Genomic DNA, 49,158 nt, shown 5'->3' with positions numbered 1-49,158 from the left:
TTCTTCTTCTGCGGCGGCGGCTCCGCCGCCGCGCTTGAACGAGATTTTAGAGACGGTGTCGGTGGTGCGGATGGCGTCGGCCGCGTGCAGGCCGCCATCGCGGGAGAGCTGGGTGGCGGCGGTCTCGACACCGGACAGCAGCGCGTCCATCGGCAGCCGCTCGCCGATCAGGCCGGTGGAGCAGACGGCGATCTCGCCCGCGGAGTCCGCCAGCACCGCGGCCACCTTCTCGGCGGTGGCGTGAGTGTCCTGGAAACCTTCGGGACCGGTGCAGGCGTTGGCTCCGCCGGAGTTGAGCACCACGGCTCGTAGCCGCCCGCCTGTCAGGACCTGCTGCGACCACAACACGGGGGCGGCCTTCACGCGGTTGGCGGTGAAGACGCCGGCGGCGGCGCGGCTGGGTCCGTCGTTGACGACGAGGGCCAGGTCGCGGGCGCCGCCGGACTTGATCCCAGCGGCGACGCCCGCGGCTCTAAAACCCAGGGGGGCGGTAACGCTCATGGTGCGACTCCTGTCAGGGGAAGGCCGAGCTCTTCCGGCAGGCCGAGGGCGAGGTTCACGCTCTGGATGGCGCCTCCGGCCGTGCCCTTGGTGAGGTTGTCGATGGCGATGACGGCGACCACGCGGCCCGCGCGCTCGTCGAGCGTCACCTGCAGGGCGGCGGTGTTGGCGCCGTAGGTCATGGCGGTGGCCGGCCAGATGCCCTCGGGCAGGAGCTTGACGAACGGCTCTCCCTTCAGCGCCACCTCGTACGCGGTCCGCAGCGACTCCTTCGTGACGCCGGGCGCGGCGGGCGCGGTGCAGGTGGCCAGGATGCCGCGGCTCATGGGGGCCAGGGTCGGGGTGAACGACACGCGTACCGGGCCGCCCGCGACGGCCGAGAGGCCCTGCTCCATCTCGGGGGTGTGCCGGTGGACGCCGCCCACGCCGTACGCGCTGACCGAGCCCATGACCTCGCTCCCGAGCAGGTTTGGCTTGAGCGACTTGCCCGCGCCGCTGGTGCCGCTGGCGGCCACCACGACCACGTCGGGCCCCGTCAGCCCGGCGGCGAACGCGGGCGACAGGGCGAGCAGAACGGAGGTCGGGTAGCAACCGGGGACCGCGATGCGGGTGGCCGTGCGCAGGACGTCGCGCTGGCCCGGCAGCTCGGGCAGGCCGTACGGCCAGGTGCCGACGTGCTCGCCGCCGTAGAACTCCTGCCAGGCGGCGGGGTCGGCGAGCCGGTGGTCGGCGCCGCAGTCGACCACGATCGTCTCCTCGCCGAGCTGGGCGGCGACGGAGGCCGAGTGGCCGTGCGGCAGCGCCAGGAAGACCACGTCGTGCCCGGCGAGCGTGTCGGCGGTGGTGTCCTCGATGACGCGGTCGGCCAGTTGCGGCAGGTGGGGCTGGTGGGCGACCAGGCGGCTGCCCGCGCTGGAGGCCGCGGTGAGCGCGCCGATCTCGAACTCGGGGTGGCCGAGCAGGAGGCGCAGCAGCTCCCCGCCCGCGTAGCCGCTGGCTCCCGCGATCGCCGCCCTCATCCGACTGCCTCCTGCATAATCATGCATCGCCACTCATGACCTTGCCTTCTTGTGAGGATAATGCACTGTAGAGGATGAGTATGCAAGCTGGTGTGCCACATGGTGAGACAGTTCTCTCCAAGTGGCGGCGATGAATCAGCGCATGAGTGATGTCCAGCCGGCGCGGAGGGGCGGTCCGGGGCCGGTGGGGCGGGACGCCCATCGACGTGGCCGCCTCGCCCGACTGGACGCGGGTGACGTGTCGCGGGCCCAGCTCACGCCCGAGGGCGACCGGGCCGCTCCGATCGGCGTCAAGGGCGGGCTGGGGTTCTGCCCTAGGTGCTCATGTACTGGGCGGGAGCGCGGCTCGCTACGGGCGGCGCCACGGGCCGGTGATGCCCAGGACGTGGCCCGGCGAGTAGATGTTGGCGAACATGGTCGAGCCGTCGGCGTCGAAGGTGGGTCCCGCGAACTCGCTGTTGTTGAGCTCGTTGCGGGCCAGCGGGTACGACGTCCCCTGCTGGGTGACCCCCACCAGGTGGCTGAGTCCCTCGCCGTCCTCGGCCAGGATCACCCCTCCGTACGGCGAGAGCACGATGTTGTCGGGACCGTCGAAGTGCGTGTCTTGGTCGGGGTCCGGGTTGACGCCGAAGATGGTCTTGAGGGTGACCGTCTGGCTGCCCGGGTCGTAGAACCACACCTGGCCGTCGTGCTCGTTGACGCTGCCGTCGGCGGCGCGGGCGAAGCTGGCCACGAAGTACGCCCCACCGTCGCCCCAGTAGGCGCCCTCCAGCTTGCGCGACCTGGTGACCTGGTCGTCGGCGAACTGGGAGCGTACCGAGACCGTGCGGGCGTCGCGGTCGGGCACGTCCACCCACCGGACCCGGTACCTGGTGCCGGGCTTGGTGGCCTCCGACAGGTCGGCGACGTGCTCGGAGCCGCGGAAGCAGCTCATCGCCTGCAGCCGGCCCGCCGTGTCGCCGCCCTTGGACGTGGCCAGGGCGCGCAGCGCTCCCTTGCGACCGCGGAAGCCCTCCGGCGGGAGCCAGCGGAAGTACAGCCCGTGCGGCTCATTGGCGTCCTCGGTCAGGTAGATCGCCGAGGTACGCGGGTCGACGGCCACGGCCTCGTGCGCGTAGCGGCCGAGGAACTTCAGCGGCACCGGGTCCTCGTTGGCCCGCCGGTCGAAGGCGTGCACCTCGAAGACGTAGCCGTGATCCTTCTGGAAGAAGGCGCCGGCGCGCTGCTCGCTCTCCTCACAGGTCAGCCAGGTGTTCCAGGGGGTCGGGCCGCCCGCGCAGTTGTTGTGGGTGCCGGCCAGGCTGACGTATTCGGTGCGGCGGTCGCCGCCGGGGCCGACGACGATGTTCGTGGTGCCGCCGCCCGCGACCGGGTCGTAGGTCAGGCCCGGCAGGGCGGGCACCTGGAAGGGCTCATCGAGGGCGATCTCGTGGTTGCAGACCAGCGTCGTCCCCGTGCGGGTGCTGAAGCAGGCCATCCCGTCGGGGTCGCTCGGCGTGGGCTGGCCGCTCTCCAGCAGCGTGACGCCCGCCTCCGCGACGATCTTGTACGAGAACCCGGCGGGCAGGGCGAGTAACCCGCCCGGGTCCGGCACGAGCGGGCCGTAACCCGCGGCCCGGCCGACGGCCGCACGGGCGGCGCCGGGGCCGGCGATGGCCTCGACACTGCCCACGAGGGCGATGCCGAGACCGCCGGCGGCGCTGTGACGGAGGAACGAACGACGGGATACCGGTGCGGACACGGGACATCGCCTCCAGCGTGAGGGAGTGCTTACCAGCGAGCTAGTACCATGTCTTCCACATAAATGACGAATGAATACACGATGAACGACATTTCCTGAAATTGGGTTTACGTACCCAAAGAAACGGGCCGCCGCCCGTCCGGGGGCAGCGGCCCGTACGGGTGGCGTCAGCGCAGGAAGGCAGCGGCGACGCCCGCGTCCACCGGGACGTGCAGGCCCGTGGTGTGGGTGAGGTCGTTGCCGGTGAGGGCGAAGACGGCGGCGGCCACGTGCTCGGGCAGGACCTCGCGCTTGAGCAGGGTCCGCTGCGCGTAGAACTCGCCGAGTCTCTCCTCCTCGACCCCGTAGACGGCCGCGCGGTTGGCGCCCCAGCCGGAGGCGAAGATGCCCGAGCCGCGTACGACGCCGTCCGGGTTGATGCCGTTGACGCGGATGCCGTGCCCGCCCAGCTCGGCGGCCAGCAGACGGACCTGGTGCGCCTGGTCGGCCTTGGCCGCGCCGTAGGCGACGTTGTTCGGGCCGGCGAAGACGGCGTTCTTGGAGGAGATGTAGATGATGTCGCCACCCATGGCCTGATTTATCAGGACCCGGGCGGTCTCGCGGGAGACCAGGAACGAGCCCCTGGCCATGACGTCGTGCTGCAGGTCCCAGTCGGCCAGGCTGGTCTCCAGCAGCGAGCGCGACAACGACAGGCCGGCGTTGTTGACGACGAGGTCCACGCCGCCGAACGCCAGCACGCCCGCGCGTACGGCCGCGGCGATCTGCTCCTCCGACGTGACGTCCACCCCGATCGCCACGGCGACGTCGGACACCCGGTACGCGGCGGCGCCGATCTCGGCGGCCACCTTCTCCGCGGCGGCCAGGTCGCGGTCGGCGACGATCACGCACGCGCCCTCGGCGGCCAGGCGGCGCGCGGTGGCCGCGCCGATGCCCGAGCCGCCGCCGGTGACCAGCGCGATCCGCGTGGCCAGCGGCTTGGGCCTGGGCAGGCGGCGGAGCTTGGCCTCCTCCAGCTCCCAGTACTCGATGCGGAACTTCTCCGACTCGGGAATGGGCGCGTAGGTAGAGACGGACTCGGCGCCGCGCATGACGTTGATCGCGTTGACGTAGAACTCGCCGGCCACCCGCGCGGTCTGCTTGTCCTTCCCGAAGGAGAACATGCCGACGCCGGGCACCAGCACGATCGCCGGGTCCGCGCCGCGCATGGGCGGCGAGCCGGGGGTGGCGTGCCGCTCGTAGTAGGCGGTGTAGTCGGCGCGGTAGGCGGCGTGCAGCTCGCGCAACCGTTCGACCGCCTGCTCCAGCGGCGCGTCCGGCGGCAGGTCGAGCACGAGCGGCGCGACCTTCGTACGGAGGAAGTGGTCCGGGCACGACGTGCCCAGGGCCGCCAGGCGCGGGTGCTCGGCGCGGGAGAGGAAGTCCAGCACCTCGGGGGTGTCGGTGTAGTGGCCGACCACGCGGACGTCGGTGGCGGCCAGGCCGCGGACGTACGGGAACAGGGCGGCGGCCCGCTCGTGCCGCGCCGCCTCCTGAAGGGTTTCATACACCGTGGCGCCGAACGGGTTGTCGCGGCCATGATCGGCCAGGTACGCCTCCGCGGTGCGGATGATCTCCAGCGAGCGGGACTCGCACTCCTCCGACGTGGCGCCCCAGGCGGTGATGCCGTGGCCGCCGAGGATGCAGCCGATCGCCTGCGGGTTGGCGTCCTTGATGGCGGCGATGTCCAGGCCGAGCTGGAAGCCGGGCCGCCGCCACGGCACCCACACGACCCGGTCGCCGAACACGCGCCCGGTCAGCTCCTCACCGTCGGCCGCGGTCGCCAGGGCGATCCCGGCGTCGGGGTGCAGGTGGTCGACGTGCGCGGACTCGACCAGGCCGTGCATGGCGGTGTCGATCGACGGCGCGGCCCCGCCCTTGCCGTGCAGGCAGTAGTCGAACGCGGCGACCATCTCGTCCTCGCGCTCCACGCCCGGGTAGACGCCTTTGAGTGCGCGCAGCCGGTCCAGGCGGAGCACGGCGAGGCCCGGTTCCTTCAGGGTGCCGAGGTCGCCGCCCGAGCCCTTGACCCAGAGCAGCTCGACCTCCTCCCCCGTCACCGGGTCGGGCGCCCGGCCCTTCGCGGAGGTGTTGCCGCCCGCGAAGTTGGTGTTGCGCGGGTCGGCTCCCAGGCGGTGAGAGCGTTCCAGTAGTTCCTTCATGGTTGGTCAGGCCCCCCAGCCGGCCTGGGTGCCGCCGACCCGCTCGGCGACGATTTTCGCGAAATATCCGGATTTTGCATACGCGGCCATCGGATCGCGCGCCAGGCCCATCTCCTCCCGCAGCTCGGCGAGCAGCGGGCGCACGTCGGTGTTGTACGCGTCCATGAACACCGCGTTGGCGCCCAGCACGTCACCCTCGGACTGGGCGGCGGCCAGCGCCTCCCGATCCACTAGCAGCGCCTTCGCGGTGGCCTCCTGAACATTCATCACCGACCGGATCTGACCCGGAATCTTCGGCTCGATGTTGTGACACTGGTCCAGCATGAACGCCACCCTGCGGGGGGCTTCGCCCCCCGCACTCCCCCCGAAAGGCTTGGCGCTTCGCGCGTCTTCCCCGTCGTCCAAGGCTCCGCCTTGGACGACCTCGTACATGATCCGGAACAGCTGGAACGGATCCGCCGCCCCCACCATCAGGTCGTCGTCGGCGTAGAAGCGGGAGTTGAAGTCGAACCCGCCGAGCTTGCCCTCGCGCAGCAGGAACGCCACGATGAACTCGATGTTGACGCCCGGCGCGTGATGCCCGGTGTCCACCACCACCTGCGCCTTCGGCCCCAGCTTGACGCAGTGCGCGTACGCGGTGCCCCAGTCGGGCACGTCGGTGGCGTAGAAGGCGGGCTCGAACAGCTTGTACTCCAGCAGGAAACGCTGGCCCTCGCCCAGCCGGTCGTACACCTCGGCCAGCGACTCCGCCAGCCGGTCCTGGCGGGACCTGATGTCGTCCTGGCCCGGGTAGTTGATGCCGTCGGAGAACCACAGCTTGAGCGTGCCGGAGCCGGTGGCGTCCATGATGTCCACGCATTCGAGCAGGTGGTCGGTCGCCTTGCGGCGCACCCCGGCCGACGGGTGGGTGACGCTGCCCAGCATGTAGTCGTCGTCCTGGAAGACGTTGGAGTTGATCGCCCCGATGCCGACGCCCAGCTCGCGCGCGTGCCTGGCCAGGTCGGCGTAGTCGTCCACCTTGTCCCACGGGATGTGCAGGGCGACCGTGGGCGCCACCCCGGTGTAGGCGTGCACCTGGGCGGCGTCGGACAGCTTCTCGTACGGGTCGCGCGGCACCCCCTTCTGCGCGAACACCTTGAACCGGGTGCCGCTGTTGCCGAACGCCCAGGACGGCGTCTCGATGTGCTGCGCGCGAAGCGCCGTTTTGATGTCTGTCATGACTCCCCGATCAATCCAGGTGGAACACTTCGTCCAACGCGCGCATGCCCTCGTCGGGGCGCCCGTCGAGATCCTCGAAGAACGGCGCCATCTCGGCCTGCCAGCGGGCGTTGACCTCGGTCTCGGCCATGGCCTTCTTGGCGGCCGCGAAGTCGTCGGTCTCCAGGTAGCCCACGAGCAGGCCGTCGTCTCTGAGGAAGAGCGAGTAGTTGTGCCAGCCGGTGCTCGTGAGCGCCTCGCGCATGTCCGGCCAGACGTCACGGTGGCGTTCGCGGTACTCCGCCAGCCGCTCTGGGCGGACTTTCAGCAGGAAGCAGGCGCGTTGCACTGGCACTCCTCTCAAAACGTTTTAATCTCTGTCGAGGAAACTATGATTACTGGTCGTTGCTGTCAATGTGATGCCGGCCCTGGGGCACAGGCGGGAGTGGTGACACGTTTTAATCAGGCAGGGATGATGCGGGCGTCGCCGGCCCGGATGGTGATCGTCTCGCCTCCGGGTGTGGTCACGTCGGCGTCCTCCTCGGTGTGGTTGATCGCGAACAGGTACGCGCGGCCGTCCGGGTGCGAGCGCCGTACCACCTCGACTCCCGGCGCGGCCTGGGCGGCGGGCTCGACGTTCGACTCGGCGCAGACCGTGGCCAGGACCTCGGCCAGGGCAGTGTCGTCGAGCCTGGTGGTCAGGTAGTGCGCGGCCCCCTTGCCCCACTCGTTGCGGGTCCAGGCGGGCTCGCCCGTGGCGTACGCGTCCAGGACCTTCGCGCCGGTGGCGTGCGCCACCTCGCTCCAGACGCTCCCCGTGGCGCCGGAGGCCAGCCGGATCGGGCCGTCCAGGGGGAAGAACTCCTCGACGGTCACGCCGAGCAGGTCCCGCCACGCGCCGGGGTAGCCGCCGAGGCGCACCCGCCCTCGCCGATGCCGCAACTGGCGCAACCATTCGTTAGTACGTTTTAATTGGGCCCCATGGCCATGGTCAGCATCAAGGACGTCGCCGCGCACGCCGGCGTCTCCCCAGGCACGGTCTCCAACGTACTGAACCGGCCGGGCAAAGTCGCCCCGGCCACCCGGGAGCGGGTGGAGGCGGCGATCGACGAGTTGGGGTTCGTCCGCCACGGCTCGGCCTCGTCGTTGCGCGCGGGCCACAGCAGGACCATCGGCCTGAGCGTGATCGACATAGGCAACCCGTTCTTCACCGAGGTCGCGGCCGGGGTCGAGGACGTGGCCAGCGAGCTGGGCTACGCGGTGATCCTGGGCAACTCGGCGGGCTCGGCGGACAAGGAGGACCGCAACCTGCGGGTGCTGGCCGAGCACCGGGTGCGCGGCGTGCTGATCACCCCGTCCGGCGAGGACCCGGCCAGGCTGGAGCGGCTGCGCGGGCACGGCATCGCCGTGGTGCTGGTGGACCATCCCGCGCACCGGCCCGACCAGTGCGCGGTGGCCGTGGACGACGTCGCGGGCGGCCGGGCGGCGGTCGCGCACCTGCTGGCCAGGGGCGCGCGCAGCATCGCCTACGTCACGGGCCCGCTGGCGATCAGGCAGTGCATGGAGCGGCGCGAGGGCGCGAAGGCCGCGATGCGCGGCGCCGGGCTCGACCCCGCCGACCTCAAGGTGGCCGAGGCGACGACGATGACGGCCCGCGCGGGCGAGAAGGCGGCCGGCGATCTGATCGCGAGCGGCCTGCCCGAGGCCGTGTTCTGCGCCAACGACCTGCTCGCCCTCGGCGTGCTGCGCGCGCTGCTGCGGGCCGGGGTGCGGGTGCCCGAGGACGTGGCGCTGATCGGCTACGACGACATCGACTTCGCCGCCGCCTCGACCGTGTCGCTCAGCTCGATGCGCCAGCCCACCTACCAGCTCGGCCGCATCGCCACGGAGCTGCTGCTGGACGAGTGCGACAACGCGGAGACGCACGCGCACCAGCACATCATGTTCCAGCCGGAGCTGGTGGCCAGGGAGTCCACGCAATGAGCCGCCGTTTCGCCGCCGTCGACCTCGGCGCGTCCAGCGGCCGGGTGATGCTGGCCGACCTGTCCGACGGGTTGCGGCTGACGGAGGCGCACCGCTTCCCGAACGGCCCGGTACGCCTGGCGGACCGGCTCTACTGGGACATCCTGGGCCTCTACCGCGAGATCCTGACCGGCCTGCGCGCCGCCGGGCCCGTCTCGTCCATCGGCGTGGACGCCTGGGCGGTGGACTACGGGCTGCTCGACGAGTCGGGAGCGCTGCTCGGCAACCCGGTGCACTACCGCGATGACCGCACGTGGGGCGTGCCGGAGCGGGTGGCGGAGTCGGTCGGGGCGGCCGCGCTGTACGAGGTGTCCGGGCTGCAGGTGCTGCCGTTCAACACGATCTACCAGTTGCTGGCCGACCGGCTCGACCAGGCTGCGACCATGTTGCTGATCCCCGACCTGATCGGCTACTGGCTCACCGGTGAGGTGGGCGCCGAGGTGACGAACGCCTCGACGACGGGGCTGCTCGACGTGCGTACCAGGTCGTGGGCATTACCCCTGGTCGAGCGGCTGGGCCTGCCCGCCGGGATCTTCCCGCCGCTGCGGCGGCCCGGCGACGCGGTGGGCGGCCTGCGGCGGGAGGTCGCCGGAGAGATCGGCTGGTCGGCGCCCGTCAGGGCGGTGGCCTCGCACGACACCGCCTCGGCCGTGGCGGCTGTGCCCGCCTCCGGTCCGGCCTTCGCCTACATCTCGTGCGGCACGTGGTCGCTGGCCGGGGTGGAGCTGGCAGGCCCGGTCCTGACGCCCGAGAGCCGCGCCGCGAACTTCACCAACGAGGCCGGCGTCGACGGCACCGTCCGCTACCTGCGTAACGTCATGGGCCTGTGGCTGCTGCAGGAGTGCCAGCGCGCCTGGCCGGGCTCCGACCTGGGCGAGTTGCTGGCGGCCGCGGCGGGCGAGCCGGCGTTCGCCGCCGTGGTGAACCCGGACGAGCCCCTGTTCCTGCCGCCCGGCGACATGCCGGCCAGGATCGCGTCCGAATGCCGCCGCACGGGGCAACGACCGCCGTCGTCCCCGGCCGGGTACGTGCGGTGCGTGCTGGAGAGCCTGGCGCTCGGGCACCGGCTGGCGGTGCGGCAGGCGATGGAGTTGTCGGGGCGCGACGTAGAGGTCGTCCATCTGGTGGGCGGCGGGTCGCGTAACGAGCTGTTGTGCCAGTTCACCGCGGACGCCTGCGGCCTGCCGGTGGTGGCGGGGCCCGCGGAGGCGACCACGTTCGGCAACGTACTGGTGCAGGCCCGCGCGGCGGGGCTGGTCTCCGGTCTGGAGGAGATGCGCGCGCTGGTCGCCTCCTCGCAGCCGTTGCGCCGCTACGAGCCGTCGGGCGACGGCCAGGCCTGGGCGGAGGCCGCGGCCCGCCTCTTCTGAGCCGGTTTCCCCCAGCCCTGACCAGGGGAGGAAGCCGACCAGGAGCATCGGGGGGCTTCATGGATTTCGCGTGGCCGCTGTTGCGGCAGCTGACCGGCAAGGACCGTACCGGGCGGGCGTCCGCGGCCAAATCGGCCAAGACCGAGGCGTGGCGGGCACGCACGTCCACCGCCGACCGCGTGGTCAAGTCGGTGTGCCCGTACTGCGCGGTGGGCTGCGCCCAGAACGTGTACGTACGCGACGAGCAGGTCGTCCAGGTCGAGGGCGACCCCGACTCCCCCATCAGCAGGGGCCGGCTGTGCCCGAAGGGCGCGGCCACCCTCCAGCTCACCACCGACCCCGGCCGCCAGAAGCAGGCGCTCTACCGGCCGCCGGGCGCGCCGGACTGGCAGGAGATCGACCTGGCCACCGCCATGGACATGGTGGCCGACCGGATCATCGCCACCAGGCGCGCGACCTGGGAATGGGAGCGGGACGGCAGGCGCACGGCCAGGACCCTGGGCATCGCCAGCCTGGGCGGCGCCACGCTGGACAACGAGGAGAACTACCTCATCAAGAAGCTGCTGACGGCGCTCGGGGTGGTGCAGATCGAGAACCAGGCGCGCGTCTGCCACAGCTCGACCGTGGTGGGGCTCGGCACGTCGTTCGGCCGGGGCGGCGCCACCACGTTCATGCAGGACCTGCAACATTCCGACTGCGTGGTCATCCAGGGCGCGAACTTCGCCGAGGCGCACCCGGTCGGCTTTCAGTGGGTGATGGAGGCCAAGGCGCGCGGCGCGATGATCATCCACGTCGATCCGCGCTTCACCCGCACCAGCGCGCTGGCCGACCTGCACGTGCCGATCCGGGCGGGCTCCGACGTGGCCTTCCTCGGCGCGATCATCAACCACGTGCTGCAGAACGAGCTGTACTTCCACGAGTACGTGCTCAACTACACCAACGCGGCCACCATCCTGCGCGAGGACTACCGCGACGCCGAGGACGGGGACGGCGTGTTCTCCGGTTTCAACGCCGAGAACCGCACGTACGACGAGGACTCCTGGCAGTACGAGGGCATGGAGGTGGCCGCGCCCTCGGGCGACCGGGACGAGGACTACGAGCGGCGGGAGGGCAAGGTGCCGCCGGGGCGCGGCGAGATGTCCGGCGGCACCGGCGTCCCGATGGACGGCACGCCCCAGCGGGACGAGACCCTGCGCCATCCGCGCTGCGTCATGCAGGTGCTGCGCCGCCACTTCGCCCGCTACACGCCGGAGATGGTGGAGCGGACGTGCGGGGTGCCGCGGGAGCTGTTCGAGCAGGTGTGCCGGCATCTGACGGAGAACTCGGGGCCCGACAAGACGTCCGAGTTCGTGTACGCGGTGGGCTGGACGCAGCACAGCGACGGCTCGCAGTTCATCCGGGCGGCGAGCATCCTGCAGTTGCTGCTGGGCAACATCGGCCGGCCCGGCGGCGGCATCCAGGCGTTGCGCGGGCACGCCAGCATCCAGGGCTCCAGCGACGTGCCGACGCTGTTCAACCTGCTGCCCGGCTACATCCCGATGCCGCACGCGCACGAGCACGAGAGGCTGCGCGACTTCCTGCAGGCGGACGCGCCGCACCGGGGGTTCTGGGCGAACATGCCCGCCTACCTGGTCAGCCTGCTCAAGGCGTGGTGGGGCGATGCCGCCCAGCCGGACAACGACTTCCGCTTCGGCTACCTGCCCCGGCTGACGGGATCGCACAGCACGTACGACACCGTGCTGGCGCAGCTCGACGGCGTCTGCAAGGGCTACCTGCTGCTCGGCGAGAACCCGGCGGTCGGCTCGGCCAACGCCAGGATGCAGCGCCTGGGCATGGCCGAGCTGGACTGGCTGGTGGTGCGCGACCTCAACCTGATCGAGAGCGCCACCTGGTGGAAGGACGGCCCGGAGATCGAGACGGGCGAGCTGAAGACCGCCGACATCGGCACGGAGGTGTTCTTCTTCCCGGCGGCGGCGCACACCGAGAAGAGCGGCAGCTTCACCAACACCAACCGGCTGCTCCAGTGGCACCACCAGGCCGTCGAGCCCGCCGGTGACGCGCGCAGCGACCTGTGGTTCATGTACCACCTGGGGCGGATCATCCGGCAGAAGCTGGCCGGGTCGCAGGATCCGATGGACGCGCCGGTGCTCGACCTCACCTGGGACTACCCCGTGGCGGGCGACCTGGCGGAGCCGGACGCGGAGGCCGTGCTGGCCGAGATCAACGGCCGCGACTCCCAGGAGCGGCCGGTGCCGGGATACTCCGAGCTCAAGGACGACGGCTCCACGACCTGCGGCTGCTGGATCTACTCCGGCGTGTACGCGGGCGGTGTCAACCAGGCCGCCCGCCGCAGACCGCACACCGAGCAGGACTGGATCTCGGCCGAATGGGCGTGGGCGTGGCCGGCCAACCGGCGGGTGCTCTACAACCGGGCCTCGGCCAGGCCGGACGGCCGCCCCTGGAGCGAGCGCAAGAAGCTGGTCTGGTGGGACCCGGCCGGGCAAAGGTGGACCGGCTACGACGAGCCCGACTTCGAGGTGGACAAGAGCCCCGGCTACCGGCCGCCGCCGGCCGCTCAGGGGGTGGCGGCGCTGTCGGGGATCGACCCGTTCATCATGCAGGCCGATGGGAAGGGCTGGTTGTTCGCCCCGGCGGGGGTGGTGGACGGGCCGCTGCCCACGCACTACGAGCCGCAGGACTCGCCAGTGGCCAATCCCCTCTACGGCCACCAGCGCAACCCGGCACGGAAGGTGTATCCGCACGCGGACAACCGCTATCACCCGAGCGGAGACGACCCGGGCGCGTCGGTCTATCCCTACGTGGTCACGACTTACCGGCTGACCGAGCATTTCACCGCGGGCGGGATGAGCCGGCACACGCCGTACCTGGCCGAGTTGCAGCCGGAGATGTTCTGCGAGGTGTCGCCCGAGCTGGCCGCGGAACGCGGGCTCGTGCACGGCGACTGGGCCACAATCATCACCGCGCGCAACGCCATCGAGGCCAGGGTGCTGGTCACCGACCGGATGCCCTCCCTGCATCTCGACGGGCGGGTGCTGCACCAGATCGGGCTGCCGTTCCACTTCGGGCCCAACGGCCTGGCCAGGGGCGACGCGGCCAACGAGCTGTCGGCGATCTCGCTGGACCCCAACTCGCACATCCAGGAGGTCAAGGCCCTGTCGGCGGACATCCGCCCTGGACGGCGCCCGCGCGGGCCCGCGCTGCCCGAGCTGGTCAGGTCCTACCAGCAGCGGGCCGGCATCACCGTCGACACCGGAATGGAGGCGTGAGCAATGGCCCTGGAGGAGACGCTCGAAGCCGGGCGCGTGGGGTTCTTCACCGACACCAGCATCTGCATCGGCTGCAAGGCGTGCGAGGTGGCGTGCAAGGAGTGGAACGCCGTCCCGGAGGACGGCCTGGACTTCACCGGCATGTCGTACGACAACACCGTGGGGCTGGGCGCCGACACCTGGCGGCACGTCGCGTTCATCGAGCAGCGGCGGCCGCTCGGCCATCAGGAGCCCGGGGTCGGCGACATGGACTTCCGCTGGCTGATGTCCTCCGACGTGTGCAAGCACTGCACGCACGCCGCCTGCCTGGACGTGTGCCCGACGGGGTCGTTGTTCCGCACCGAGTACGGCACGGTCGTGGTGCAGGAGGACGTCTGCAACGGCTGCGGCTACTGCGTGCCCGCCTGCCCGTTCGGGGTGATCGGGGTGCGGGAGAGCAGCGGCACGGCGGCCAAGTGCACGATGTGCTACGACCGCCTGGGCGCCGGGGAGGAGCCCGCCTGCGCGAAGACCTGCCCGACGGACTCCATCCAGTTCGGGGACCTCGATGAGCTGCGCGAGCGGGCCGCGCGACGGCTGGAGCAAGTGCACGAGGCCGGGACCACCTCCGCCCGCCTGTACGGCCACGACACCGGCGACGGCGTAGGCGGCACGGGGGCGTTCTTCCTGCTGCTGGACGAGCCCGAGGTGTACGGCCTGCCGCCCGATCCCGTGGTGACCACGAGAGACCTGCCGTCGATGTGGCGGCACGTCGGGGTCGCGGCCCTCGGCCTGCTGGCGGGCGTGGCGGTCGCGACGGGTTCGATCGCGACGGGACGGAGGGGACGATCATGAGCCAGACCGACGTGCGGCTGGACGGCACGGCCGAGGTGCGTACCGACCGGGAGGCCACGCCGGGCTCGGCGGGGCCCCGGCGCGAGCGTCCCATGGCGCCGCAGGCGGACTTCGACTCCTACTACGGGCTGCCGGTGCTGAACGAGCCGACCTGGCAGGCGCCCGACATCGCCGGGTACCTGTTCCTCGGCGGTCTGGCCGGTGCCTCCTCCACGCTGGCGGCCGCCGCCGAGCTCACCGGCAGGCCGCGCCTGGCCAGAGTGAGCAAGGTCGGCGCCCTGTGCGCGCTGGGCGGGTCGTTCTACTCGCTGATCCACGACCTGGGGCGGCCCGGCCGGTTCGTGAACATGTTGCGGGTGTTCAAGGTGACCTCGCCGATGAGCGTCGGCACCTGGATCCTCACCGCGTACGGACCGCAGGCCGGGTGCGCCGTGGCCACCGACGTGACCGGGCGGTTCCCCGGGCTGGGCCGGGCCGCCACGGTCGGGGCGGGGCTGGCCGGGTCCGCGGTCGCCACCTACACCGCCGCGCTGATCTGCGACACCGCCGTGCCCGCCTGGCACGAGGGTTTCCGCGAGATGCCGTTCCTGTTCGCCGGGTCGGCCACGGCCGCCGCCGGCGGGCTGGGCATGCTGGCCGCGCCGCCGGCCGAGGCGGGTCCCGCCCGCCGGGCGGCGCTGCTGGGCGCGGCCGTCGAGTGCGCCGCCGCCACCCGGATGGAGCGGCGGCTGGGGCCGCTGGCCGAGCCGCTCAAACGCAGCCGGCTGTTGCGCGCGGGCGAGGCGTTGTCGCTGGCGGGCGCGCTGGCCGGGATCACCCTCGGCCGGCGCAGCAGGATCGCGGCCATGGCGGCGGGCGCTGCCCTGCTGGCGGGGTCGGCCTGCACCCGGTTCGGGATCTTCCGGGCCGGGATGGAGTCGGCGAACGACCCGAAGCACACCGTGCAGCCGCAACGGAGGCGGCTGGCGAAAGCACGAGCGGAGCGTGACCAAACATGAAACGAAAAGTCATCGAATATCTGCCGTTCATGGGCATCGTGCTCGTCGTCTGCACGGCGTCCTGGCTGGCGGGGCGGACGTTCCCCGGCCCGATCACGGGGCGCCGGTTCAAGCGCAGAAACGAGAGTGCGTGAGACGGGACCGCGGTGGGGCGTGACCAGTACGGATCACGCAGGGACGTACGATCAGCAGATGACCGAAAAGACCGAAACCGCGCCTGGCTGGCTGGCTCCGGAAGAACTGGAATCGGTGCGGGGCCAGATGCCGATCCTCTACGTCGACGCCGTGCCGGTGCGGGTCGACGAGACCGGCGTGGTCACCCGCGTCGGCCTGCTGTTGCGCATCGCATCAGACGGGACGGTCAGCCGGGCGCTGGTCTCGGGACGGGTGCTCCTCCACGAGCGGATCCGTGACGCGCTCATGCGCCACCTGGAGAAGGACCTCGGCCCTGTGGCGCTCCCCCGCATCCCCGTCTCCCCGCAGCCGTTCACCGTCGCCGAGTATTTCCCCGCGCCCGGCGTCACCCCGTACCACGATCCGCGCCAGCACGCCGTGTCCCTGGCCTACATCGTCCCCGTCGCCGGTGACTGCCGGCCCCGGCAGGACGCGCTGGACCTGGTGTGGTTCACGCCGGAGGAGGCGGCCTCGCCGATGGTGCAGCAGGACATGCCCGGCGGGCAGGGGGTGCTGCTGAAGCAGGCGCTCGCCCACGTCGGCTGCCTGCCCTGAGCTCAGGGCCGTTCGGCGCCTCTGCGCACCCAGCGGTAGAGCGGGTCGCCCGGGCACGAGGTGTCGTAGCCGTCCCGGTGGCCCTTCACCTCGCGCCCGGCGTCCCCGTGCTCGCGCAGGTATTCGATGGCGTCGACCAGGGCGTTGAGCAGGTCGTCGTTGGGCTCGGTGAGCCCGGAGCTGCCGACGAGGGCGAGCACCGCGTAGTGATCGGCGTTGAGCCCGGCGCCGTTGGCGGCCGGGAGCGCGTGCGGGCCGCGGCCTATGAACGTGCGCCGGTGGGGGCAGCACACCATGTTGTAGCCCAGGTCGATGTACGTCTCGCCGCGGCCGCCCGACATGTGCATGCGCTGGATGTCCTGGACCAGGTCGACGCAGCGGTCGTGGTTGCCGGCCTCGGCGAGATCGGCGGGGACCTTGCCCCCGGTGTAGTGGATCTTGACGCCTCGGGTGGAGGACAGGCGCGTGTAGCCGGCGCTCGGCTTCTTCGCGTGCCACTCCGGGCGGGTGATCAAATTCATGAGTTCCTCTCCTGAACGGATTACTCTAGCCACCAGAGTGTCAACTTTGAGTAGCTGCGTCATCACTCTTTGTCACTAGAGTGACGTGCCGTCCAGGTGAGGCCTCCCGAGCCTGACCAGGTCAGGGGGCTCGGCGGAGGGCGAGCCGGGCCTTGCGGAAGACGTGCGACCTGCCGTCCGCCTCGAAGTCGGCCCGGACCACGATCCGGTCCCGGTCGCCCGCGCGCACGGCGAAGCCGACCGCGATCGCCGTTCCCGGGTCCACCTGCGCCACCGTCTCCGCCCGCGCCTGGCGCGGCCCGTCGAGGCCCAGCCTGACCTCGCGCCACGGCACCGACGACCCGTTGTGCAGGGTCACGACCACCTGGCCGCTCGTCAGCTTCGTCTTCAGCCCGTACGGAGTCCGCGGGTCAGGGCCGATCGACTCGTCGAGCCTGGCCGTCAGGTCGCCGGCCAGGTCGGGGCGGTCCGCGGCGAGGTCCACGCGCTCACTCGGGTCGGTGGCCAGGTCGTACAGCTCGATCCGGCCGTCCGGTCCGGCTCCGGAGATGTGCGGGGCGAACCTGACCAGCTTCCAGCGGCCGCGGCGAAGCGCCTGGGCCTTGCGGGGGCGGTTCCACACCAGGTGGTCGTGTTTGGGGGCGCTCCGGCCGGTCAGCAGGCCGCGGAAGGAGAGCCCGTCGAGGTTCGCGGGCACCGGGACCCCGGCCAGGTCCGCCAGGGTCGGCAGCACGTCCCAGGACGCGACCGGCTGTTTCACCACGCGTGCGGGTAACGCCGGCGACCAGGCGATCAACGGCACCCGGATACCGCCCTCGTACACGTCGCGCTTGTCCCCGCGGAACGGGCCGTTGGAGTTGAACAGCTCGGGTGTCACGCCCTTCTCGCTGTGCGGGCCGTTGTCGCTGGTGAACAGCACGAGCGTGCGCCTGGAGACGCCCGCGTCGCGCAGCGCGCGCACCAGCGCGGCGACATCGGTGTCCAGCCGGGCGACCTGCGCGGCGTGGCGGCGGTTCGGCCCGCTCCACGGCCGGTGCTCGTACGGGCCCGCGTCGCCGGGGATGACACTCGGCGAATGCGGCAGGTTGGTGGCGAAGTAGAGCAGGAACGGATTGTCGTCATCCTGCTGGATGAAGTCGATCGCCCGCTGGCGGAACAGGTTCGGCGCGTACGTCCGGCCGTCGAGGGGCACCTTGGCGCCGTTGTGCCACAGGTACTTGGGGAAGTACTGGTGGGCGTGGGCGTGGCCGATGTAGCCGAAGAACTCGTCGAAGCCGCGCGCGTTCGGGTGCGACGCCTGCCCCGCCCGGTCGGGTCCGAAGCCCCACTTGCCGATGCAGGCCGTCCGGTAGCCGGACAGCTGCAGCAGCTCGGCGAAGGTCACGTCGGCGTCGGTGAGCGAGAGTTGCGGCCCGCCCTCCGGGTTCTCGCGCACGGTGCCGTGGCCCGCGTGCAGCCCGGTGAGCAGCGCGCAGCGCGACGGCGCGCAGAGCGGCGCCCCCGAGTACGCGGTGTCGAACCGTACGCCCTCGGCCGCCAGCCGGTCCAGGTTGGGCGTGCTGATGAGCCGCTGTCCTTGGCTGCCTATCTCACCCCAGCCCAGGTCGTCGGCCAGGATCACGACGATGTTGGGCCGCGCGGGCAGGCCACCGGCTCCCTCTGCCTGCGCGGCCGTGGGCATGGCGAGGCTGGCGAGGGTTCCGGCGAATAAGGCGCGGCGCGAGGGCGCGTTGATCACGAAGTGCAACCTATCGGAGCCCCAGGCGAATGGCGGGTAAATCGCCGGCGAACTCTGTCACGGCTGGATGTAGTCCCACAGGCGGCAGATCTGGCGCAGCTCCTCGGGGATCTCGTCGGGCGCCGGCAGGGGGCGGCCCGCGACCACCGTGCCGGTGCGGATCTTGTCCCGCCAGTCGCCGATGCCCTTGACGAAGCCACCGTGGTCCTTTTTCCCGTAGTTCAGCATCGCGGGCTCCCATTCGAGGCCCAGGTACAGGCACAACCGGCGCAGCTCGGCCTCGGGGTCGGCGACCAGGGCCTCGTACCTCATGGTGTGGCCGTCCAGGTGGGTGCGGGCCTCCTCGAGGTAGGTCATGTAGCTCATCGTGCGCGGCACCGCCTCCTCCATCGGCCGCTTCTCGGGGTCGGCCTCGTGCCAGGACTGCACGATCGACATCGGGTGGCGCAGCAGGAAGACGAAACGCGCGTCCGGCCAGCAGGTGGCGATGCGCCGCCAGGCGAACACGTTGCTCGGCGTCTTCTCCGCCAGGATCGGCTTGCCGCTGCGGCTCAGCTCGCGGTGCAGCAGCCGGTCCCAGACGAGGTGCTCGATGTCGCTGTGGGTGTGGCCGAGCAGCTCCATGGCCTGCCGTACGGGTTCGGTGCCCAGGCCGACGGTCATCCGCCTGAAGTGCGTCTCGATCGGCGAATGCACCCGCGAATGGCTGTTGAGCATGACCCGCAGCAGCGTGGACCCGGAGCGTACGGACGAGAGCAGGAAGACCGGCTCGCGCAGCAACCGGTCGTGCGCCGGGTCGACGGGCGGGCGCACCACGTCACCGGGCAGCCGCTGGAGCTCCAGCGGCGGTGGTGGCGGCGGTTTCGGCGGCTCCTTGCGCAGCCGTCGCTTCAACGTGTATCCCGTCAGGCCCTCGAGTGTCGCATTGGCCCGGTACCTCCAGCTCATGGGGCTACAAGGTAGAGATGGCCGGTGAACCCCAGGTGAATCCGGCCTGTGAACATGACCTGTCTCATGTGCGTTTGTGAATGACGCGGTCGTGCACGACCGCGTACGTGTTGCGCAGCGCCGCCATCGACTCGTCGTAGGAGGCCTGCGCGACGCCGGTGAACAGGCAGTCCACCACCATGAGCTGGGCGATGCGGCTGCCCAGCGCGCCCGAGCGGAACCTGGTCTCGCGGGCGGCCGTCGTGAGCGTCACGTCGGCCGCGCCCGCCAGCGGCGACTCGCGGAAGTTCGTGATGGCGACGGTCGAGGCCCCCGACTTGCGGGCGATCGCCAGGAACTCGACCGTGTCCACGGTGGCGCCGGTGTGCGAGACGGCCACCGCCACGCACGCGGAGTCCAGCGTGGCCGCCGACGTCCAGGCGGAGTGCGAGTCGTGCCAGTTGATCGCGGTACGTCCGATGCGCGACAACTTCTGCTGCAGGTCGAGCCCCACGAGCGCGCTGGCGCCCACGCCGAAGCTGTCGATCCTGCGGGCCGGCAGCAGCAGCGCCACCGCCCGGCCCAGCGCCCCCATGTCCAGCGCGCGGGCCGTGTCGGCGATGGACAACGTCTCGTTCATCGCCACCTTGGAGACGATGCCCGCCAGGCTGTCGTGCCGGTCGATGTCACCCGACACCTCCGGCATGCTCGACCTGGTCAGCTCCTCCCGTGCCACCGCCCTGGTCAGGTCGATCCTGAAGTCCTTGTAGTGGGCGTACCCCATGCGCTGGTAGAAGCGCACCACCGAGGTCGTCGAGGTCGCGCAGCGGGCGGCCAGCTGGGCGATGGACAGGTTCGCGGCGGCGGCGGGGTCGCCCAGGAACTCCTCCGCGATGCGCCGCTCCGACGGCCGCAGCGCGGGCATGGCCGCGCGGATGCGGATCAGTACGGTTCCGGCGTCCTCGCCCATCATCACCCATCCCCGCAAAGGAAATTTAATACCCTGATGGTAGGGTCTGCGTAATTTTATGACCCCGGTAAATTTTATGACTCACTGCCTTCAGGAGACCACCATGCCCCGTGGCTCGTTCTCCGCGATCGGCGCCGCCGCGGCGCTGACTGTCGCCCTCACCGGCGCCCTCACCGGCTGCTCATCCTCCTCCCAACCCGCCGCCGGCGCCGGCGCGCAGTCCGGCGGCACGCTCGTGGTCGGCGTGACCTCCGACCCCGACACCCTCTTCCCCTGGAAGGCCACCCAGTTCCAGGCCGTGAACGTGCTGCAGAACCTGTACGGGACACTGACGGAGTTCGACAAGGACCTCAACGTGGTGCCGGGTCTGGCCGAGTCGTGGCAGGCCTCCGGCGACGGGAAGAAGCTCACGCTCAAGCTCCGCCAGGGTGTCACGTTCAGTGACGGCAGCGCGTTCGACTCGCAGGACGCCAAGTGGTCGCTCGACCAGATCATGGACGAGAAGACGGCGGCCGTGGCCAGGGCGTCGTTGTCGTCGGTGAAGTCCGTCGAGGCGCCCGACCCGGCCACCGTGGTGCTCGACCTGACCGGCCCCGACGCCGCGCTGCCCGCCAACCTGGCCACGGTCAACATGGCGATGCTCTCTTCCGGCGACACGGAGGCGAAGCTCAGCACCGACCCCAACGGCACGGGCCCGTTCACCCTGCGTAACCGGCAGGCGAGCCAGTCGATCACGCTGGCCAGGAACGACAAGTACTGGGGCGGCGAGAAGCCGAAGGCGAGCGCGATCGAGTTCCGCGTGATCCCCGACGAGTCGTCCATCGTGGCCGCGATGCAGTCGGGCAACGTGCAGCTCGCGGTCTTCAACGACCCGCTGGTCGCCCAGACCGCCGCGGCCGGCACGATCAACGTCGCCAAGACGCCGCAGCTCAACTACCACGTGCTCCAGCTCAACGCGCAGCACGGCGACCTCAAGGACGTCAACGTGCGGCTGGCGATCCAGTGCGCGATCGACCGCAAGCAGGTGCTGGACACGGCCGCGCTCGGCGAGGGCGAGGTGACCGGGCCGATCACCGCCCCGGCGTTCAAGTCCGACCCTCAGCAGCGTCCCTGCCCCGGCCGTGACCTGGCCAAGGCCGCCGGGTACCTGGCCAAGGCGGGCAAGGCGGGTGGGGTGACGGTCAAGACCATCGTCTCCCAGGGCGAGTACGCCACCTCGGTCAACGAGGCCCAGAACCTCAAGGCGCAGCTCGCCGAGGCCAAGATCAACCTGGAGCTGGAGGTGCTGGAGTCGGGCGCGTTCGTGGACCGGTGGGGGGCGGCCGACTTCGACGCGGCGGTCGCGCTGAACGGCGGGCGGCCCGACCCCGACGGCTCCTATGGCCGCTACTTCACCAGCAAGGGCAACTTCAACAAGGTCGCCGGGTACAGCTCCCCCGAGCTGGACAAGCTGTTCGCGGAGGGCAAGGCGACGACCGACCAGGCCGCCCGCAAGGCGATCTACGACAAGGTGTCGGCCCAGTTGGAGGACAACGCGGTCTGGATCTGGTTGTTCTCCGGCTACACCTACACCGCCACGACGGCCGGCGTGCAGGGGTTCGTCCCGATGGCCAACGGCTCGCTGCAGTACCTGCGTACCACGTCCGTCGGCTGATGCGCGGGCTCGTACGCCGGGTGGCGGGGACGGTGGGGACCCTGTTCGGGGTGGCCGTGTTCGTGTTCGTCATGCTCCGGGCGATCCCCGGCAACCAGATCACCGCCGGGCTCGGCACCGAGGCCGCCGCGCTCACCCCGGTCCAGCTGCAGGCCCTGGAGCGGTACTACGGCCTGGACCAGCCGCTGTTCACGCAGTTCTTCTCGTGGCTGGGCAACATGTTCACGGGGAACCTCGGCTACTCGGCGCGTAACCAGCAGAGCGTGCTGGACCTGACGCTGCACTCGCTGCCGGTGACGTTCGAGCTGGCGGTGTTCTCGATCGTGCTGGCGCTGCTCATCGGGGTGCCGCTGGGCATGGTGTCGGCCTCGAAGACGAACTCCCCCAGGGACGCCGTCGGCCAGGCCGTGAGCCTGGCGGGGTTGTCGGTCCCGGCGTTCCTGCTGGCCACGACGCTGCTGTCGATCTTCGCGGCGTCGTTCGGGTTCAACCCCAACGGGCAGGGCTTCGCCACGCTCTTCGAGGACCCGCTGCTCAACCTGCGGCAGATGCTCCTGCCCGCGCTCGTGCTCGGCTTCGGCATCGCGGCACCGATCCTGCGCACCACCCGGACGGCGGTGCTGGAGGTGCGCTCGAACGACTTCGTCCGCACCGCCCGCGCCAAGGGCGTGCCGGAGCGGCGGCTGCAGGTCAGGCACGTGCTCGGCAACGCGCTCGTGCCGATCGTGACCATGACCGGGCTGCAGTTCGGCTACCTGCTGGGCGGCGCGGTCGTGGTGGAGCAGATCTTCTCGGTGCCGGGCATCGGCAGGCAGGTGTTGCTGGGCATCCAGCAGAAGGAGTACGCGGTGGTGCAGAGCACGGTGCTGGTGATCGCGCTGGCGTTCGTGCTGGTCAACCTGCTGACCGACGTGCTCTACAGGCTTATCGATCCCCGGGTGAGGGCCTCGTGACCGCCCTGCGGCGCAGCCCGGCCGGGGCGGCGGGCGTCGTCATCCTCGTGCTGCTGGCGGTCGTGGCGGTGTTGTCGTACCTCGGGTTGCTGCCGTACGACCCGATCGCGCAGCATCCGCCGTCGCGGTTCCTGTCGCCGTCGGGGGCGCACCTGTTCGGGACCGACCAGTTCGGCAGGGACGTGTTCTCGCGGGTGGCGGCCGGGGTGGGCAACTCGGCGCTCATCGCGGTCGTGGCGGTGGCGTTCGCGACCGTGGTGGGCACGCTGGGCGGGCTCGTGTCGGGCTTCTACCGCGGCTTCGCCGACGGCGCGATCGGCGGGGTGACGAACGTGCTGTTCGCGTTCCCGCCGCTGCTGCTGGCGCTGTCGCTGGCGTCGGTGCTGGCCCGCAACTGGTTCACGGTCGCCGTCGCCATCGCGATCGTGTACGTGCCCATCTTCATCCGCGTCACCCGGGGTCCCGTGTTGTCGCTCAGGGAGATCGAGTACGTGCGGGCGGCCGTCTCGACCGGCCTCAGCCGCTGGCAGATCATGTTGCGGCACGTGTTGCCGAACATCACCTCGATCGTCGTCATCCAGGTCGCCCTGTCCCTGTCGTGGGCCGTGCTGACCGAGGCGTCGCTGAGCTTCCTGGGCCTGGGCACGCCGCCGCCCGCGCCGTCGCTCGGCTCTATGATCTTCGAGGCGCGCAGTCTGGTGTTCGTGGCCCCGTGGACGCTGGTCGCGCCGGGCGCGGTCGTCGTGCTGCTCGTGGTGGGCCTGAACCTGCTCGGGGACGGCCTGCGCGACACGCTCGATCCGCGGAACCGGGGGAAACGATGAGAGTTCTTGGAATGATCTCGGGCACGTCGCACGACGGGATCGACGTGGCCGTGGTGGAGTTCGAGCCGGCCGGGACCGTGCTCGAAGGCCGGCTGGGCCACACGGCGAGCACGCCGTACCCGGCCGAGCTGCGAGCCCGGCTGGTCGGGGCGCTGCCGCCCGCGCCGACGACGCTCGCCGAGGTGTGCGTGCTCGACACGCTCATCGGGCAGAGCTTCGCCGCCGCCGCCGCGGACGCGATCGCGCTGGGCGGGCCCGTCGATCTGATCGTGTCCCATGGGCAGACGGTGTTCCACTGGGTGGAGGGCGCGCACGCGCTGGGCACGCTGCAGATCGGGCAACCCGCGTGGATCGCCGAACGTACCGGGGTGCCGGTGTTGTCCGATGTGCGCATCCGGGACATCACGGCGGGCGGGCACGGGGCCCCGCTGGTGTCGGTGCTGGACGGGCTGCTGTTCGGCGCGCACGAGGGCGGGGCGGGGGTGCTCAACCTGGGCGGCATCGCGAACATGACCGTGGTGCGCGGGGGCTCGCTCCACGCCTACGACATCGGCCCCGCGAACGCGCTGATCGACGCCGTGGTGACCAGCAGGGGGCTGAACGAGCGAGGATTCGACGAGGACGGCAGGATCGCGGCCTCGGGGCGGGTGGACGCGCGGCTGCTTGAGGTGCTGCTGGACGAGCCGTACTACGGGCTGGCGGCGCCGAAGAGCACCGGGAAGGAGCTGTTCCACCTCGGGTACGTGGAGGCGGCCGTCGCCAGGGCGGGGCGCGCGATCCGCGATGCCGATCTGGTGGCGACGTTGACCGAGCTGACCGTGCGTACGGTCGCCAGGGACGTGCTGGCCGCCGGGGTCGGCGCGCTGGTGGTCTCGGGTGGCGGGTGCCGTAACCCGGTGATCATGGATGGGCTGCGGGCGGCGCTGCCCGGCGTGGACGTGGCGCTGTCCGACGACTACGGCGCGCCCGCCGACGACAAGGAGGCGATCGCGTTCGCCCTGATCGGCTGGCTGACCGCGCACGGCCTGCCGGGCACCGTGCCCGGAGGGACGGGCGCCCGGGCCGCCCGCGTCCTCGGCACGCTGACGCCGGGCGCCGGGCCGCTGGTCCTGCCCGCGCCGATCGCGGAGCCGCCGCGCTCGCTGGTGCTGACCAGATGAGCCCGCTCGGAGCGGCGTCCTCTGGCGAGGCTCACGTGAACACCCCCGCCGGGCTGGTCATGGCCGCGCGCACACCCTGGTTCGACCTCACCGAGTGCACCGGCCACCGGACCGTGCGCTGGGAAGGCGGCGAGCGGGTCGGCGACGCGCCGATGACCCTGGACACCCACCACGACCTCGCCTCGGTCACGAAGGTCGTCGCCACCACGACGGCGCTCATCCGCCTGGTGTCCGACCGGCTCGTGGACCTGGACGCGCCGCTGAGCGCGTACCTGAGGCGGTCGTACGAGGCGATCACCGTGCGGGACCTGCTGCTGCACCGGGGCGGGTTGTGGGAGTGGTGGCCGCTGTACATCCAGCCGGAGCTGCCGCCCCCGCGCTACCGGCCCGGGCGCGGGCGGTACTACTCCGACCTCGGCTTCGTCCTGCTCGGCCGGATCGTCGAGGCCGTCACCGGGCTGAGTCTGGACCGGGCCGTGACCGAGCTGGTCACCGAACCGCTCGGCCTGCACGCGACCACGTATGCCCGCCCGGCGGGCCCAGAGGTGGCCATGAGCGCCCCGGACGACCGGGTCGAGATGACCATGCTCGACACCGGACGGCCGTACCCCGTCCCCTACCGCAGCGCCGACTTCGCGCGCTGGCGTCGCGAGCCGGTGCTCGGGCAGGTCGCCGACGGCAACGCCTACCACGCCTTCGACGGCGTCTCCGGGCACGCCGGGCTCTTCTCGACCGTGCCCGACCTGCTGCGATACGGCCTCGCGCTGTCCAGGTACGAGGAGCACGACGAGCTCTGGCGGCCCGAGGTCGCCAAGGAGTTCTTCGCCCCGGGCCCCGACCCCGAGCAGGCGCTCGGCTTCCGCAGATACGCCCTGCAGCTCGGGGACGAGACCGTCACCGTGCTCGGCCACCCCGGCTACGTGGGCTGCGCGGTCGGGTTCGTGCCGGGCCGCGACGTCGCGCTGGCCCTGGCGAGCAACCGCCTCCTCGTCGAAGGCGCCCCTACGCCCACCGACGATCTCTGGAACGCCCTGCTGCAGGCCACCACCCAACGATCGAGGACCGCATGACCCCGCTGCTGGAGATCCGTGACCTCTCGGTCGCCTTCCGCACCCGCAAGCAGGACGTCACCGTCGTCAGGAACGTCTCCATGGAGATCCTGCCCGGCCAGACCGTCGCGGTCGTCGGCGAGTCGGGCTCTGGCAAGACCACCACGGCGGCCGCGGTCAACCGGCTGCTGCCCGGCAACGGCCGCATCACCGCCGGCCGGGTGCTGTTCGACGGGCGCGACCTGGCCCGGGCGAGCGAGCGCGAGATGACCGCGATCCGCGGCGCGGGCATCGGTCTGGTCCCGCAGGACCCGATGTCGAACCTCAACCCGCTCATGCGCATCGGCGACCAGATCGCCGAGGCCCTCGAAGTGCACGGCGTCGCCACCGGGAAGGCCGCCCGGGCGCGCGTGGTGGAGCTGCTGGACCTGGCGGGCATTCCCGACCCGGCGCGGCGGATCGGGCAGTACCCGCACGAGTTCTCCGGTGGCATGCGGCAGCGGGCGCTGATCGCCATGGGGCTGGCCTGCCGGCCGAAGCTGCTGATCGCAGACGAGCCGACCTCCGCGCTGGACGTGACCGTGCAGCGGCGCATCCTCGACCAGCTCGGACAGCTCACCGCCGAGATGGGCACGGCCGTGTTCCTCATCACGCACGACCTGGCGCTGGCGGCGGAGCGGGCCGACGTGGTGGCCGTCATGTACCAGGGCGAGATCGTCGAGACGGGACCGGCGGCCGGCATGCTGGCCGAACCGGGGCACGAGTACACCAGGCGGCTGCTGAAGGCCGTACCGAGCCTGTCGTCCGTGCGGTTGCCCGGGCCGCCGCCGCGTGCGGCGGAGGACCTGGTGGTGGTGGAGGGCCTGCGCAAGGTGTTCCCGATCAGGGGCACCGGCGAGGAGCTGGCGGCGGTGGACGCGGTCTCGTTCAGCATCCCGCGCGGGCGTACCGTGTCGATCGTGGGCGAGTCCGGCTCGGGCAAGTCGACCACCGCGAACCTGCTGCTCGGCCTCGACGACGTCACCTCCGGGAGCATCCGCTTCGACGGGACGGACCTGGCCCGGCTGGGGAGGCGGGAGTTGTTCGCGTTCCGCAGGCGGGTGCAGCCGGTGTTCCAGAACCCGTACGCCTCGCTCGACCCCCGCTACACCGTCGAGAAGTCGATCGCCGAGCCGCTGCGCGTGCACCGCGTCGGCACGGCCGCCGACCGGCGCAAGGCCGCGGCCGAGCTGCTGGAGAAGGTGGCGCTGCCCGCGTCCATGGCCGAACGGCTGCCGCACGAGCTGTCCGGCGGCCAGCGGCAGCGGGTGGCCATCGCCAGGGCGCTGGCGCTCTCGCCCGAGCTGGTCGTGCTCGACGAGGCCGTCTCCGCGCTCGACGTGCTCGTCCAGGCGCAGATCCTGGAGCTGCTCGCCGAACTGCAGCGGGAGCTGGGACTCAGCTACCTGTTCATCAGCCACGACCTGGCCGTGGTACGGATGATCTCGCACGCGGTGCACGTCATGCGCGACGGGCGGATCATGGAGAGCGGCACCGCCGACGAGATCTTCGACCACCCGGCGGACGACTACACCCGCGAGCTGCTGGCGGCCATCCCCGGCAACCGGTAAGTTGGAAATCCGGACCCAGGAGGTGCTGCCCATGCCCAGGGAGTGCTCGATCGCGAACGCGCTGGCGGTCGTCGGCGAGCGGTGGAGCCTGCTGGCCATGCGCGAGATCCTGCTGGGGGTGCGCCGCTTCGACCAGATCGCCCGCAACACCGGGGCCAGCCGTGACATCCTGACCACCAGGCTGCGCAAGCTGGAGGAGGTCGGGCTGCTGTCGCGGGAACAGTACGAGCCGCATCCGCCACGCTACGAATACGTGCTCACCGACGCGGGCCGGGCGCTGAACACGGTGCTGCTGACGCTCATGGCCTGGGGCGACCGGTACGTCACCGACGGCGACCCGCCCACCGTCTGGGGGCACCGCTGCGGCGCGGTCCTGGAGCCTGTCATGGTGTGCGCGCACTGCCTTCAGCCCGTACGCACCGAGGACATGAGCGTGATCCGCATCGACCAGCCGCAGTAGAACTCTCCCCCAGACGACCTATGTACGGCGGTCAGTGCACGGCGTAGGCCCGGATCACCTCCTGCGACAGGGCGTTGCCGTTGACATCGGAGGCGTTCAGCCGCAGCGAGACGAACCCGGACGGCGACCGGTCGAGCGTCGTCTCATAGGCGCTGTGCCCCTTGGCCTGCAGGCGGGCCGGCTTCCAGGTGGCGCCGTCGTCGTACGACACCTGCAGCGACACGTCCTTGACCGCGCTCTGCTCCGAGCCCTCCTGGTGGTAGAGGGACAGGCCCAGCTTCCGCGACCGGGCCTGGTTCTCCAGGTCCACCGGCGCGTCGAACGTGGCCAGCAGCAGCGGGATCACCGTCGTCTCCGCGGCCCGCTCCGAGCCGAACGTCCACACCGCCTTGGTACGCGTGGACAACTTCGCCCACTCGGCCTCGTTGGCGACGTCGTACTCGATCCGGTACGCGCCCTTCTCCGGCGGGAGCGTCCCCGACCCCGAGGGCAGGTAGTTCGTCTGCCACAGCAGCGTGTCGCCCTGGTAGAGCCGGAAATCGGTCTTCAGCCCCTTGTCGAACTGGCTGGTGTAGGCGTCGCCGTAGTTGCGGTCGGCGTCCACGAACCCCTGCATCGAGATCCGCAGCCTGTCGCCCTCCCTGCGCAGCGGGTTACGCGGGTTGATGCCGGGCAGCAGCGGCTGCTTGAACAGGGTGCGGCTGACCCGCTCCCCCGCCTCATAAGGCCGGAACTCCGGCGACGACATCCCGATCCGCGGCGTGTCCGGGTGCGGCCACAGGTTGTTGTAGGACCGCTCCGGCGTGCCGGCCGACGAGGTCCAGCGCAGATCGGGATCGGGGGTGACGTACTCGGTCCGGGTGCGCGGCGTCTTGGCCATCGGGTGGTTCGTGGTGATCGACGCGGTGTCCCACGGCTCGAAGACGTACCTGGCCTCGTTCACCGTCACGTCGTCGTTGAGCTGGCTGTGGTAGCCGGTCTCGATCCTGGCCAGCGACCTGGACCGGACGACGTACTTGAGCGAGTCGCGTACCTGGCCCTTCTCGCGCAGGTACAGGTCGTAGACGTACGGGCTGGCGACGATGCCCTTGGCCACGATCGGCACCGGCAGGCGGCGCAGCCGTTCGACCAGCTTCAGTCCTTCCTCGTGCGTCAGGCGCACGGTCGGGACGGTGAGCTTGACCCGGTTGCCTCCCGTGGTGATGTCGGCGCCGGGCTGGTCGCTGTAGACGGCCACCATCTTCGCCCCGGCGGCGGCTGCCGCATTGGACTGGGTGGAGACCGGCACGCCCTCGGTGCGGCGGATGACGGCCAGCTTGCCGCGCAGGTCGCGGGCCTTGATCTCCTCGGGGCTGCCCCGGCCGGCGTCCACCGCCATGAGCAGCTGGGTGCCGTCCAGACGCGGGTACTCGGTGTCGAAGTCGCTGAACTGGACCGGGTCGACGTACTGAGGCTCGAGGTCGAGGCCGAGGGTGGAGAAGTCGATCTCGGGGGCCTTCAGCCGCCAGCGGGTGCCGACGACGAAGGTGCCCTTGGTGACCTTCCTGGTGGGCTGGACGAACAGCCGCTCCTCGATCTGCGCGTTGGGCGAGATGGTGGTGCCGCCGCGCAGCGCGCTGCCCTGCTCCCCCGCGCGGTACCACATGAGGGCGGCGGCGGCTCCCGGGTTCCGCTTGGTCTTGTGGTCGGGCGTCTCGATCTTGACCTCGACGGCCTTGCGGGCGTCCAGCACCACCTCGGTGTTCTCGGTGATCTTCATTTCGGGGTCGCCGAGCAGGCTCTCGTTGAGCGGCTTGCCGGTGGCGGTGCTGTCCTGCGTGGCGGGCATGGTGAAGATGTGGCCGAGCACGGAGTAGGTGCCGGGCTTGACGAGCAGGCAGGTGCCGGTGCCGTACTTCGCGTCGGTGCACGGCTGCGACGGGTTGCCGGGGAGCACGCGCCCGACCAGGGTGCCTTCGTCCAGGTTCAGGACGGTGAAGCCGCCGCGGCCGTTGCGGCCGTCCCTGGCAATGCCGCGCACGCGCAGCTCGACGCGCTTCTCCTCGACGCTGCCGGTCAGCAGGGTACGCACCGCGCCCCCGCCCGTGACCGAGGCCGTGAGCTCCTGGCGCAGCAGCCCTGCCTTGCCGGTCTTGAGCGTGACCTTGACCTCGGCCGTCCCGGAGGCGGGCACGGTCAGCTCGGCGGGCTCAGCGGTGAACGCGTCGCCGCTGGTCAGCTTCAGCTCGGTGGGCGCCTGGCCGAGGTTGCGGTAGCCGACGGTGAGGCTCTTCTCCTCGCCCGGGGCGAGCGTGCCGAAGTTGACCGAGCCTGCCGAGGCGACGACCGAGTCCTTGATCGCTGCGGCCACGTCGATCCGGCCCGCGCCCTGGGCGTCCACCGGGCTGTCGCCCGGCTTGGCGGTGGCCATGAGCAGTGACTTCAGCTCGTTGCTGGCGATCCCTGGGCGGGCCTGCCGGAGCAGCGCCGCCGCGCCCGCGACGTGCGGGGTGGCCATCGAGGTGCCGGACATCGTGGTGGCGCCGCCGCCGCTCCTGGCCGCGGTGATGTTCACGCCGGGGGCGGTGACGTCGGGCTTGACGGCCTGGTCCACGGCGATCGGGCCCTTGCTGGAGAAGTCCGCGAGCTTGTCCTGCTTGTCCACCGCGCCGACGGTCAGCGCCTCGGGGGCGTCGCCGGGGGTGCCCACGCAGCCGTCACAACCGTCGTTGCCGGCGGCCACCACGAACAGCGTGCCGTACTGCCTGCTGAGCCACGTCACCGCCGAGGTGAGCGGGCCGCCGGCCTCGGGGCTGCCGAGGCTCATGTTGACCACTTCGGCGTGCTTCTCGCCGGCCGCCCACTCCATGCCGTCGATGATCCACGACAGCTGGCCGTACCCGGTGCCGTCGAGCACGCGGCCGTTGAGCAGCCTCGCGCCGGGCGCCACGCCCTTGCCGACACCGTCCGCGCCCGTGCCCGCGATCGTGCTGGCGACGTGGGTGCCGTGGCCGTGGGGGTCGCCGGTGACGTTCTCGCCGGTGAAGTCGCGCTGGTCGGCGACCTTGCCCGCGAGGTCGGGGTGGGTGCCGTCCACGCCGGTGTCGAGCACGGCCACGGTGGTTCCGGTGCCGTCGTACCCGGCGGCCCACGCCTCGGGCGCGCCGATCTGCGGGACGCTGTTCTCCAGCACCGGTTCCACCTTGCGGTCGAGCCAGATCTTCGACACGCCCGCCAGCGGGCCGGCGGCTCGGGCCTGCGCGGACGGGGCGGCCAGCTTGGCCAGCTCGGCGCCGAATTTCGCCGCGTCGGCCGTCGCCACCGACACGCCCGCGCCGCCGATGCTCTCCAGGGTGCGGACCTGCTTCACGGCCGGAATCGCGGCCTTGGTGGCGTTCTGTGCATAGGTGAAGATGAGCGGGATCGCGGCGCCGTAGCCCTGCTCGGCCAGCGCCGTCACGTTGAACAACTCGGTGTCGAGCCGCTCGGGGACCAGCGTGGCGACGTCGTCGGGGATGACGGTCGTCCCGTCGCCGGACTCCAGCACCTGGAACGTCGGCACGGAGCCGTCCGCCCGCGGCGCCGGGGTGACCGTCACCGTCCTGTGCTCGCCGTCCAACGCGCGCACCTGCACCCGGTCACCGGTGATCAGCGTGATCTCATCGCTCGCCGCGCCGCCCGTGAACGCCACGGGCGGCGCGGCCGCATGAGCTCCGGGAACCGAGGACAACGATGCGGTCACGGCCAAGGTGACGGCCACCGCCGTCCCTCGCCCTAAACCACGCAGCATGAACGACCTCCAGAAAATCGGTAAGCACGACTACCGAATTCCTAGTCACCTGAACTGCCGTTGTCTATGAGATAGGTGTGGCCAAATCCCGACTTGTCGTAAATCCGCCAGTCTGCGGAAGCGAACAGCAGTGAACGCTTCGGGGATGTCGGGTCCGGGCGCGCCGACCTCCTGCAGCCAGACCGGGCGGGCCGGATCCTCCGAGGTGGCCGCGGCCAGCTCCACCAGGTAGTCGGCGTGCGTGACGGTGGCGGGGCCGAGTGGGCCGTCCAGGGCGGACACGCCGTTGAACACCCACGAGTGCACGGTCGTCAGGTCGCCCAGCTCGACGTTGTCGGCCGCCATCGTCGTGGCGGGCAACGCCGCCGGCGCCGGGTTCGCCCTGGCCAAGCTGCGCTTCAGGGGCGCGAAGCTGCTGCTCGGGCTGTTCCTGGCGACGCTGGTGCTGCCCGGCGAGGTGACGATCGTCTCCCAGTACGTCACCGTCCGCTCACTCGGCCTGGCCGATACGCTGCTCGGAGTGGCGTTGCCGGGGGCGATTGGGATGCTGAACGTGCTGTTGATGCGGACCGCGTTCCAGGCGATCCCGCCGGAGATGGACGAGGCCGCGATCATCGACGGGGCGACGGCGTGGCAGCGGCTGCGCCACATCGGCCTGCCGAACGTTCGCGGCATGCTCAGCGTGGTCACGATCTTCGCGTTCATCGGCGCCTGGGACGACTTCCTCTGGCCGCTGATCGTGCTGACCGACCCGGACAACTACACGCTGACCGTCGGCCTGCAGTATCTCAACGGCACGTTCAGCGCCAACCCGCGGCTGATCGCCGCCGGGACCATGATCTCGTTCCTGCCGATCGTTATCGTGTTCGCGGCACTTCAGCGCTTCTTTTTCAAGGGCGTGGCGGAAGGCGCCATCAAAGGCTGATATATCACCGTTTGCTTAGGGAGGCCCCTGATGCATGACGACCGCAATCTGGTCGAAGCCCGGCTGAAGCGCGTGCTGGACGAGCGCATCCGTCCGGCGATCTACCCCGAGTCCGTGCCGCTGGACGTGGCGGTGTGGCACGCGCCCGGCGAGCCCGTACCGGTGGCGGAGGGGTTGGCCGCGACGCCCGAGCCGATCGCGGCGGGTGAGGTGTGGGGCGCGCCGTGGGGCACGAGCTGGTTCACGGTCACCGGCACAGTGCCGCGCGAGTGGGCGGGCAGGACCGTGGAGGCCCTGCTCGACCTGGGCTTCGACGAGAACATGCCCGGCTTCCAGTGCGAGGGCCTGATCTACCGCCCCGACGGCACCCCGGTCAAGGGCCTCAATCCCCGCAACCAGTGGGTACGCGTGGCCGCCCCGGCAGCGGGCGGCGAGCAGGTCGACCTGCGCATCGAGGCCGCCTCCAACCCGGTCATCCTCGGCTACCACCCGTTCCAGCCGACGCTGCTCGGCGACAAGGAGACGGCCGGCGCCGAGCCCCAATACCGGATCGCCCGCATGGACCTGGCCGTCTTCGACGAGACCGTCTGGCAGCTGGTGATGGACCTGGAGGTGCTGGGCGAGCTGATGCTGGAGCTGCCCGTGGACAGCCCCCGCCGCTGGGAGCTGCTGCGGGCGGCGAACCGGGCGCTGGACGCCGTCGACCTCCAGAACGTCAACGGGACGGCGGGAGCCGCCCGCGCCGAGCTGACCGGGGTGCTCTCCGCTCCCGCCACGCCCTCGGCGCACCGGATCAGCGCGGTCGGCCACGCGCACATCGACTCGGCCTGGTTGTGGCCGCTGCGCGAGACGGTGCGCAAGGTGGCCCGCACCGCCTCGAACATGACCGCGCTGCTGGAGGACGAGCCGGACTTCGTGTTCGCGATGTCGCAGGCGCAGCAGTGGGCGTGGATCAAGGAGCACCGGCCCGAGGTGTGGGCGAAGGTGACCAAGGCGGTGGCCGCCGGCAGGTTCGTCCCGGCGGGCGGCATGTGGGTGGAGTCCGACACGAACATGCCCGGCTCCGAGGCCATGGCCAGGCAGTTCGTGCACGGCAAACGCTTCTTCATCGACGAGTTCGGCGTGGACAACGAGGAGGTGTGGCTGCCGGACACGTTCGGCTTCGCGGCCGGGCTGCCGCAGATCATCAGGGCGGCGGGCTCGAAGCGGCTGCTCACGCAGAAGATCTCGTGGAGCCAGACCAACAGGTTCCCGCATCACACGTTCCTGTGGGAGGGCATCGACGGGACCCGGATCTTCACGCACTTCCCGCCGGTGGACACCTACAACTGCTCGATGAGCGGCCGCGAGCTGGCGCACGCGGCGCGCAACTTCAAGGACAAGGGCGTCGCACGGCACTCCCTCGCGCCGACGGGGTGGGGCGACGGGGGCGGCGGCACGACGCGCGAGATGATCGCCAAGGCCGCCCGGGTACGTGACCTGGAGGGCTCCACGGCCGTCACCTGGGAGCCGCCCGCCGACTTCTTCGCCAAGGCCGAGGCGGAATACCCGCACCCGCCGGTCTGGGTGGGCGAGCTCTACCTGGAGCTGCACCGGGCCACCCTCACCAGCCAGGCCAAGACGAAGCAGGGCAACCGCCGCAGCGAGTCGCTCCTGCGGGAGGCCGAGTTGTGGACTGCCACCGCCGCCGTGCGCAAGGGCGTTCCGTACCCGTACGCGCAGCTCGACCGGATCTGGAAGACGGTGCTGCTGCACCAGTTCCACGACATCCTGCCGGGCTCGTCGATCGCGTGGGTGCACCGGGAGGCGGCGAAGACGTACGCGGCGGTGGCGGAGGAGCTGAACGCCATCATCGACACCGCCCAGCGGGCGGTGGCCGGGGACGGCGACGGCACGCTGGTCTTCAACGCGGCCGCGCACACCCGCCACGGGGTCGCCGCCGGGGGCGCCTCTGAGGTGGCTCCGGCCGGCGAGACCAGCGCGCGCCCCCGCCCCGAAGGCGGCTACGTGCTGGAGAACGCCCTGCTCAGGGTGGAGATCGACGCCCGCGGCCTGGTCGTGTCGGCCTACGACCTGACCGCCGGCCGGGAGACGATCGCGCCCGGCCAGGCGGCGAACCTCCTCCAGCTCCACCCCGACTTCCCCAACAAATGGGACGCCTGGGACGTGGACGAGTTCTACCGCAACACGGTCACCGACCTGGTGTCCTTCGACGACGTGAGCCTCGACGGCGGATCCGTCCGGGTCAGGCGCTCCTTCGGCTCCTCGACCGTGACGCAACTGCTCACCCTCTCCGGCGGGCGGCTCGACATCGACACCGAGGTCGACTGGCACGAGACGGAGAAGTTCCTCAAGCTGGCGTTCCCGCTGGACGTGCACGCCGACCGGTACGCCTCCGAGAGCCAGTACGGCCACGCCTTCCGCGCCACGCACACCAACACGAGCTGGGAGGCCGCCAAGTTCGAGGCGTGCAACCACCGCTTCGTGCACGTGGAGGAGCCCGGGTGGGGGGTCGCCGTGGTCAACGACTCGACCTATGGCCATGACGTCACCCGTACCGCGGGCACGACCACGCTGCGCGTCTCCCTGCTGCGCGCGCCGCGCTTCCCCGATCCGGAGACCGACCAGGGTGTGCATCGCTTCCGCCACGCGCTGGTGCCGGGCGCGACGATCGGCGACGCGGTCCGCGAGGGCTACTTCATCAACCTCCCGGAGCGCCGTGTGCCCGGCTCCGCGGCCGTCGAGCCGTTGATCAGCGTCGACGATGACGCGGTCGTGGTGACGGCGGTCAAGCTGGCCGACGACGAGAGCGGCGACGTGATCGTACGTTTCCACGAGTCCAGGGGCGGCCGGGCCCGCGCCACCCTCACGCCGGGCTTCCCGGTCACGGAGGTCGTCGCCACGGACCTGCTCGAACGCCCCACGGGAGAACCGCAGCGTTTCGAAGGCACAGTGCCCCTGTCGCTGCGGCCGTTCGAGCTGGTCACGCTTCGCCTGAAGCGCGCCTAGTCGCTCAACAAGGTGCCCAGGTTGGGCGCGTACGTGCAGTGAAAGACCAGCGAGGCCGCGCCGATCGCGGCGGCGTCGGCCGCGATCGGCGAGGTCTCCACCCGCACGGCATGCAACCGCCTGGCCAGCGGCCTGCTCGACACGGCCCGCGCGATCACCTCCTGGTAGATCCCCCCTACCTCCCTGAGCGCGGGCCCGCCGAGCACGAGCAGGTCGATGTCCAGCATGTTCACCACGCTCACGGCGGCATCGGCCAGCCGCTCCGCCACCCGTTCGATCACCTTCAGCGCCTCGGGCTCGCCCGCTGCCGCGTCCGCGCAGATGGCGGCGTGCCTCCGGCCGTTTCCCATGGCGGCCTCGATCGCGCTCGGGCAGCAGACGGCCTCCACGCACCCCCGATTCCCGCAATAGCACGCGGGCCCGTCGGGCTCGACTGTGATGTGCCCGAACTCGGCGGCGTTCTGCGACCGCCCCCGATACACCTGGTTATCCAGAAATATCCCGCCGCCGATCCCCGTCCCCAGGTACAGGTAGGCGAAGCTCGGCGTGGACCGGGCGATCCCGGCCCACCGCTCGCCGATGGCGGCCGCGGTGGCGTCGTTGTCCACGGTCATGGGAAAGCGCGTGTGCTCGTGTAGCAAGCTCTTGATCGGCACCCGATCCCACGCGGGCAACCGCGGCGGGCACACCATCACCCCGTCCCCGTCCAGCGGGCCCGGGCAGGCGAGCCCGACCCCCAGCACCTTCCCGTCCGCCACCCCCGCCTCCCTGAGGATGCGCCGCGCGGCCCTGGCCATCTGCCGGATCACCGCCTCCGGCTTCAGTCCCGGCCGCACCGGCACGTGCAGCCGCGCGACCGGCCGCCCCGCCAGATCAGCCAGCACGCACGAGATCTCCTTCGGGTCGAAGTGCACCCCGATCGCGTACCCGGCGCGCGGATCCACGCGGAGAATCGTGCGCGGCTTGCCCCCGCTCGACGGCACGGACCCGTCCTCGACGACGAGCCCCTCCTCCAGCAACCTGCGCACGATCACGGACACGGTCTGCGCGGTCAACCGCGTCCGTGTCGCGATCTGAACCCGGCTGATCCCGTCCGACGCCTGGATCGCCTCCAGGACCACGGCCCGGTTGTAGCTCCCGACCTTGGGCAGATTCGTGCCCTGCTGCATGTGAGCAATATCACCACAGAGTGTTGACTTAGTAAATCAAAAAGATTTACCTTCGCGGCAACCCGAGGAAACAGGGGTGACTGTGATGAAACGTAGTCTGGCCGGTTCCCTCCTGCTACTGGCAGCCGTCGCCGGCTGCGGCGCGGACGACCCCGCGCAGAACACCTCCGGCAGCAAGGAACTCGAGGTCCTCTACAAAGTCGACGTGACGTGGCCGCATCTGGAGAAGATGCTCACCGACGCGAAGAAGCAGTACGAAACCGCTCATCCGGGCGTCAAGATCAAGCTCACGCCCGTCCAGGGGACCAATGAGGCGTACTACACGAAGCTGGCGCTGCTGAACCGCTCCCCGGACTCGGCACCCGACCTCTACTACCACGACACGTTCCAGGTGAACGCGGACGTGGCGGCGGGCAAGCTGGCCCCGCTCGACGACTACCTGGCCAAGTGGCCCGACTGGAGCACCCAGTTCCCCGACTCCGTCAAGGAGGCCGCCAAGGGCGGGGACGGCAAGATCTACGGTGTGCCGATCAGCACGGACACGCGCGGCCTCTGGTACCACAAGGACGTCTTCGCCAAGGCCGGTCTGCCGGTCCCGTGGGAGCCGAAGACCTGGAACGACGTCCTCACGGCCGCCCGCACGATCAAGCAGAAGGTGCCCGATGTCGTCCCGTTCAGCATGTACTCGACGAAGATCCACGGCGAGGCGTCGACCATGCAGGGCTTCGAGATGCTCCTGTACGGCACGCCGGGCGGCACCCTCTACGACGAGACGCAGAAGAAGTGGGTGGCCGGCGGGAAACAGTTCACCGATGCCCTGACCTTCGTCAACACCATCTACCGGGAGGAACTGGGTCCCAAGCCGGCCGACGCCCACAACGCCAAGCTCGCCGACAAGGTGAACCTCGAGTGGTTCCCCAACGCCGAGGTGGGCATCTCGCTCGACGGCGCCTGGACCGCCGCGGCCTGGAAGCCGACCAGCACCAAGCCCTGGCCGCAGTGGGAGGACAAGGTCGGCTGGACGTCCATGCCGACGCAGAACGGCGAGGCGCCGGGGGCGGTCAGCATGTCGGGCGGCTGGGTCATGGCGATGAGCTCGTACGCGAAGAACAAGCAGGAGGCGTTCGACTTCATCACGGTGGCCACCAACAAGGAGAACTCGATGACGTACTCGGTGAGCACGGGCGACCTGGCTCCCCGCAAGGACGTGGCCGCCGACCCGAAGTACAGCGCCGGCAACCCGAGCGTCAAGTTCTTCACCGACCTGGCCTCCGTCACCCGCTACCGGCCGGCCTTCGAGGCGTACCCGAAGGTGTCGGCCCAGGTCCAGGAGGCCATGGAGGCGGTCACCACCGGCTCGCAGACCCCTGAGGAAGCGACGGCGGCGTACGTCAAGGCGTTGCCCACGGCCGTGGGAGGCGCCGACAAGGTATTGGCCCGATGACGGTAGCCGCGACGCGGTCTCCACCCGTGACGAGCCCGCCGATCCGCGGCTCGTCACGGCGCGGCGCACTGCGCTGGCTCCTCCCCCTGGGCCCGGCGCTCGTCTTACTCGCTCTGTTCCTGGCCGGTCCCATCCTCTGGAGCCTCTACATAGCCTTCACCAACGAGACGCTGACCGGCTCGGCCTCGGTGAATTCGCAGTTCGTCGGCGTCGCCAACTTCGTGAAGCTCTTCGGCGACCCGAACTTCCTCAATTCCTTCCTCCTCACTTTCGTCTTCGTCATCGGCTCCGCCGTCATCGGCCAGAACACCCTGGGCCTGATCATCGCTCTCCTCCAACGCGGCCGCGGCCGCGTGACCCGCAGCGTCGTCAACGGCGTGGTCATCGCCGCCTGGGTGGTGCCAGAAGTGGTGGCAGCGGCCTGCTGGTTCTCATTCCTGGCCGAGGAAGGCACCCTGAACTCGCTGCTGGGCATTTCCCAGGAATGGTTGTACACGGCCCCCATGGTCGCGGTGATCCTGGCCAACATCTGGCGCGGCACGGCCTTCTCGATGCTCGTCTATTCGGCCGCCCTCTCGGAGGTCCCCGCCGATCTGGTGGAGGCGGCGGCGGTGGACGGGGCAGGCCCAGGCCGCCGCCTCCTGCACATCACGCTCCCGCTGATCCGCCGCTCCATCATGGCCAACCTGATGCTGATCACCTTGCAGACGTTGGCGAGCTTCGGCCTCATCTACGCCCTGACCGGCGGCGGCCCCGGAACGGCCAGCCAGACGACACCGCTCTATATGTACGAGCAGGCGTTCCGCTATTTCGAAATCGGCTACGGCTCGGCGATCGCCCTGGTCATGCTGGTGGTAGGCGCCCTGTTCTCGCTGATCTACCTGCGGTTGATCAAAGTGGAGGACGCGTGACGAGATTGGCCGCCAGGGGCGCGGCATTGCTGGCACTCCTCCTGATCGCCTTGGCCTTTGTGGGCCCGTTCCTCTGGGTCCTGATCGCCTCGGTCCAACCAGAAGCCACGCTGGCGGCCAGCCCCACGCTCACCTTCTCCTTGGACAATTTCAAAGCAGTCCTGACCTGGGAAACCATCATCCTGCCCCTGATAAATTCGATCATCATCTCAGGCACCACCGCGATCCTGACAGTCCTGGTGGCAGGTTTGGCCGCGTACCCTCTCTCGCGCTACCAGCTCCGCTACCGCCGCCACTTCATGCTGACCCTCCTGTTCACCACGGGCCTGCCGGTGACGGCAATCCTCGTGCCGGTCTACGCGATGTTCTTCAGATTCAATCTCTACGGCTCGGTGCCGGCGATGGTCCTGTTCCTGACGGCGAGTTCGCTGCCGTTCTCGATCTGGATGATGAAGAATTTCATGGACGGAGTGCCGGTCAATCTCGAGGAGGCCGCCTGGGTGGACGGCGCGGGCTGGCTACGCTCCCTGACCGCCGTCGTCGGCCCTTTGATGGCCCCGGGAATCGCCGTGGTCGCGATCTTCGTATTCGTCGGCCAGTGGGGCAATTTCTTCGCCCCCTTCGTTTTGCTGGACACTCCGGAGAAGCAGCCGGCAGCGGTCACCATCTACACCTTCTTCTCCCAGTACGGGCAGGTGGCCTACGGCCAACTGGCCGCCTTCTCGATCCTCTACACAGCCCCGGCCGTCGTCCTTTATGTAGCCGTGAACAAGTATCTGGCCAGCTCCTTCAGCTTCGCCGGCTCCGTCAAGGGCTGACCCCGAGGGCGGGAGATCACGAGCCCGGCGGGCATCGGGGGGTGGGCTTGCCCGGCCCCGGCAGGCCCACGGCGCCGTCGGACAGGGCATCGTCGAAGGCCGCGCCGTCGAGCCGGGCCCCGGTGAAGTCGGCCTCGCGCACGTCCGACTTGGTGAACCGGGCCTCCCGCAGGTCCGCGCCGGTGAAGTCGGCCCGGTCCAGGACCGCCTCCGCCAAGTCGATGCCGCGCAGGTCCATGCCGGAGAGATCGGCCTTCGAGAGCGTGACCCCGTCTGCGTCGAGCGGACCCGTGACCACGGTGCCCCGGTCGGTCCGGCGATCCCGGTGGCCGAGCACGGTCAGGGCGGCCTGGACGGTCAGATGGGGGCGGGCCGTCTTCTCGCCGCGCGCCCGGTCCTGCAGGTAGGCGGAGATGGTCGTGGTCACCTTCCAGGCGTACGAGGGCGCGTCGCGGGCGAGGTCCTCCAGTTCGTACAGGCTGGTGACCCGGATGCTCGCCACATCGGACCTCAGATCCTGCACCGCCTTGTCATAGCGGGCCTGGAACTGCTTCTCGATTTCGAGTGAGACGGTCTGCGAGTTGTACCAGAACGTACCGACCATGCCGGCCAGCGCCAGCGCGGCGGTGATGACCGAACCCACCTGCATGAGCATCGTCCGCGTGCCGGTCACCGCGCCGACACGCTGCTCCGGCGTGAGCCCGCTGGTGCCGGTCATCCGCCGGGTGACCGGGCCGAGCAGCGCCACGATGGCCACGACCGCGCCGATGAGGACCACCGCCAGCACGATCAGCAAAAAAGTCACGATTTCCCCCGCCATTTCATGAATGCATCACGCTTATTTTCACGACGTTGCCCAGCTCACTTTAACGAAAGGGCAATCACTCCTTGACGGAACAGGTCAACGAGCGCATAGTATGTGCTGATTAGTTTGGATGACATCCAAACTAATCAACACTAGGCCGTTCGGCAGAAGTCCCTGTCAGGAAGGAGCAAACATGCGGAAGACCTCGCGCATCGCCGTTCTCACCGGCGTGCTGACGATCATCACCGGCCTCCTCGCCCCTCCCGCCCACGCCGCGGTCTGGTCGTCCACCGACCGGTGGGGCACCTGGACCAACGGCGGTTACACGCTTTACAACAACATTTGGGGCAGCGGCGCCGGACCCCAAACTATTTGGGCGAACTCCTTCAGCAACTGGGGCGTATGGGCAAATCACCCGAATACCGGCGGAGTAAAGGCCTATCCGAACGCCACCAAGTACGTCGGCAGACGGATCAGCACCCTGGGCAACGTCACCAGCACCTTCAACGTCACCGTCCCCGGGGGTGGCGCCTACACCACGGCGTACGACATCTGGGACACCAACCACGCCTACGAGATCATGTTGTGGATGAACAAGCGCGGCGCCGTCGGCCCCCTGGGCTCCCGCCAGACGAGCGCCTCCGTAGGCGGCCACAGCTGGGACGTCTACCGCGGAAGCAACGGCTCCAACCAGGTCTTCTCATTCGTCAGAACCGGCAACACGAACTCCGGCACGGTCGACGTCAGGGCGGTGCTCAACTGGCTACGCGGCAACGGCTGGATGGGTGACGTGACGCTCGGTGACGTACAGTTCGGCTACGAGATCACCTCCGCCAGCGGCGGCCTGGACTTCACCACCAACAACTTCTCGGTGTCCGCAAGCTGACCCGCGCCAACCGGCTGTTGTCCCGCCGACCCAGCGTCGAGTGCGTACCGAACCGGCGACCGCAAGTCCCCCACAAGCCCACCGGCGTGCCGGGGGTCTCCAGGCACACGACGAGCACACCGCTCACCGGTGTGCTCGTCGCCGCGGAATGAGCTCAGACCCTACCCGGAGGCCTGATCACCCAGCATGGTCCGCGCCTCGTCGAACTTGTCGACGCACAGCGCGAATGCCACCTCGCCCTGGCATATCGAGACGGGCAGCAACCACTCCGCGTTGATGTTGGCGTTCGCCAGCTTGCGCGCGAACTTGGCCGCCTCACCGGGCTGATCGGCGCACGTCACCCTGAGCGCGGGGTACGTGCTGAACTCGATGCCGGCTCCCTCCAGGGCCGCAGCCACGCCCGACTCGTCCGACGCGGTGAAGTAGACGGTCCCGTGGTCACCTGAGGTCGCCCCGGCCAACTCGATGTTGACCTCGGCACGACCGAGCACCTCGCACACATGGGCCAGCTCGCCGGGCTGGTTCTTGAGTTCTACGGTGTAGACCTTCATAGCGACTCGCCCCCGATAGCTACCTTGACACCCTCACCACTTCTATGCTAATACGCCATTCGCGCCGCCAAAAGCCCCAACGAGCCCCGATGGCCATCCTGGAGCCTGGCCGATGGACGAGCGTGTTCTCGGCGACAGTTTCATCCCATGTGACCGTCTACGGCCTCATCGTGCGCAGGGTCGGCGGGCGCTCAACCGTAGCCAATCGTGATCCGGATCGATGATCAATCCGGCCAATAGGCTGATGCCATCCAGTGAGTCCACTATTTTCGCGATCACTGTCATGACTTTGCGCTGACCTGCAACGACTCTCTTTCATCAACTGTAAAAATCAAGCATCTTGACAGCTCACTTTTCCGATGCCAACATCGCAAACGTCCCGAAATACTGGCGAAATAGCTCCACTTGTCGTACAAAACGTCAAGCGCAAGGAGCTGCGCGCGCCTTGCCTGACTCAACCCCCCAGGTCAGGAAAGGAAGCCCATGGCAGCAGCAGCACGCCTGCTCACGGCCTTACTCCTGGCGCTCCCGAGCGCCACGATCACGACCGCGGCGAAGGCCGACATCCCGCCGGCCGACTACCAGCAGGTCCAGTTAGCCGCCGGCCCGCCCGAGATCGGCGAGGCGATGTCCCTGGCCGTGCTCCCCGACCGAGGCATCCTGCACACGGCCCGCGACGGCACGGTCAGACACACCGACCCGGCGGGCAACACCAAGGTCGCCGGCAAGCTGGACATCTACACCCACGACGAAGAGGGCCTCCAGGGCATAGCCGTCGACCCAGGCTTCGCCACGAACCGCTTCGTCTACCTCTACTACTCCCCCAAGCTCACCACCCCGGCAGGCGACGCCCCCACCACAGGCACAGCCGCCGACTTCGAGCCGTGGAAAGGCCACCTGAACCTCTCCAGGTTCACCCTCAAAGCGGACAACACACTCGACCTGGCAAGCGAAAAGGTCGTCCTCCAGGTCCCGAACGATCGCGGCCAGTGCTGCCACGTAGGCGGTGACATCGACTTCGACAGCGCGGGCAACCTCTACCTCACGACAGGCGACGACACGAACCCGTTCGAGTCCAGCGGCTACTCCCCGCTCGACGAGCGCACGAACCGCAACCCCCAGTTCGACGCCCAGCGATCAAGCGCGAACACCAACGACCTGCGCGGCAAGCTCCTGCGCGTCAAGCCGCAACCGGACGGCACGTACACGATCCCGTCAGGCAACCTCTTCCTGCCCGGAACGGCCGGGACCAGGCCGGAGATCTACGCGATGGGCTTCCGCAACCCGTTCAGGATGTCGGTCGACCGTCCCACCGGCGTGGTCTACCTGGGCGACTACGGCCCCGACGCGGGCACCACCGACCCGAACAGGGGCCCGAACGGCCAGGTCGAGTTCGACCGGATCACCGCGCCGGGCAACTACGGCTGGCCGTACTGCACCGGGACCAACACGACCACCGAGACCTACAACGAGTACACCTTCCCGAGCGGTCCGTCAGCCGCCAAGTACAACTGCGCGGGCGGGCCGACGAACAACTCGTTCCGCAACACCGGCCTGGCCACCCTCCCGGCCGCCAAGCCGAGCTGGATCCGCTACGCCGGGGACGCGGGCTCGCCGCCGGAGTTCGGCAGCGGATCGGAGTCGCCGATGGGCGGCGAGGTCTACCGGTACGACCCCGACCTCGACTCGGCCGTCAAGTTCCCCTCCTCGCTCAACGGCCGTTACTTCGCCGCCGAGTTCGGACGGAGGTGGATCAGGGCCGTCGAGGTCAAGGCCGACGGCTCGTACGGGACGATCGAGTCGTTCCCGTGGACGGGCACGCAGATCATCGACACCGACTTCGGCCCCGACGGCGCGCTCTACGTGCTCGACTACGGCACGGGCGCGGGCGACCAGGCACTCTACCGGATCGAGTACATCGGCGGCACCAACCGCAACCCGATCGCCAAGGCCGCCTCCGACAAGACCTCGGGACCCGCGCCCCTGGCCGTGGCCTTCTCCTCGGCGGGCAGCTCCGATCCGGAGGGCGGCGCGTTGACGTACTCGTGGAGCTTAGGCGACGGCGCCACCTCCACCCAGCCCAACCCGTCCCACACGTACGCGGCCAACGGCACCTACACGCCCACGCTCACCGTCAGGGACCCGGAGGGATTGACCGGCACGGCCAGTCTGGTGATCACGGTCGGCAACACCGCGCCCAGTGTCACGCTCACCCAGCCGGTGCAGGGGCAGCTGTTCTCGTTCGGCGACACCGTGCCGTTCGCGGTCACGGTCACCGACCCCGAGGACGGGACGGTCGACTGCACGAAGGTCAAGGTGACGTACCTGCTCGGGCATGACAGCCACAACCACCAGATCACGTCCAGCACCGGCTGCACGGGCTCAGTCGCGGTGCCGGTGGACGGCGAGCACGACAGTGCCGCAAACATCTACGGCGTCTTCGACGCCGAGTACACCGACAAGGGCGGCCTGACCACGCACAGCACCCGTACGCTGCAGCCCAGGCACCGGCAGGCCGAGCACTTCGGCGCGCAGTCCGGCATCCAGCCCGCCGACCACGGCGCGGCGGAGGGCGGCAGGACGGTCGGCTTCACCGACAACGGCGACTGGATCTCCTTCCAGCCGTACGCACTCGGCAACGCCACCAGAATCACCGCCCGCGTGTCGTCCGGCGGCCCCGGCGGCACCATCGAAGTGCGCGCGGGCTCGGCCACCGGCACCCTGCTCGGCACCCTGACCGTGCCGAACACCGGCGGCTGGGACACCTTCGCGAACGTCTCGGCGAACCTGTCCAACGCCCCTTCCGGCACCACGACTCTCTTCCTGGTGTTCAAGGGGGTGACCGGCCAGGGCAACCTGCTCGATGTGGACGCGTTCACCTTTGAAACAGGCACGGAGGCGGAGGCGTACACGTCCAACTCGGGCGTGCAGGTGGCCGACCATCCGCCGGCCAGCGGCGGCAAGACACTCGGCTACGTCGACAACGCCGACTGGGCCGGATACTCGCAGGTCAGCACGGCGGGCGCGAAGGCGTTCAGCGCCCGGATCTCCTCCGGAGGCGCGGGCGGCACCATCCAGATCCGCTCAGGCTCGGCCACCGGCACCCTCCTCGGCACCGTCACCGTCCCCGTGACCGGCGGCTGGGAGACCTTCCAGACCGTCACCACCACCCTGACCGCCACCGCGACCGGCCCGCTGTTCCTGGCCTTCGCGGGCGGCGCGGGCGCCCTGTTCGACATCGACACCTTCACCATCACGAGGTAGGCACCGGATGACCAGAGTCATAGGAATCGTCCTCGCCACGCTCATCTCCATGATCGCCCCAGCGGCCGCCACCGCCGACGCCGCCTACCAGGTGCTGGTCTTCTCCAAGACGGCCGGCTTCCGGCACGACTCCATCCCGGCCGGCATCGAGGCCATCAGGAGCCTCGGCACGGCCAACGGCTTCACCGTCACGGCGACCGAGGACGCCAATGCCTTCACCCCGGCCAACCTGGCCGGCTACCAGGCGGTGGTGTTCCTCAGCACCACCGGCGACGTGCTGAACGACACCCAGCAGACCGCGCTGCAGTCGTACGTGGACGGCGGCGGCGGTTTCGTCGGCATCCACGCCGCCGCCGACACCGAGTACGGCTGGCCGTACTACGAGAGACTCGTCGGCGCCTACTTCAGCAGCCACCCGGCCATCCAGCAGGCCACGATCAGGAACGAGGACCGAACCCACCCGGCCACCGCCCATCTCGGCGCGACCTGGACGCGCACCGACGAGTGGTACAACTACCGCACCAACCCGCGCCCCAACGTGAAGGTCCTGCAGACCCTCGACGAGAGCACCTACACCGGCGGCACGATGGGTGCCGACCACCCCATCACGTGGTACCACGCCCAGGGCAACGGCAGGTCGTTCTACACCGGGCTCGGCCACACCGTCGAATCGTACAGCGACGGTAATTTCCGCCAGCTCCTGCTCGGCGCCATCCAGTACGCGGCCGGCGCGACCGCCTCACCCATCCCGACAGAGGGCGAGGCCTACACCTCAAGCCAGGGCGTGCAGATCGCCAACCACGCCTCCGCCAGCGGCGGCAAGACGCTGGGCTACATCGACAACGCCGACTGGGCCGGATACTCGCAGGTCAGCACGGCGGGCGCGAAGGCGTTCAGCGCCCGGATCTCCTCCGGAGGCGCGGGCGGCACCATCCAGATCCGCTCAGGCTCGGCCACCGGCACCCTCCTCGGCACCGTCACCGTCCCGGTCACCGGCGGCTGGGAGACCTTCCAGACCGTCACCACCACCCTGACCGCCACCGCGACCGGCTCCCTGTTCCTGGCCTTCGCGGGCGGCGCGGGCGCCCTGTTCGACATCGACACCTTCACCCTGAGCACGGGGACGACGCAGGCCCAGGTCTCGCCGAACGTGCACGTCTTCTACTACCCCTGGTACGGCAGCCCGTCCCTGAGCGGCGCCTGGCGGCACTGGCAGCAGGGCGGCCACACCCCGCCCGCGGACATCGGCGCCGACCTCTACCCCAAGCTCGGCCCCTACGACTCCGGCGACCAGGCCGCGATCGACCAGCACATGCGCTGGATCAGGCAGTCGGGCGCGGGCGTGCTCGTCTACAGCTGGTGGGGCCGCGGCGGCTACGAGGACAACCTGGCCCGCCGGGTCATGGACGCCGCCCAGCGCGAGGGCCTCAAGGTCGCCTGGCACCTCGAGCCGTACGCCGGCCGCACCGCCGCCTCGGTCGTGTCCGACGTTCAATACCTCAACCAGACCTACGGCGCGCACCCGGCCTTCCGCAACGCGTTCTACGTCTTCGAAAGCCTGAAGATCACCGACTGGACGGCGCTCGACCAGGTCACCGGCGCCAACGTCATCCTCGCCCAGACCACCGACACCTCCAAGATCGCGCACTTCTCCGGCATGTACACCTACGACGCGATCGCCGGCGCCACCGCCCCCGGCTGGGCGCAGGCCGCCGGCTACGCCAAGCAGCACAACCTGGTCTGGGCGCCGTCGGTCGGCCCCGGCTACATCGACGACCGCGCCGTCCCCGGCAACACCACCCCCACGCTGAGCAGGGACAACGGCGCCACCTACGACAAGGAGTGGACCAACGCCATCAACACCGCTCCGACCTGGGTGTCGATCACGTCGTTCAACGAGTGGCACGAGGGCAGCGTGCTCGAGCCCGCCGTCGTCAGGTCCGGGTACCAGAGCTTCGACGGCGCGTACGGGAAGACCGGCGCCGCCGCCGAGACCGCGTACCTCGACCGCACCCGCTACTGGGTCGAGCGGTTTCAGCCCTTGATCGCGCCGACCAGCCCGTTCACGAAGTAACGCTGCAACACCACGAACAACGCGATGACCGATGAACGAGGCAGCCATCAGGCGGCCATCACCGGACACCAACAGTGTGGATGCCTCGTTCTTCAGGGTGAGGAGGAAACGCGGAACGGTCGGGCATGTCGAGCTCCCGGTTCTGTCGGTGGTGATCGGTAGGTTGATCGGCGTGTCCCGCTACCGGCTCCAGCCCACGCCCGCCCAGGAGGCGGTGTTGCTGGAGCATTGCGGGCACGCCCGATTCGTCTGGAATCTGGCGGTAGAGCAGCATGAGCATTGGCGGGCGGGCCGCAAGAGCGCGCCTGGGTTCGCCGAGCAGTGCCGCCAGCTCACCCAGGCGCGGGCGGAGTTCGCCTGGTTGCGGGCGGGCTCGGTCATCGTGCAGCAGCAGGCGCTGAAGGACTTCGCCCAGGCCATGGCCAACTTCTTCGCCGGCACCCACCGCAGACCGACATATCGCAAGCGCGGGCAGCACGAAGGGTTCCGAATCGTTGCCGTGCAGGCCGACGATGTGCGCCGGCTGTCCCGCAACGTTGGCGAGGTGCGCATCCCCAAGGTGGGATGGGTGCACTTCCGCTGGTCCCGCAACGTGCCGGACGGTGTCAAGTCCTACCGGATCATCCGAGACCGGGCGGGACGCTGGCATGTCGCCTTCGCCGCGATCCCCGCCCCGATCCCGGCGCCCGAAACGGGCGCGTTCGTCGGCGTGGATCGGGGCGTGGCCGTGTCGGCAGCCCTGTCCACCGGGGAGATGCTGCACGCGCCCGGCCTGCGCGAGACGGAGCGGGCCCGGTTGCGGCGGCTGGTGCGCAAGCTCGCTCGGGCCGGGCGCGGCTCGCACCGGCGCGCCACGGTCAAACGGGCCGCCGCGAAGCTGAGGGCGCGCGAGACGGACCGGCGGAAGGACTGGGTGGAGCAGACCTCGACCGGGCTGGCGCGGCGGTTCGACGTGATCGCCGTCGAAGACCTGAAGATCGGCAACATGACCCGGTCGGCTCGGGGAACGCTCGCCGAGCCCGGCACGAACATACGGGCCAAGGCCGGGCTCAATCGGTCGATCCTCGCGGCCGGCTGGGGACAACTGGTCGAACGGCTGGAGCACAAGGCTCCCGGCCGGGTAGTGAAGATCAACCCCGCGTACACGAGCCAGCGGTGCTCGGCGTGCGGGATCGTCGACCGGGAGGCACGCGAGAGCCAAGCCGCCTTCCGCTGCCGATCCTGCGGATACGCCGCCAACGCCGACGTGAACGCGGCCAGGAACATCCAACACGCGGCAGGGCATGCCGTGTCTGCGCGGGAAGGGCCACGGGTTGCCGGGCCGGTGCACCGCGAACCTCAACCCGTCCTCTGTTAGCGTGAGGTGGGTTGGAATCCCGGCCTTCAGGCGGGGAGGATGTCAACTCGTTGTACCTCGGCACCTCGCTGGAGATCAGCGGCTCCAGCCCGATCGGCAGTGATGAACAGCGGCCGGTCGGAGATCGACACACGGGTGAGCACGTACTCGTTCCACGTCGGCACCGCGGTCAGCATCGCGATCGTGATGTGCGCGGGCCTGGCCAGCGGCAGGTGGACCGCCCCGCTCGGCTCCAGGAGTCAAGAATACAAATCGTCAAGATATGCGTCGGAATCTACATCGCGTATCTAGACGAGTAAGTCCGAAGCTCTGCGGCAAAGGGGGAAGGGCCTCGATGATCGTTTTGTGACGAACAACCTCGAGACCCTTCTCACTGCACTGTACGTGAAGATCGACGACGAGCTGGCAGGACCG

General features: G+C 70.0%; 40 protein-coding genes. 23 read left to right on the top strand and 17 right to left on the bottom strand.

What is annotated here, in order from left to right:
• The 7 genes from ACFLIM_RS46070 to ACFLIM_RS46040 form a co-directional block, all read right to left on the bottom strand.
• Positions 1-501, bottom strand: a 501-nt coding sequence (locus ACFLIM_RS46070) for a bifunctional ornithine acetyltransferase/N-acetylglutamate synthase (protein ID WP_393176452.1), incomplete at its 3' end; no start/stop codon positions are given.
• Complete coding sequence (gene argC, locus ACFLIM_RS46065) at positions 498-1,520, bottom strand: N-acetyl-gamma-glutamyl-phosphate reductase (protein ID WP_393176450.1); 1,023 nt, start codon at positions 1,518-1,520, stop codon at positions 498-500. The genes argC and ACFLIM_RS46070, both read right to left, overlap by 4 nt.
• 349 nt (positions 1,521-1,869) lie before the next feature.
• Complete coding sequence (locus tag ACFLIM_RS46060; RefSeq protein WP_393176448.1) at positions 1,870-3,261, bottom strand: alkaline phosphatase PhoX; 1,392 nt, start codon at positions 3,259-3,261, stop codon at positions 1,870-1,872.
• A 167-nt stretch (positions 3,262-3,428) separates the two neighbouring features.
• Complete coding sequence (locus ACFLIM_RS46055) at positions 3,429-5,459, bottom strand: bifunctional aldolase/short-chain dehydrogenase (protein ID WP_393176446.1); 2,031 nt, start codon at positions 5,457-5,459, stop codon at positions 3,429-3,431.
• 6 nt (positions 5,460-5,465) lie between these two features.
• A complete protein-coding gene (gene rhaI, locus ACFLIM_RS46050) occupies positions 5,466-6,677 on the bottom strand; it encodes an L-rhamnose isomerase (RefSeq protein ID WP_393176444.1) in 1,212 nt (403 codons plus the stop codon).
• Positions 6,678-6,687: 10 nt separating this feature from the next.
• A complete protein-coding gene (locus tag ACFLIM_RS46045; protein ID WP_393176442.1) occupies positions 6,688-7,005 on the bottom strand; it encodes an L-rhamnose mutarotase in 318 nt (105 codons plus the stop codon).
• Positions 7,006-7,118: 113 nt separating this feature from the next.
• Entirely contained in the window at positions 7,119-7,598 is a 480-nt protein-coding gene (locus tag ACFLIM_RS46040; RefSeq protein WP_393176440.1) for a beta-galactosidase trimerization domain-containing protein, read from the bottom strand.
• 39 nt (positions 7,599-7,637) lie between these two features.
• Here ACFLIM_RS46040 and ACFLIM_RS46035 point away from each other — a divergent pair, with 39 nt between their 5' ends.
• From ACFLIM_RS46035 to ACFLIM_RS46005, 7 genes are read left to right on the top strand one after another with little or no spacing between them, the layout of a single operon-like run.
• A complete protein-coding gene (locus tag ACFLIM_RS46035; protein ID WP_393176438.1) occupies positions 7,638-8,639 on the top strand; it encodes a LacI family DNA-binding transcriptional regulator in 1,002 nt (333 codons plus the stop codon).
• Positions 8,636-10,048, top strand: coding sequence for a rhamnulokinase (locus ACFLIM_RS46030; RefSeq protein ID WP_393176436.1), 1,413 nt, complete (start codon positions 8,636-8,638; stop codon positions 10,046-10,048). Before ACFLIM_RS46035 ends, ACFLIM_RS46030 begins: the two co-directional genes overlap by 4 nt.
• Before the next feature lie 59 nt (positions 10,049-10,107).
• Positions 10,108-13,335 carry a formate dehydrogenase gene (fdh, locus tag ACFLIM_RS46025; protein WP_393176434.1) on the top strand — a complete coding sequence of 1,076 codons (3,228 nt, stop codon included), beginning with the start codon at positions 10,108-10,110 and terminating at the stop codon, positions 13,333-13,335.
• 3 nt (positions 13,336-13,338) lie between these two features.
• On the top strand, positions 13,339-14,169 hold the full coding sequence (locus ACFLIM_RS46020) for a 4Fe-4S dicluster domain-containing protein (RefSeq protein WP_393176432.1): 831 nt from the start codon (positions 13,339-13,341) through the stop codon (positions 14,167-14,169).
• Entirely contained in the window at positions 14,166-15,167 is a 1,002-nt protein-coding gene (gene nrfD, locus ACFLIM_RS46015) for an NrfD/PsrC family molybdoenzyme membrane anchor subunit (RefSeq protein ID WP_393176430.1), read from the top strand. The genes ACFLIM_RS46020 and nrfD overlap by 4 nt, the downstream gene beginning before the upstream one ends.
• Positions 15,164-15,301, top strand: a complete 138-nt coding sequence (locus ACFLIM_RS46010; RefSeq protein ID WP_393176428.1) for a hypothetical protein — start codon at positions 15,164-15,166, stop codon at positions 15,299-15,301. The genes nrfD and ACFLIM_RS46010 overlap by 4 nt, the downstream gene beginning before the upstream one ends.
• 58 nt (positions 15,302-15,359) lie before the next feature.
• The gene (locus ACFLIM_RS46005; protein WP_393176426.1) at positions 15,360-15,896 is read left to right on the top strand and encodes an NUDIX hydrolase family protein; all 537 of its coding nucleotides are present in this window, start codon (positions 15,360-15,362) and stop codon (positions 15,894-15,896) included.
• A gap of 2 nt (positions 15,897-15,898) precedes the next feature.
• Here the strand turns inward: ACFLIM_RS46005 and ACFLIM_RS46000 are convergent, their stop codons facing one another.
• The 4 genes from ACFLIM_RS46000 to ACFLIM_RS45985 all read right to left on the bottom strand — a co-directional run bounded on the left by ACFLIM_RS46000 (position 15,899) and on the right by ACFLIM_RS45985 (position 20,055).
• Positions 15,899-16,417, bottom strand: coding sequence for a peptidoglycan recognition protein family protein (locus ACFLIM_RS46000; RefSeq protein WP_393176424.1), 519 nt, complete (start codon positions 16,415-16,417; stop codon positions 15,899-15,901).
• Between the two features lie 121 nt (positions 16,418-16,538).
• Positions 16,539-18,155 (bottom strand): arylsulfatase, encoded by a 1,617-nt coding sequence (locus ACFLIM_RS45995; RefSeq protein WP_393176422.1) that lies wholly within the window; start codon positions 18,153-18,155, stop codon positions 16,539-16,541.
• A 57-nt stretch (positions 18,156-18,212) separates the two neighbouring features.
• Complete coding sequence (locus tag ACFLIM_RS45990) at positions 18,213-19,103, bottom strand: sulfotransferase family protein (protein WP_393176420.1); 891 nt, start codon at positions 19,101-19,103, stop codon at positions 18,213-18,215.
• Between the two features lie 64 nt (positions 19,104-19,167).
• Positions 19,168-20,055, bottom strand: a complete 888-nt coding sequence (locus ACFLIM_RS45985; RefSeq protein WP_393176418.1) for a MurR/RpiR family transcriptional regulator — start codon at positions 20,053-20,055, stop codon at positions 19,168-19,170.
• A gap of 100 nt (positions 20,056-20,155) precedes the next feature.
• Between ACFLIM_RS45985 and ACFLIM_RS45980 the strand changes: the two genes are divergently transcribed.
• From ACFLIM_RS45980 to ACFLIM_RS45950, 7 genes are read left to right on the top strand one after another with little or no spacing between them, the layout of a single operon-like run.
• Complete coding sequence (locus tag ACFLIM_RS45980) at positions 20,156-21,706, top strand: ABC transporter substrate-binding protein (protein ID WP_393176416.1); 1,551 nt, start codon at positions 20,156-20,158, stop codon at positions 21,704-21,706.
• Positions 21,706-22,659 carry an ABC transporter permease gene (locus ACFLIM_RS45975; protein ID WP_393176414.1) on the top strand — a complete coding sequence of 318 codons (954 nt, stop codon included), beginning with the start codon at positions 21,706-21,708 and terminating at the stop codon, positions 22,657-22,659. The genes ACFLIM_RS45980 and ACFLIM_RS45975 overlap by 1 nt, the downstream gene beginning before the upstream one ends.
• Positions 22,656-23,483: an ABC transporter permease gene (locus ACFLIM_RS45970; protein WP_393176412.1), complete on the top strand. Its 828-nt coding sequence runs from the start codon at positions 22,656-22,658 to the stop codon at positions 23,481-23,483. The genes ACFLIM_RS45975 and ACFLIM_RS45970 overlap by 4 nt, the downstream gene beginning before the upstream one ends.
• The gene (locus ACFLIM_RS45965; protein ID WP_393176410.1) at positions 23,480-24,643 is read left to right on the top strand and encodes an anhydro-N-acetylmuramic acid kinase; all 1,164 of its coding nucleotides are present in this window, start codon (positions 23,480-23,482) and stop codon (positions 24,641-24,643) included. Before ACFLIM_RS45970 ends, ACFLIM_RS45965 begins: the two co-directional genes overlap by 4 nt.
• Positions 24,640-25,713 (top strand): serine hydrolase domain-containing protein, encoded by a 1,074-nt coding sequence (locus tag ACFLIM_RS45960; protein ID WP_393176408.1) that lies wholly within the window; start codon positions 24,640-24,642, stop codon positions 25,711-25,713. Before ACFLIM_RS45965 ends, ACFLIM_RS45960 begins: the two co-directional genes overlap by 4 nt.
• Entirely contained in the window at positions 25,710-27,302 is a 1,593-nt protein-coding gene (locus ACFLIM_RS45955; RefSeq protein WP_393176406.1) for an ABC transporter ATP-binding protein, read from the top strand. Before ACFLIM_RS45960 ends, ACFLIM_RS45955 begins: the two co-directional genes overlap by 4 nt.
• Before the next feature lie 31 nt (positions 27,303-27,333).
• Positions 27,334-27,762 (top strand): winged helix-turn-helix transcriptional regulator, encoded by a 429-nt coding sequence (locus tag ACFLIM_RS45950; protein ID WP_393176404.1) that lies wholly within the window; start codon positions 27,334-27,336, stop codon positions 27,760-27,762.
• 31 nt (positions 27,763-27,793) lie between these two features.
• Here the strand turns inward: ACFLIM_RS45950 and ACFLIM_RS45945 are convergent, their stop codons facing one another.
• Together ACFLIM_RS45945 and ACFLIM_RS45940 are read right to left on the bottom strand one after the other, a co-directional pair.
• Positions 27,794-31,531: a S8 family peptidase gene (locus ACFLIM_RS45945; RefSeq protein ID WP_393176402.1), complete on the bottom strand. Its 3,738-nt coding sequence runs from the start codon at positions 31,529-31,531 to the stop codon at positions 27,794-27,796.
• Positions 31,532-31,576: 45 nt separating this feature from the next.
• Positions 31,577-31,876 (bottom strand): hypothetical protein, encoded by a 300-nt coding sequence (locus ACFLIM_RS45940; protein ID WP_393176400.1) that lies wholly within the window; start codon positions 31,874-31,876, stop codon positions 31,577-31,579.
• Here ACFLIM_RS45940 and ACFLIM_RS45935 point away from each other — a divergent pair.
• Together ACFLIM_RS45935 and ACFLIM_RS45930 are read left to right on the top strand one after the other, a co-directional pair.
• On the top strand, positions 31,863-32,456 hold the full coding sequence (locus ACFLIM_RS45935) for a carbohydrate ABC transporter permease (RefSeq protein WP_393176398.1): 594 nt from the start codon (positions 31,863-31,865) through the stop codon (positions 32,454-32,456). The genes ACFLIM_RS45940 and ACFLIM_RS45935 overlap by 14 nt on opposite strands.
• Positions 32,457-32,486: 30 nt before the next feature.
• Complete coding sequence (locus tag ACFLIM_RS45930; RefSeq protein WP_393176396.1) at positions 32,487-35,465, top strand: alpha-mannosidase; 2,979 nt, start codon at positions 32,487-32,489, stop codon at positions 35,463-35,465.
• On the opposite strand, the gene ACFLIM_RS45925 is transcribed toward ACFLIM_RS45930, so the two are convergent.
• Positions 35,462-36,634, bottom strand: coding sequence for an ROK family transcriptional regulator (locus ACFLIM_RS45925; RefSeq protein ID WP_393176394.1), 1,173 nt, complete (start codon positions 36,632-36,634; stop codon positions 35,462-35,464). The genes ACFLIM_RS45930 and ACFLIM_RS45925 overlap by 4 nt on opposite strands.
• Positions 36,635-36,719: 85 nt before the next feature.
• Here ACFLIM_RS45925 and ACFLIM_RS45920 point away from each other — a divergent pair, with 85 nt between their 5' ends.
• The 3 genes from ACFLIM_RS45920 to ACFLIM_RS45910 are packed head-to-tail and all read left to right on the top strand — an operon-like array spanning position 36,720 to position 39,807.
• Entirely contained in the window at positions 36,720-38,078 is a 1,359-nt protein-coding gene (locus ACFLIM_RS45920) for an extracellular solute-binding protein (RefSeq protein ID WP_393176392.1), read from the top strand.
• Positions 38,075-38,989, top strand: a complete 915-nt coding sequence (locus ACFLIM_RS45915; RefSeq protein WP_393176390.1) for a carbohydrate ABC transporter permease — start codon at positions 38,075-38,077, stop codon at positions 38,987-38,989. Before ACFLIM_RS45920 ends, ACFLIM_RS45915 begins: the two co-directional genes overlap by 4 nt.
• On the top strand, positions 38,986-39,807 hold the full coding sequence (locus tag ACFLIM_RS45910) for a carbohydrate ABC transporter permease (RefSeq protein WP_393176388.1): 822 nt from the start codon (positions 38,986-38,988) through the stop codon (positions 39,805-39,807). Before ACFLIM_RS45915 ends, ACFLIM_RS45910 begins: the two co-directional genes overlap by 4 nt.
• 16 nt (positions 39,808-39,823) lie before the next feature.
• Here the strand turns inward: ACFLIM_RS45910 and ACFLIM_RS45905 are convergent, their stop codons facing one another.
• The gene (locus ACFLIM_RS45905; protein WP_393176386.1) at positions 39,824-40,612 is read right to left on the bottom strand and encodes a pentapeptide repeat-containing protein; all 789 of its coding nucleotides are present in this window, start codon (positions 40,610-40,612) and stop codon (positions 39,824-39,826) included.
• Between the two features lie 193 nt (positions 40,613-40,805).
• Here ACFLIM_RS45905 and ACFLIM_RS45900 point away from each other — a divergent pair, with 193 nt between their 5' ends.
• Entirely contained in the window at positions 40,806-41,498 is a 693-nt protein-coding gene (locus ACFLIM_RS45900) for a glycoside hydrolase family 12 protein (protein ID WP_393176384.1), read from the top strand.
• 161 nt (positions 41,499-41,659) lie between these two features.
• Here ACFLIM_RS45900 and ACFLIM_RS45895 read toward each other — a convergent pair whose 3' ends face one another.
• Entirely contained in the window at positions 41,660-42,049 is a 390-nt protein-coding gene (locus ACFLIM_RS45895; RefSeq protein WP_393176382.1) for a hypothetical protein, read from the bottom strand.
• A gap of 483 nt (positions 42,050-42,532) precedes the next feature.
• Here ACFLIM_RS45895 and ACFLIM_RS45890 point away from each other — a divergent pair, with 483 nt between their 5' ends.
• From ACFLIM_RS45890 to ACFLIM_RS45880, 3 genes are all read left to right on the top strand, one after another.
• Positions 42,533-45,313 carry a carbohydrate-binding protein gene (locus ACFLIM_RS45890; protein ID WP_393176380.1) on the top strand — a complete coding sequence of 927 codons (2,781 nt, stop codon included), beginning with the start codon at positions 42,533-42,535 and terminating at the stop codon, positions 45,311-45,313.
• 7 nt (positions 45,314-45,320) lie between these two features.
• Positions 45,321-47,387: a ThuA domain-containing protein gene (locus ACFLIM_RS45885; protein WP_393176378.1), complete on the top strand. Its 2,067-nt coding sequence runs from the start codon at positions 45,321-45,323 to the stop codon at positions 47,385-47,387.
• A 172-nt stretch (positions 47,388-47,559) separates the two neighbouring features.
• Positions 47,560-48,744, top strand: coding sequence for an RNA-guided endonuclease InsQ/TnpB family protein (locus ACFLIM_RS45880; RefSeq protein ID WP_393176376.1), 1,185 nt, complete (start codon positions 47,560-47,562; stop codon positions 48,742-48,744).
• A 26-nt stretch (positions 48,745-48,770) separates the two neighbouring features.
• Here the strand turns inward: ACFLIM_RS45880 and ACFLIM_RS45875 are convergent, their stop codons facing one another.
• Positions 48,771-48,920, bottom strand: a complete 150-nt coding sequence (locus tag ACFLIM_RS45875) for a hypothetical protein (protein WP_393176374.1) — start codon at positions 48,918-48,920, stop codon at positions 48,771-48,773.
• Positions 48,921-49,158: the final 238 nt, after the last annotated feature.

This window comes from Nonomuraea marmarensis (assembly GCF_043197025.1).
Classification (GTDB): Bacteria; Actinomycetota; Actinomycetes; order Streptosporangiales; family Streptosporangiaceae; genus Nonomuraea; species Nonomuraea marmarensis.
Note: the sequence above shows the minus strand (reverse complement) of the source record. Positions and strands in the feature narration are given on the sequence as shown.

Coding starts and splice junctions, on each gene's coding strand:
- ACFLIM_RS45915 (WP_393176390.1), top strand. CDS start 38,075: ATGACGGTAGCCGCGACGCGGTCTCCACCCGTGACGAGCCCGCCGATC.
- ACFLIM_RS46035 (WP_393176438.1), top strand. CDS start 7,638: ATGGCCATGGTCAGCATCAAGGACGTCGCCGCGCACGCCGGCGTCTCC.
- ACFLIM_RS45955 (WP_393176406.1), top strand. CDS start 25,710: ATGACCCCGCTGCTGGAGATCCGTGACCTCTCGGTCGCCTTCCGCACC.
- ACFLIM_RS45875 (WP_393176374.1), bottom strand. CDS start 48,920: ATGCTGACCGCGGTGCCGACGTGGAACGAGTACGTGCTCACCCGTGTG.
- ACFLIM_RS45925 (WP_393176394.1), bottom strand. CDS start 36,634: ATGCAGCAGGGCACGAATCTGCCCAAGGTCGGGAGCTACAACCGGGCC.
- ACFLIM_RS45885 (WP_393176378.1), top strand. CDS start 45,321: ATGACCAGAGTCATAGGAATCGTCCTCGCCACGCTCATCTCCATGATC.
- ACFLIM_RS45980 (WP_393176416.1), top strand. CDS start 20,156: ATGCCCCGTGGCTCGTTCTCCGCGATCGGCGCCGCCGCGGCGCTGACT.
- ACFLIM_RS45890 (WP_393176380.1), top strand. CDS start 42,533: ATGGCAGCAGCAGCACGCCTGCTCACGGCCTTACTCCTGGCGCTCCCG.
- ACFLIM_RS45895 (WP_393176382.1), bottom strand. CDS start 42,049: ATGAAGGTCTACACCGTAGAACTCAAGAACCAGCCCGGCGAGCTGGCC.
- ACFLIM_RS45975 (WP_393176414.1), top strand. CDS start 21,706: ATGCGCGGGCTCGTACGCCGGGTGGCGGGGACGGTGGGGACCCTGTTC.
- fdh (WP_393176434.1), top strand. CDS start 10,108: ATGGATTTCGCGTGGCCGCTGTTGCGGCAGCTGACCGGCAAGGACCGT.
- ACFLIM_RS45950 (WP_393176404.1), top strand. CDS start 27,334: ATGCCCAGGGAGTGCTCGATCGCGAACGCGCTGGCGGTCGTCGGCGAG.
- ACFLIM_RS45960 (WP_393176408.1), top strand. CDS start 24,640: ATGAGCCCGCTCGGAGCGGCGTCCTCTGGCGAGGCTCACGTGAACACC.
- ACFLIM_RS46055 (WP_393176446.1), bottom strand. CDS start 5,459: ATGAAGGAACTACTGGAACGCTCTCACCGCCTGGGAGCCGACCCGCGC.
- ACFLIM_RS46030 (WP_393176436.1), top strand. CDS start 8,636: ATGAGCCGCCGTTTCGCCGCCGTCGACCTCGGCGCGTCCAGCGGCCGG.
- ACFLIM_RS45985 (WP_393176418.1), bottom strand. CDS start 20,055: ATGATGGGCGAGGACGCCGGAACCGTACTGATCCGCATCCGCGCGGCC.
- ACFLIM_RS45920 (WP_393176392.1), top strand. CDS start 36,720: ATGAAACGTAGTCTGGCCGGTTCCCTCCTGCTACTGGCAGCCGTCGCC.
- ACFLIM_RS46010 (WP_393176428.1), top strand. CDS start 15,164: ATGAAACGAAAAGTCATCGAATATCTGCCGTTCATGGGCATCGTGCTC.
- ACFLIM_RS46005 (WP_393176426.1), top strand. CDS start 15,360: ATGACCGAAAAGACCGAAACCGCGCCTGGCTGGCTGGCTCCGGAAGAA.
- nrfD (WP_393176430.1), top strand. CDS start 14,166: ATGAGCCAGACCGACGTGCGGCTGGACGGCACGGCCGAGGTGCGTACC.
- ACFLIM_RS45930 (WP_393176396.1), top strand. CDS start 32,487: ATGCATGACGACCGCAATCTGGTCGAAGCCCGGCTGAAGCGCGTGCTG.
- argC (WP_393176450.1), bottom strand. CDS start 1,520: ATGAGGGCGGCGATCGCGGGAGCCAGCGGCTACGCGGGCGGGGAGCTG.
- ACFLIM_RS45940 (WP_393176400.1), bottom strand. CDS start 31,876: ATGGCGGCCGACAACGTCGAGCTGGGCGACCTGACGACCGTGCACTCG.
- ACFLIM_RS45945 (WP_393176402.1), bottom strand. CDS start 31,531: ATGCTGCGTGGTTTAGGGCGAGGGACGGCGGTGGCCGTCACCTTGGCC.
- ACFLIM_RS45990 (WP_393176420.1), bottom strand. CDS start 19,103: ATGAGCTGGAGGTACCGGGCCAATGCGACACTCGAGGGCCTGACGGGA.
- ACFLIM_RS45965 (WP_393176410.1), top strand. CDS start 23,480: ATGAGAGTTCTTGGAATGATCTCGGGCACGTCGCACGACGGGATCGAC.
- ACFLIM_RS45900 (WP_393176384.1), top strand. CDS start 40,806: ATGCGGAAGACCTCGCGCATCGCCGTTCTCACCGGCGTGCTGACGATC.
- rhaI (WP_393176444.1), bottom strand. CDS start 6,677: ATGACAGACATCAAAACGGCGCTTCGCGCGCAGCACATCGAGACGCCG.
- ACFLIM_RS46020 (WP_393176432.1), top strand. CDS start 13,339: ATGGCCCTGGAGGAGACGCTCGAAGCCGGGCGCGTGGGGTTCTTCACC.
- ACFLIM_RS46000 (WP_393176424.1), bottom strand. CDS start 16,417: ATGAATTTGATCACCCGCCCGGAGTGGCACGCGAAGAAGCCGAGCGCC.